The sequence below is a fragment of the Chitinophaga pinensis genome, from assembly GCF_007896845.1.
Lineage (GTDB): Bacteria > Bacteroidota > Bacteroidia > Chitinophagales > Chitinophagaceae > Chitinophaga > Chitinophaga pinensis_C.
Genome location: NZ_VOHS01000017.1, coordinates 1 through 57,671, shown reverse-complemented (window position 1 = coordinate 57,671; position 57,671 = coordinate 1). Strand labels below are relative to the sequence as shown.

Genomic DNA, 57,671 nt, shown 5'->3' with positions numbered 1-57,671 from the left:
ATCCGCCAACCCCGTTTCCAGCAGGCGATTATGAAGGAATCGGTTCAGTGGTTCGCAGAATGGATATTTATAGTAATTAGCCGTTCCTTTTACATCTACCGGATTGATAGAAGAGTTCATGTGGATACTCAGCAGGAGGTCTGGTGCCAGTTGACGATAGTTGTATAATCTCGCCTGATTGTCAACAAATACATCGCTCATACGCGTGGTAATAACCTTGGCGCCTTCTTTTTCCAGTGCTGCTTTTACCAGCAGCGTCATGTTCAGAGCCAGCTGTTTTTCGGCAATACCCATAGCGCCGGCAGTACCAATATTTCCTCCACCATGGCCTGCGTCGAGTCCTATTGTCAGATTCTTTAACTGGAGATTGGCAGGCTGGTGTTTGATACGGATAGTCAGACGGTTACTATCCGCGTAAAAGATCTTATATCCCCACGGCTGTTTATGCGCAGGGAAATAGCGATCCGGAATACTTCCGGACTGATTTGTTTCCAGTCTATACGACTGATCTCTCCGGTACCATCAGAAGAGGGAAGAAAGCCCGGTTCTGAAACGGCACCATGTATATCTACAACCACTTTTCCCGGATTAACTTCCTGTGTGGAGAGATAGGGGAGCTTGTCTGCCAGCCCGACGGAGATATAATCATACTGTTTATCACTCCATACCGGCTTCGTTGACAATGCTTTGTGGTACAGATTCTGTCAATGTCATAGTGTCTACCAGTCCTTCAGGAATGTAGGCATATTGGTATTGACTCAACCTTACCCGGTAATGGCTGCCTTCCCTGCCGGAAATATGTAACAGGACATTTCTATCCAGATATCCCATCTTTTCAGGGCCGAGGCGGTCACAGGAGTCACCGTCAGATAGCACTGATCATCGATGGTGCGGGCATACAGTCGGTATTACGCAGATAGGTGTCCTTTATATTTTAATGATACATTGATCTTTCCGTCCAGCATAGAATCAGCTTCTGTCACGACATGATAGCCGGTGTAAATGCCGGGAATACCGCCTGATTGCGCTGCCGGTAATTCCGCGATGGGGGAGCCGTTGAACCAGCTGGCCTGACCATCGGGATATCCTTTCATGCGCACCCGTAAGGTGTCGCCTGCTGAAAGCGTGGTATTGGTCTTCGGAGAGATCGTAACGTTATCAATCCGGAAGGAGGGGGTTACCCTTACTGGTGGAAGTGTTGTAAAATAGATGTTATACGTGCGGGAAACGAATTTACCGCTGCTGTCTGTAGAAGAGAGTACATAGGTATTTCTTCCCGGCCTTGCTTCGCGTTTGATAGCGAAGACGCCATTGGGGTATACATAAATGCTATCATTGTTGAGTAGTACCTTACAGCCTGTACAGGTACGTCCTGACCAGTATTGCTTTGAGCTGCCGGTATTAATTTCTGTCCTGAGTGGCTGTGCCATTTTCAGGAACGCCTGTGCATGTAATTGCAGACCTGTATATGCTGTTTGTAACAGTAGTAGTAATGCGAATCTCCTCATAGTCCCGCGACAAAGTAAACAAAAAAAATGCCACCCGCTCTTACGGATGGCACTCGAAAATATTGAAAAATTGCGATGGTCAGCTTACCAGGCGTATTTATTTTCTGCGATTAATTTATCGGCTATACGTCTGCGTGCATCCCTTGTGTTGAAAGGAGCCGTTTTAGTGAAGCGTTTGATACCAAGCAGCATCATACGTTGTTCATCACCGCTGCCGAATGAATTAACCGCATCCTTTCCGTATTTGTTGATACGGTCAGCCGCGTCATTAATATAAGTGCGAACGATGTCTGCCTGTAAGGCATTTGCGGCTTCTCCTTCCAGTTCTACACGTTTCAGGAGACGGAGCAGCGCACTTTCAGCAGCGAAGGTTTCAATCGCCATATCAGCAATGTTCATGAGTATTTCCTGTTCGTTCTGGATATCCTGCATGAGTTTCTGTACGGCGCCACCTGCTACCAGCAGGATCGCTTTTTTGAAGTTGGATACCACTTTCTTTTCAGCAGCAAAAGGTGTTTCGTCATCATTACCGAAATCAGGAATGCTCATGAGTTCTTTCATGACATTCATGGCTGGGTTCATGAGATCGAGACGACCTTTTAAAGCGCGTTTTAAGGTCATATCCAGTGCCAGCAGACGATTGATCTCGTTGGTACCTTCGAATATGCGGTTAATACGGCTGTCGCGGTATGCCTTGGAAATAACGTATTCATCGCTGAAACCGTTGCCCCCGTGGATCTGTACGCCTTCATCCACGGAGAAATCCAGTGCTTCGGAACCGGCCACTTTCAGGATGGCACATTCCACGGCATATTCTTCTGCAGCACCCAGCAGGGCTTCTGCGAATGGCTTGCCCGAAGCGATGAGTTCTTTTTCTTTATCGTCAATAAGTTGTGCGGTGCGGTACAGGGCAGATTCGCATACCCAGTTCCGGATCACCATTTCGCCCAGTTTATGTTTGATAGCGCCGAAATTGGCAATAGGCTGTTTGAACTGCTCGCGCGTATTGGCATACTGTACGGTAATGCTGGTGACGTTTTTAGCGGCGCCGACAGCAGCAGCACAGAGTTTCAGACGGCCAATATTCAGGATATTGAATGCAATCAGGTGACCTTTACCGATCTCTCCGAGTACATTTTCTACCGGTACCTGCGCATCCTGAAAATAGATCTGCCGGGTGGAAGATCCTTTGATACCCATTTTATGTTCTTCTGCTCCCAACGTAAAGCCGGGAGTATCTTTATCTACGATGAATGCAGTGAACTGTTCCCCGTCGATCTTTGCAAATACGGTGAACACATCTGCAAAGCCGGAATTGGTGATCCAGCATTTCTGACCGTTCAGTATATAGAATTTTCCATCTTCAGACAGTTTCGCCGTTGTTTTGGCGCTGAGCGCATCTGAACCTGAGTTAGGTTCTGTCAGCGCATAGGCGCCTTTCATTTGTCCGCTGCCAAGGAAAGGAATGTATTTCTGTTTCTGGGCTTCTGTACCAAAGTACAGGATAGGAAGAGAACCGATACCCGTGTGTGCTGCCATTGCTACGGAGAAGGAATGGCCGGCGCCAAGGGCTTCATTGATCAGGGTAGCTGTGACAAAGTCTTTCCCGAGTCCGCCGTATTCTTCCGGAAATGCTGCGCCCAACAGGCCCAGTTCACCCGCTTTATCCAGCAGGGAAGGCATCAGGCCTTCTTCCAGTTTATCAATACGGTCCAGTACGGGAGAAACTTCTTTGGTTACAAACTGCTCTGCCATTTCTCTGATCATGCGTTGCTCTTCAGAGAAATCTTCCGGGGTAAAGACTTCATTGGCAGGGGTTTCTTTAACGAGGAATTCCACGCCTTTCAGGGCGTGTTTGTTATCAACTGTAGCGTCCATCCTGAATTTTTTTTGGTCCTATTGTAATTTACTTGTTTTAGTGCAAACGGCAAAAGTTGATACATTTGTAACATGTCGTCCTTTTTCCTGCCATATCTGAAAAGCCGTTTTCATACCATTAGTGATGGAACAGGAGAGGAATTGCTGATATGTTTACATGGTTTCGGAGAGAATGCGGAGACTTTCAGCCGTTTACACTATTCATTGGGAGGATATTTTACCATTGTGTCACTGGACCTGCCACTGCATGGAAAAACGGAATGGAAGGAAGAACGGCCATTTTCTATGGAAGATCTGAAAGCAGTAATATTACTCATTCTGCAACATTATCGCTTTAAGACCTTTTCATTAATGGGATATAGTATGGGAGGACGGGTATCCCTCTGCGTTGTGCAATTACTGGCAGAAAGGATTGACCGGCTTTATCTGCTGGCGCCCGACGGACTAAAAGACAACCGTTGGCATATGTTTGCCACACAGACCCGTATAGGAAACAAGCTGTTTAAATACTGTACCTACCATCCGCAGCTATTTTTCGGTTTGTTACATACCTGGCGGTTCTTGCGTTTCATCAGTAAAGGCCTGCATAAATTCACTTTCAACAGTATGAATACGCTGGATAAGCGGGAGAGGGTGTATTTTGTGTGGACTTGTATGGGCCAGATGATGCCTGACAGGGAATTGTGTAAGCAGCAGCTGAAAAAATACCGTATCAGCTCATTACTGCTCTTCGGGAAATATGACCGCGTTATTCCTCCCGTATTAGGTGTCCGTTTTATGGACGGCACATTTCCCTGCGAAATGCAGGTGCTGGAAAAAGGACACCAGCTGATCTGTGAAGATGCTGCAGAAGTGATCCGGGCATATAGTTTTTAATCAATCAACAACAACATACCATCCGCTGCAGGTTACACAAAGCCGCAGCCTAATGAAGCAGTTTATGTACATTATTCTATCGATCTTGTCTCTGTTAGGTATTATTTATGGTTATCTGATGTTTCGTTATGGAGAAGGCTGGAAAAGGCTGCAATCTTTTAAGCCCGTTAACCCGATAAGCGGCCGCACAAAAGTAACTGTGATCATTCCCGCAAGAGATGAAGAAGATAATCTGCCCCCTCTGTTGCAGGCATTGAAGGCCCAGACCTACCCGGCAGAACTGTTTGAGGTGATTGTGATTGATGATTTTTCTACGGATGGAACCGCAGACGCAGTACGCAACTTCCCGGCATCCAATGTACGCCTGTTACAATTGAGTCAGCACCTGAGTGCAGAACAGCGACTCAATTCCTATAAGAAAAAGCCATTGAAATGGCTGTGGAACGTGCCACCGGCGATATCATTATGACAACGGATGCGGACTGTGAAATGGGACCGGAGTGGATCATGCGGATGGTGCAGTTTTATGAAACCTATCAGCCTAAATTTATCGCAGCTCCTGTGAGTTTCCATAAAGAAGATAACTTCTTCAAAGCATTGCAATCACTCGACTTTATGACCATGCAGGGCATAACAGGTGCCCTGGCTGCTTTGAAATCAGGTACCATGTGTAATGGCGCTAACCTCGCATACGAGCGCAAGGTTTTTTATGAGGTAGGCGGATTCAAAGGGATTGATAATATCGCTTCAGGAGATGATATGCTGCTGATGTTTAAGATATATCGCGCATATCCCGAGGGCGTGTTATACATGAAAACAGAAGACGCCATCGTGCGTACACTGCCGGTAGATACCTTTAAAGCGTTTATGAACCAGCGTATCCGTTGGTCTTCCAAAGCAGATAAGTATGATGACAAACGACTGATATGGGTGCTGGCACTGGTATATTTCTGGAATGTGGGTATCCTGCTGGCAGGCATCGCGGCCTTGTTTATACCGGGATTACGCCTGTGGATGCTGGGACTGCTCATTTATAAAGTACTGGTGGAATTTTATTTCCTGATACCGGTAGCCCGTTTCTTCGACAAAACTTCACTATTGTCGCGGTTTATACCCGGACAGTTATTTCATATTCCTTACATTGTAGTAGCAGGTTGGTTGGGTAAGTTCGGTTCTTATCAGTGGAAAGGCAGAAAAGTTAAATAACAGCATGTCTCTCAATAACAGCAATACTTCTTTCGGCCGTCAGGCCTGGAAACGGCTGCGGCGCAATAAAGGCGCTGTGGCAGGAATGCTGTTGATCATACTGGCCATCATTGTGAGTATACTGGCGTATGTCATTGCGCCTGATGGTACGCCGTATGCAAACAGGATGTTACTGGAAGCCGGCGGACAAAAGCCCGGTTTTCACCTGCGCCTGCTGGCTTTGAAACAGGACCGGGAATCAACAGGTGTCAACTTCTTTTCCCGCATGATGAACGGACAGCCGGATACACTTAGCTATATTCCCATCCGGGAATGGCATTTTCAGGGCGATTCCCTTGTGGTGAACCGATATCTGGACGAAGAAGAAACTGCCGTGGAAAAATATAGTCTCAGCAAGGTATTATTTGCAAAAGAAATACCCGTGGGAGAACATGTAAAGGAATGGCAGGAAGCGATCAGGGCACATCATATACAGGAACGTACCTACCGGCTGGGAACCGATAAATTTGGCAGGGATATTCTAAGCCGGCTGCTGGTGGGAACGAGAGTCAGTCTGAGTGTGGGCTGTATTGCTGTGATCATCTCTCTGACCATCGGTATACTGCTGGGTGCCATAGCCGGTTATTTCCGTGGTGTAACAGATGATGTGGTCATGTGGGGAGTAAATGTAATATGGTCTGTGCCTACTCTGTTGTTGGTGTTCGCTATTACACTGGCTTTGGGTAAGGGGTTCTGGCAGGTATTTATAGCAGTCGGACTGACCATGTGGGTAAATGTGGCCAGAATTATCAGGGGACAGGTATTAGCTCTGCGGGAACTGCCTTTCATAGAAGCCACAAAAGCCCTTGGTTATGGACACACACGTACGATAGTGCGGCATATACTACCTAATATTCTGGGGCCTGTAATGGTCGTGGCAGCCGGTAACTTCGCCACCGCTATTGTGATAGAAGCCGGCCTGAGTTTCCTCGGAGTGGGGGTGCAACCACCACAGCCTTCCTGGGGCCTGATGATCAAAGAGAATTATAACTTTATCATTACCCATAACCCCATGCTTGCATTAATTCCGGGATTGGCGATTATGATCATGGTATTGGCGTTTAATCTGTTAGGAAACGGGTTGCGCGATGCAATGGATGTGAGACAGTGAACACTTGGATCGCATTATAAAAACAGTTAATTTTACTTTATCCATAATTTTTTACTATGCCTTTGAAATCATATCTCTTTATTGTACTGGCTTTCCTCGGGCTGACATTTACATCCTGCGGCAAAAAAGGAGCCATTGAACCTAAACCTGAAGAAGAAGGCCTGAAGGTGTCGTTGGAAAACGTAGCAGAAGGTCAGTATACCGCTGCTCCCGGCGAGAGTTACACTTTTCAGGTAAAAGTCTCTTCAAAAATGCCTGAAAAAGGTGTTAACGTGAAAGTAGACGTTATTACTGATCCGGGTGGAATTGTATTCCCACAGAATCCGGTGGCGCCTTCTAAAGACAGTGTTATCAATGTAACGCTGATAGGACTGCAGCCCATCCGTACGGTGAAAGTAACCATTACTATCACCTCCGAAGGTAACGACAAGAATGTGGTGGTAAAGACCTTCTGGATTACCAATAAGTCAGAAGAATAATGTTAATATAGTATCAGATAAAAATATCAGATAAAAGCCGGATCCGCTACCAATAAGGGTCCGGCTTTTATTTTAGGTATTGGACGAACAAGCGACGAATTAGTGACGAGTTAGCGACGAATAAGCGTTATGAAAGCAATACCCTCGAATACCAGCTTTTTAATACTATTTTAACTGCCATAGCGGGTATTTATACCTTCGTAGTCTTTATTTCTTTCTAGTTTTGCACCTGCAGAATAAGCAGCCAAATTTATGCGTATAGGAGTGAATGCTTCCTGTGTACTGCGGGATACGCCTGCTGACACGGGTAATATAGCCAGGGATTTATTGTTGGGACTATGTAACCACCATCCGGAACACCAGTTTATCCTCTTCTTTGATCAGACCCCATCAGTTGCCATACAATGGCCGGGTAATGTGACGACTATTGTGATACCCCTCAGCGGGACACAGGTCTGGCGTCGTTACATATGGCTGGAGTGGAAGCTGGTCCGTGCCATGAAAAAGCAACAACTGGATCTGTTCCTCGGATTGGATGGGCAATTGCCGTTAAGAAGTAAAATACCAGCTCAGCTGTTGATCAGCGATATGGGCTTTTTGCATGGCGCAGTAGGGATACCGGCTGCGGAACAGCGTTTTCTGCAGAAAAACCTGATTAAATATATCAGGCAGGCAAAAAAAGTGATCGTGCTGTCCGATACCCTTGAAAAGGATGTATTACAGTATGCACCCGAGGCCGCCGCGAAGCTTAAAGTGCTGAAACCGGCGGTTGATGCAAGTTATCATCCTCTGGAATGGGAGGCGAGAGAGGAAGTGAAAGAGACTTATGCCGGTCGTGTGGAATACTTTGCCGTAGTAGGCAGCGTGCATCCGAGAAACAACCTCATGCCTCTGCTGAAAGCATTTTCAGCTCTGAAGCGTCGCCTGCATTCCAATATGAAATTATTGTTAATAGGAAGACAAACGACCGCAGGCAATGAGATCACAGAAGCGTTGGCCTCCTACAAATACAGGAATGATGTGATACTGCTGCCTGAGGTAGATCAGGCAGAACTGGCAAAGCTCATAGCAGGCGCTTATGCTCTGGTATATCCGCCCCGTTTTGAAGGGGTGGCGATGCCGGTCTATGCGGCTATGCAAAGCGAAGTACCGGTAATTGCGCTGAATGGCGCTGCCGCAAGAGAAGCAGGCGGAGAGGCGGTTTTGTTTGCTGATCCGGAAAGTCTGGAAGATCTGGCTGATAAGATGTGCCTGCTATACAAAGACGAACAACTGCGAAGCCGCTTACTGGGAAATATTAAAAAAGCTGACTGGGCGACAGCCCCGGACGTGCTGATAACAGATTAGGCAATTAATACCTAAATTTGCGGTTCTTAAAATTTGGGAACAAATATCATGGGAAAGACATCTACCATACAGATTCAGGTGGGACTGGATAATGACCGGGTACCTGAGAAGATAGAATGGAGAGCAACAGACAGCTCTGAAGCGGACCGTTTCCAGGAGGCCAAAGCAATGATGGTCGCTTTCTGGGATGGTGGTGATAAAACCGCTCTGCGTATAGATTTATGGACTAAACAAATGATGGTGGATGAAATGGCAGATTTCTTTTATCAGACCATGATGACCATGGCTGATACCTACCAGCGTGCAACTCCATACAAGGATCAGGCGGATGACCTCCGTGCTTTTGCAAAAGACTTCTTTAAGAAATTTGAAGAGAAGCAGAAGCTGGAACAACAATAAGCCATAACCTTAAAACAACCACATATGTCATTAGAATTAAATATCAATGCTGCTATCAAAGCAGCGATGCTGGCAAAAAGCGAAGCTGAATTGCGTGCACTCCGCGCTATCAAAGCTGCTGTATTGCTGGCCAAAACAGCAGAAGGTGGTGGAGCAGAACTGACAGAGGCTGACGAGACTAAACTCTTGCAGAAACTGGCGAAGCAGCGGAAAGACTCTCTGGAGATCTTCCGTCAGCAGAACCGTGAAGACCTGGCAGTGAAAGAAGAAGAAGAGCTGGTTGTGATCGAAAGATATCTGCCTAAGCAGATGGATGAGGCTGAATTGAAAGCCGTTATTACTGAGATCATCGCAACAACAGGCGCCAGTTCACCTGCCGATATGGGTAAGGTGATGGGTGTAGCTTCCAAACAACTGGCCGGTAAGGCCGATGGTAAAGCTATTTCCACAATGGTGAAAGAGTTGTTAGCCAAATAATTGCAGCAACAGGACCGGCTCAGGCAGATCGTAAACGGATAAGCAAAGCCGGTTCTGTTTTTTCCCTTCTTTATCCTATTGAAATCATGGGCATTGACATAGTTTTTGCTATCCTGATGGTATTAGCCATTTATAAGGGTTATAGCCGTGGGCTGATCGTAGCCGTTTTCTCCTTTATTGCGGTAACCCTGGGACTGGCAGCCGCGTTGAAATTAACCACTGTGACGGCCCTCTACGCCCAGGAACACTGGAATATCCACACAAAATGGCTACCCGTACTGTGCTTCATCGCACTCTTTGTTGGCGTCGTATTTCTGGTGAGGTTTGGAGCCACACTTATTCAGACCATGGTAGAGGCCGCAATGATGGGTTGGTTAAACAAATTAGGTGGAATTATATTATATAGTGCTATCTTTATCACTGTTTATAGCATCCTATTATGGATCGCCAATCAATTATATTGGTTAAGCCCGGAAATAAAGATGCAATCTGTAGTATACCCCTACATAGAGCCTCTTGGTCCGGTAGTGATGAATGCATGGGGTAAAATTGTTCCCATCTTCAGGGATATGTTCGAAAATCTTCAGTCATTTTTTGACAACGCGGCGAAGGAAATACAAGCTACTTAGCTCGCTTCAAAGATTATTTGAATTAATAAAAAGAATTATTTTAGCGCAAAATTGACTTTCAAGCTTTGGCAATGGTTTACGAAATAAAAACACAGGGAAAGTTTAAATTCATTGAGGAAGGAGAGGGGGAGCCTTTAGTATTATTGCACGGTTTGTTCGGTGCAATGAGCAACTTTGGCGGTCTGATTGATTACTTCCGGCACTACAATAAAGTAGTAGTACCGATTTTGCCTCTGTTTGATCTGAATATTCTGGACACTTCCGTATCAGGACTGGCGAAATACGTGCACAAGTTCATAGAAACCATGGGATACACCAATGTGCATCTCCTCGGTAACTCTCTGGGTGGTCACGTAGGACTGGTATACCTGCTGAAACATCCGGAAGCGCATACAAAATCATTGACACTGACCGGTAGCTCCGGACTGTTTGAAAATGGTATGGGAGAAACGTATCCTAAACGCGGTGACTACGAATATATCCGTAAGAAAACGGAACTGACTTTCTATGATCCGGCAATGGCTACCAAAGAACTGGTAGATGAAGTATTCGATATTACGACCAACCGTCTGAAAGTAATCAAGATCATTACCCTGGCAAAATCCGCGATCCGCCATAACCTGGGCGAAGAATTGCGTGATATCAAAATACCTACACTGCTGGTATGGGGCCTGAACGATACCGTAACACCTCCAATGGTGGGCGAAGAGTTCAAAAAACTCATTCCTAACTCAGAACTGCACTTTATTGATAAATGCGGTCACGCCCCCATGATGGAGCGCCCGGATGAATTCAACAAGATCCTGCATCCGTTTCTTGAGAAGCTGAAAAACCAGTAAAACAACAAACTACAAACCTTCTTGCGAATAACATCATTAAAGAGGCTGTTTACCGGATGGTAGACAGCCTCTTGTTTTTCTGCAAAGATTCCCTGTCTCTCATGTAACAAACCATTCTGACCCGGCGTTTCGTATATAAGTGAGAGCATGTCCGTTTATCACAAATCTTTCCTGTAAGGACGGCGTTCGCGATTCTTTTCTTATTATTGTATCATAATAGCTCAAACACAATGCTGGCAAGAGATCTCATATCAACCGTCGTCCCAATTCTGCATCCACTGGATCCAGGTTCGAGAGCCCTGCGACTGATGAATGAATATCATCTGACGCAGTTGCCACTCGTGTTGGAGAATAAGTATCTGGCACTGGTAGAAGAAGATGATATACTGGACCTGGAAGATCCGGAAATTGCTCTGGAAAACATGGAATATAATGGCCCTAAACCCGCCGTTGCTGAAAATGCACACTTCTTTGAAGCAGTCCGCCTTTTTCATGAAATGAAACTCGCAGTGCTGCCCGTTATCAGCCATGAAAAAGAATATATTGGCGTACTCACCAAAGACAGTTTACTGACAGCACTCGCACAATACAACGGTGTGAAGGAACATGGCGGTATACTGGCACTGGACATCGATCCGCGCGATTATAGCCTGAGTGAAATAGCACGTATTGCGGAGTCCAACGATGTGACACTGCTCAGCGTGAATACAATCACCTTTCCTTCCGGTCGCCTCGAAGTACTGCTGAAGACTAACCGTCAGGAACTGCATGGTCTGGTCGCTACTTTCGAAAGATTTAATTACATCATTAAGTATACCATTACTGAAGAGCAGGAAGAAGACCTGCTGAAGAAAAACTATGATCTGCTGATGAACTACATCAGCATGTAATTGTACTACCATGCTCAGTAAAAGCGAAACGCATAGCGGACCCTCCGTTATGCGTTTCGCTTTTACTGAGCAGTAGTAAAGGAAGGAGACGAGCGTATATTCACCTGCGTTAAAACCACTTCTTACAGCATGCCGTAAATCATGCATCAGCTGTACTGCCGAAACAGCGAAATCAGGCCGGGTACGTCACACCATTTTTTATTTGGCACTGGCAGGTTAAAAAAGGCTATTTTTACGCCTGACCATGGTAAAGGATGTTTTGCTGTATCCCATGGTTCAACTAAGATCAGATTATGCATATTGCTATTTACAGCCGGGGATTTGTAAAAGAAGACCTGCCCATTATCCAGTTATTATTGGATGAGCTGGCGCGGGAGGAAATGGAGACTGTTATTTACCAACCTTTCTGCGAATCATTGGCGCCGTATATCCGCTTCAGTAAAACGCCTGACACATTCTGTTGTGCAGACGACCTGCACGGCAAAGCAGATATCCTCGTCAGCCTCGGAGGAGATGGGACACTGCTGGATACCGTTTGTTATGTCAGGGATACAAATGTACCGGTGTTAGGTATCAACTTCGGCCGGCTGGGTTTTCTGGCCAGTATCGGTAAAGAAGCCATTAATGCCGCTGTGCAGGCATTAAAAGAACGCACCTATGTGGTAGACAGACGTGCCTTACTGCATCTGGATTCCAATATAGGATTGTTCGGAGATGTACCATACGCGCTGAATGACTTTACCATTCACAAGAAAGATACCTCCGCAATGATCAAGATCCATACTTACCTGAATGGTGAGTTTCTGAATACCTATTGGTCGGATGGATTGATCGTGGCAACGCCTACAGGCTCTACAGGGTATTCTCTGAGTTGTGGCGGACCAGTCGTATTTCCGGATGCAGGCAGTTTTGTCATCACCCCGGTAGCGCCGCACAATCTGAATGTGAGACCTGTCATTGTACCGGACAATCATGTAATATCATTCGAAGTAGAAGGACGCAGCGATCAGTTTTTATGTACGCTGGACTCACGGATGGAAATAATTGATAATACGGTTCAGCTGGCTATCAAAAAAGAAGATTTTAAGATCAGTCTTTTGAGACTGGATGATAGCAATTTTCTGCATACATTGCGGAATAAGTTGTTGTGGGGAATAGACACGAGAAATAGATTAAAATAATTATATCTGTACAGGGAATTGCAAATAAGCACATTAACATTTTTCATTACATTTGTTTGATTTATTTAATACCAAAAGCAGGGATAATCGCGTTTTAGGAATTATCGTCGCGTTAAGCAGTACCGATCTATGGGTAAACCTTACTTTTTCTTCAAGTGTTTCTTAAAGTCCGGCCTCGTAGCAGTAATATCCCTGTTCCTGACGCCCGCTTTTGCTCAAAACGAGCTGTCATATACCGGAGAACTGGGTCTTTCAGTAGGCGCAGCTCACTACTTTGGTGATCTCAATACCAAGGGAGCATTGAATGCAGCCAAGCCGGCTATAGGTATTTATTACCGCAAATACATGAATGACTATATCGGTCTGCGTGTACATGGCCGTTTTATGCAGCTGGGCTATTCCGATATTTACAACAAAAATGACTTTCAGCACAGACGTAATCTCAGCTTCAATACGGATGTATTTGAGCTGGGGGTACAGGGTGACTTTAACTTTTTCCGGTTTGAACCGGGTTCTCAATACTACCGCTTTTCGCCTTATTTCACGGGCGGAGCCTCTATCTTCTACTTCAACCCTTATGCTTATCTGAACGGGATCAAATACCGTCTGCAGCCTTTGCGTACAGAAGGTCAGGGTAGCGCCATGTATCCGGAGCGGAAGCCTTACAGTCTGACTTCCCTGGCATTTTTGCTGGGAGGAGGCTTCAAGTACAATATTTCCCGCAAGGTGAACCTTGGTCTGGAAGTACTGTACCGGTTTACAAATACCGATTATCTGGATGACGTGAGTACTACTTATGCAGGTACGGGCGTATTTCCGCCTGATGCTCAGGGACATAACACCACCGCCTACCTTTTACAGGATCGTTCCTATGCGACAGGTGACCGTATCGGGGTTGCCGGACGTCAGCGGGGTAATAGCCGGGACAAGGACCAGTTTGTCACTGCGGAGCTCACAATCAGCATTTTATTCACCTCTTACAGATGTAAATTCTGATTTCGCAGTCATGGTCAGGCTATTGGCAGTTCAATAATGCCAATTGGCCTATTTTGTTAAATTTTCATTACCGTTTTTTGGCGCAAAACAGCGATCAGTAAAGGATTTCGCTGTTAAAACTACGTTAAAACCCCAGTCCCCCCTTTGCCGGGAAAGGCATAATTCTATTTTTGTATCTTTGCAAACTTTACTAAAAATCTGTATCGATATTATAATCCGCCGGAGATACTCATGAGTTTGAAGGATAAATTAGACTTGCAACGGTTACCACGACATATTGCCATCATTATGGATGGAAATGGCCGTTGGGCTAAAGAGCGTGGCCAGGACAGACTTTTCGGACACCATGAGGGCGTCGAAAGTGTTCGCAATATTACCGAGGCCTGTGCTGAATTAGGTATCGGGTATCTTACCTTGTATGCTTTTTCGACAGAAAACTGGGACCGCCCCGTTTACGAGGTAAACGGTATCATGGAATTACTCGTAAATACCATCCGCAATGAGGTAGCTACCCTCATGAAAAATAATATCAGGCTACATGTGATTGGAGACATGAACATGCTGCCGGGTAACTGTAAGAATGAAATGGAGGAGGCTATGTCCATCACCAGCCAGAATACCGGACTTAATCTGGTAATGGCCCTCAGTTACAGTGCCCGCTGGGAGATCGTGAATGCCGCGAAAAATATCGCCCAGGATGTAAAAGATGGTAAGCTCGCACCAGAGGCAGTAACCCCTGAGATGTGGCAGAAATATCTTTGTACTGCTACACTGCCAGACCCCGAACTGATGATCAGAACGAGCGGAGAATGCAGGATCAGTAACTTTCTACTATACCAGTTGGCCTATGCGGAGTTATATTTTACCGACACGCGTTGGCCGGATTTCCGCAAAGAACACCTTTACGAAGCCATCCTCAATTTTCAGAACAGAGAAAGGCGCTTTGGCAAAACAAGCGAACAAATACAGCAGAATGAAGAAATTATTTCCTAAGAGCCTACTGGCCATAGTATTATGTTGCAGTGCCGGCATCCGTGTGTCCGCCCAGATCAGGGACACCAGTGTTACGCCGGTTCCAACACCTGACCAGCAAGCGGCGGGATTGAATTTATCAGGTCCGTTACAGGCACAGCCTTACGAAATTGCTGACATTACCATTGTAGGGACGCAATACCTTGATAAATCTCTGCTGATTTCCCTGTCAGGCCTCAATGTCGGTGATAAAGTGGTTTATCCCGGCGGTGACCAGTTCGCAAAGGCCATCCAGAGTCTCTGGGGTCAGCGTTTGTTTGCCAACGTTGCTATTTATGTAACCAAAATAGAAGACGGTAAGATATGGTTGGAAATTGAACTCCAGGAACGTCCCCGTCTGAATAACTTCGTTTTCAGAGGTGTTAAAAAGTCTGAAACAGAAGAACTGATTAAAAAAGCCGGTCTGCGTAAAGGATCCGTAGTTACCGAGAGCATGAAACAAAATGCAATCGGCATTATCTCCAAACACTACGGTGATAAGGGCTTCCGAAATGCTGTCGTTAACATCAACGAAAGAGTAGATACCTCTCAGGTAAATGCTTCCGATCTGGTAATTACCGTTGTAAAAGGTGGTAAAGCAAAAGTGAATGATATCCAGATCGTTGGTAACGATAATATAGACGATACAAGAGTGAAGAAGAAAATGAAAGGTACAAAAGAACGTACCCGCTTCACACTGTATCCGGATATTGAGAAAGTATATGAAGATTCAACCGAACTGCAGGAAAACTACTGGAAAACCTTTGGTTTCCTGTACCCTTCCCGCACAATGGAAGAACTGGATCCATATTTCCGCTTCAAATTATTTTCTTCTGCCAAGTTCAATGAGAACAAGTACGCAGAAGACAAAGAGAAAGTAATCGCTTATTATAATACACAGGGTTATCGTGACGCCGTACTGGTGAGAGATACTACTTACCGTGCCCATAACGGTGGCGTGAACGTAGCAATGCAGATCAGCGAGGGTAAGAAATATTACTTCGGTAACATCACATGGAAAGGTAACAGCCGTTATAATGACTCCCTGCTGACCCGCGTACTCGGCATCAGAAAAGGGGATACCTACAATCAGGAACTGCTCCAGAAACGTTTATTGTCTTCTGAAGGTGGTGACATCGGTGGTATGTACATGGACTTCGGTTATCTGTTCTTCCGTGCTGACCCTGTAGAAGTAGCCATCCATGGCGATACCATTGATTATGAGATCCGTATCTCTGAAGGTCCGCAGGCAACAATCAAAGAAGTACGTATTGCCGGTAACGAAAAAACCAACGAGCACGTAATCCGTCGTGAATTACGTACCCTGCCCGGTGAGAAATTCAGCCGTACTGACCTGATCCGTTCTAACCGTGAGATTGCAAACCTTGGTTTCTTCAACCCTGAGAAAATCGGTATGGACCCCATCCCGAATATTCAGGATGGTACCGTAGATATCAACTATACCGTAGAAGAGAAAGCGAATGACCAGCTGGAATTATCTGCCGGCTGGGGTGGTTACATCGGTCTGACCGGTACTTTGGGTGTGACCTTCAACAACTTCTCCCTGCGTAACATCTTAAGAAAAGAAACATGGGATCCTTTACCAAGTGGTGATGGCCAGAAATTATCTGTGCGTGTATCATCCAACGGTAAAGCATATCGTTCTTATAACTTCTCATTCACCGAGCCATGGTTAGGTGGTAAAAAGCGCAACCAGTTCTCTGTCAGCTTCTATAGCAGCTACCAGAACCCGAACGCTTATTCCGCTTATATATATGGTAGCACCCTGTCCAACAATGCTTATTTCAAGGTATTGGGTGGTTCCGTATCATTGGGTAAACAGCTGAAATGGCCGGATGACTTCTTCACACTGATCTACTCCCTGAACTATCAGCAGTATAAACTGAAGAACTATAACTATTTCAATATTCCAGGTTTCTCCAGCGGTACTTCCAATAACGTCAACGTGAAACTGACACTCGCCCGTTCATCTGTTAACCAGCAGATCTATCCGAGCAGTGGTTCCAACTTCATGTTGTCCGGACAGTTCACACCTCCTTACTCCTTATTTAATCCGAACAGGGACTACAAACTGGAGTCTATTCAGGATCAGTTTAACCTGATCGAATACCAGAAATATCGTTTCAATGCGGAATGGTATGTACCATTGAGCAGACCTAAAGGTTCTGATAACAAGGTGTTCGTAATGAAAGTAGCTGCTAAATTTGGTTACATCGGCCGCTACAACAACCGCACAACATTGTCTCCATTTGGTCGTTTTGAACTGGGTGGTGATGGTCTGAGTAACTTCGCTATCTATGACCGTGATATCATCTCTCAGAGAGGTTATCCGGTGTACTATACTTCCGATCCGAGAATGAACTCAGAAACCGGACAACCAACAGGTTACGAAGGTTTCACGGTGTTCAACAAATATGTAATGGAGTTACGTTATCCGTTCAGTCTGAACCCAAGTTCTACCATCTTCGGTCTGGCGTTCCTGGAAGCAGCAAACGGTTATCGTGATGTAAGAGACTACAATCCGTTCAGATTGCGCCGTTCAGCAGGTCTCGGTATGCGTTTCTACCTGCCGATGTTTGGTCTGCTTGGATTTGACTACGGTATCGGTTTCGACCGTCTGCAGTCCGGAAATGGTCTGAAAGATGCGGCTAAGTTCACCTTCATGCTGGGCTTCGAACCGGAATAACAGGTATCCCGATTGGCATAAAAAACGCGCAGGCGTTGATATTCAGTCAGTCGTATGAGCACGGAAGTGCAGTATAATGGACCTAAAGTGGTAGTGCCGAATGATGTTAGAATAAATTTTAAATTATATATTGCAATTTCGAACCCTGGTATCAATTTGGCAGGTATTTTGAAAACGACAAGTATGAAAAAAATATCCCTCATAGCCGCCGTTCTGTTCTGTTGCACATTTACGGCTTTTGCACAGCGTTACTGCGTGATCGACACAAAGTACATTCTGGAAAACGTACCTGACTATAAAGAAGCACAGGGCAAGCTGGATGCTGTCGCAGAACAATGGCAGAAAGAAATCGATGCGAAATTCCTGGAAGTAGATAAGATGTATAAGTCTTATCAGGCAGAACAGGTGATGCTGACGGAAGAACTGAAACATAAAAGAGAGGAAGAAATAATAGCAAAGGAGAAAGAAGCGAAAGATCTGCAGAAGAAACGTTTCGGATATGAAGGAGATCTTTTCAAAAAACGTGAGGAACTGGTAAAGCCTATTCAGGATAAAGTTTACAACGCCGTACAGAAATTGGCCGCACAGAGGATGTACGACTTCATACTGGATAAATCGGGAGGCGTGACTGTCATCTTTTCTGACCCTAAACTGGATAAGAGCGACGATATTCTGCGTTCCCTGGGTATTAAGAAAGACGCACCGGCTACAGGCGAGTAATCGTATAAACCATTTTATAACCTTTGTATTAGTATTAAAAGTTTTTTAAACACAGACAACATCATGAAGAAGTATGTAATTATTGCTTTCGTGGCAGTTTCAGGATTGTTCAGCGTAAATGCAATGGCTCAGTCCAAGGTTGGACATATTAACGCGCAAGCTCTGATCGAGGCAATGCCGGAGGCACAGACTGCACAGAAAACACTGCAGCAGTTTGCAGAGGAGCTGGATAAAGATGGTAAAGGGCTGATTGATGAATACCAGAAGAAACTGGCTGAATTCGATAAATCTGCAGCTACTATGACTGATAACATGAAGGAGATCAAAACTAAAGAGATCCAGACTGCTCAGAAAAATATACAGGACTACCAGGAGTCAGCTCAACAGAAAATCGAGCAGAAACGTGGTGAGATCCTGAAACCAATCTACGATAAAGCACGTAAAGCAATCGAAGATGTAGCAAAAGAAAAAGGTTACGGTTACGTAATCGACAGCTCTGTAGGTGTACTGCTGGTATCCCCTGCAGGTGATGACCTCGCTCCGGCTGTTAAAACCAAACTGGGTATCAAATAATTTGCTATAAGCAGTTATTAACTTTTTATAGCTGCCCTGGAGTCACTCCGGGGCAGTTTTTTTTAGAAAACACTTTACTATTTGATATTTTTCCCTACCTTTGCCTTCCGTTTTAAAAACAGGATTCCGCAATACGGGATAGTGTTTAGTATAGTACAGGTAAAAACAAAATATTAAAATGAAACGTACTTTTCAACCGCATAACAGACGCAGAAAGAGCGTTCATGGTTTTAGAAAGAGAATGGAAACTGCTAACGGCCGTAAAGTATTAGCTTCCCGCAGAGCTAAAGGACGTAAGAAATTAACTGTTTCTGACGAGCGGAAGCTGAAATAAGAACCGCTGTTTAACTGTGTAACTGAGAAGTGCACAGGCTTTAAGGCTGGTTCCTGATAGAACAGAATGTATCGCTATAGGTTGATAAATCGAACTTGCCATAAAAACTTATTCTTTTAATAAGGAAGAAAGGTTAAAAAGCAGAAAACTCATTGAAACGCTTTTTCGCGAAGGAAAAGCGTTTTCTGTTTTTCCCTACCGCATAGTATATATGCAGGTGGATCAACCTCTCAGTAAATATCCCGTACAGGTCGGCTTTAGCGCCTCTACGAAACGGTTCCCCCATGCCGTAGACCGGAACAGGGTAAAACGTCTTACCCGCGAATGCTGGCGCCTGCAAAAGCAGGAATTCTATAACACACTTCAACAACAGTCCCGTCAGCTGCTTGTATTCTTTATCTATACAGATAAGAAAATAGCTCCCTACGCCACCCTGCACCATAAAATTTCGGTAATTTTAAAGAAGCTGGAAAAAGAAGTGGTGCAATAATGAAAGTCTTTCAATACTTAAGCTACCCGTTTATATGGCTTATCAGAATCTACCAATGGGGTATCTCCCCGCTGCTGGGTGCTAATAAATGCCGCTATACCCCCACCTGCTCCCAATACGGTGTGGAAGCCCTGCAGAAACATGGGCTGTTCAAAGGCGGCTACCTGACCATTAAACGCATATTGTCCTGCAACCCCTGGGGTGGCCATGGACACGATCCCGTACCTTAGTCCGGAAGACCATCAGTTATTAGGATAGATCCCAATGTTTTAACAGTTTATGTTTAATAGATTGACTAATTTTCACAACAGAAGCTTTTCTCTGTAACAGACTAACTGAAAGAACCTATGCGTGCATTTTTTCGCAGAAATAGAAGAATGATGCTGGTATTGGTGCTGCTGGTAGCCGGCGGTATGAGTATCATGGCTTATAATGAGAAGGATAAGTACTTCGAAATAGCCAAGAACCTTGACATATTCGCCGCATTTTACCGCGAACTCAATACCTACTACGTAGATGACCTGCCTCCGGAAAAACTCATGCATAAAGGCATTGACGCCATGCTGGAAGAGACAGATCCATATACTGATTTCATACCGGAAGAAAATCTGGATGAACTGAAATTCATGGCTACCGGTAAATACGGTGGAGTAGGAGTATCCGTCAATACCGATAGCGAACGTACCGTCATCACAGACGTATACGAAGGCGGCCCTATGGATAAAGCCGGCGTAAAACCGGGCGATATTATCCTCTCACTCGATGGAAAGGATATCAAAGGACTGGAGCAGGAAGAGATCAGCCGTATGCTCAAAGGTGCTCCGGGCTCCTCTCTGGATATGGTCACCAAACACCCTGTTACCGGCGCACAGAATACCAGAAAGATCAATCGTGAAGAAATCAATGTAAAAGCTGTCAGCTTCTCCGGTGTTACCAACCGCGATATAGGATATATCAGAATGACACAGTTCACCGAAAACAGCGGCGAACTCGTACAAGGCGCCTTCGCAGAACTGAAAAAACAATACCCTTCCATGAAAGGGCTCATACTGGACCTCAGAGGTAACCCGGGCGGTTTACTCGATGAAGCAGTAATCGTGGCCAATATCTTCGTGGACAAGAATAAAACAATCGTCAGCACCAAAGGAAAAGTAAAGAGCTGGGACAGGGAATATAAAACCGAAACCTCCGCATTCGATGCACATATCCCATTGGTCGTACTGACAAACCGCTCTTCAGCTTCCGCTTCAGAAATCGTGGCTGGCGCTATTCAGGACCTCGATAGAGGCGTTATCATCGGTCAGCGTTCCTTCGGTAAGGGATTGGTGCAAACGACCCGTCCGCTGCCTTATAATGCGAAACTGAAGGTAACGACCGCGAAATACTATACGCCAAGCGGCCGCTGTATACAGGCAATTGACTATTCCCACAGAAACAGCGATGGTGAAGTTGAATATGTGGCAGACTCCCTGCGCAAATCCTTTAATACCGTTGCAGGCCGTAAAGTAAGAGATGGTGGTGGTATCGAACCGGATGATACAGTAGAACCAACCCTGCTTAGTCAGGTAGCTATCACCCTGCTGCGTAAACAATACATTTTCGACTTCGCGACACAGTATTACTACAGTCACCCGAAAATTGCAGCTGCCAACACCTTCGAACTCAGTGAAGATGATTTCTCCGATTTCCTGAAATATCTCGACGGCAGAAACTACAGCTACAAGACCCGTAGTGAAGAGGCACTGGAATCATTTCAGGCAACTGCCAGAAAAGAAAAATACTATGATGCAGTAGCAAAAGAATTTGAAGCTCTGCAGGTGAAAATGAAACATGATAAGAAACAGGATCTGCTGAAGAATAAAACCGAAATCAAACGTCTGCTGGAAGAAGAGATCGCCAGCCGCTACTATATGCAGCGCGGACGTATTGAAAAATCATTGTCCAGTGATAATGAAGTGAATGAGGCCATTGCCGTGTTACATTCACCGGAACGTTATCAGCAGTTATTGAAATAGCAATATCTTTTTTAACTTATAGTCCATAAGCAGGATGTTCATCCCCCTGCTTATGGACTTTTTTTTCAGGCTATGTTCTATGGAAGAGTTGATATTTAGTTAATTTAATGATAACATAACAGGCAGGTCATTATCAATAATTTTACGTTTTTCCGTCAAGAATGAGATATACGTAATGCAACATATAGATCCTGCTGTATGGGAAGCTTGTAAAGCCGGAGACAAAGGCGCCTATGCTGCCATTTACAGACTGTACTACCCCCGTTTATATAATTACGGGTACAAACTCACCGACAATGTTGTACTGATCGAAGACAGCATACAGGAGATCTTTGTACGTTTCTGGATCAATCGTGAGCAATTAAATGCGATACGTGAATTCAGAAGTTACCTGTTCGTTTCCTTCCGGCATTGTCTGTTACGTTTATTGTCACAACACAGACAGCAGCAGGGAGATCTGCCGGATGAGGAGCAATATGTATTTGCGCTTGAAATGTCAGCAGAACAGCAACGGCTGGCAAAAGAAGAAGAACATGAGCAACTCCGTACCCTGAGAAGTGCTATGGACCACCTTACCCCAAGACAGCGGGAAGCAATCTTTTTCCGCTTTTATGAAAACATGGATTATGATGAGATCGCAGCTATTCTGCAAATCTCTGTAAAGGCAACTTATAAGCTGATGGCACGCGCTATCGAAGTATTGCGCAGCGCTTATCATACAATGCCATTAGTACCTGCTTTGATGACACTGGCTACACTCGCGACAGCATTGGGCAGTTTACAGTTGTCAATGGCGATTATGGATACCGGCATTATCTATAAATGCTGAGGTTAAAAAAAAGTTGCCTTTCCGTGGGGTAAAATCTAACCCGCCCCGCTCCTTTAGTTGTAAGCGGCTAAAATGGAGTATTCTAAAGACTATTCATCTTATACAACGAATGATTTTATTGCAGATGATGCATTCCTGCAATGGGTAAGATCGCCTGATACAGCGAGTGATGCCTGGTGGCAGACATGGCTGACTGCCCATCCTCATAAACAACAGCAGGTAGATGAAGCGCGTGCTTTCATCATTCAATTACAATTTGCAGAACAGCTGCCTGATCAGGATGCTGTTAATGCATCGTTAGCGCATAGTCTATTACGCATTGAAGCCGCAGAAAGAGCCGCTGTTCCGGAAGTAAAACAACGCCCTGTCAGAAAATTATACTGGTGGGCTGCCGCGGCTGCATTGATTGCAGGTATCATGATCACTGTAAAATATCTGTTACCGGCATCGCCTGAAATGATAAAAATCAGCGGATATGCACAAGGCGTCAGAACGGTAAAATTACCGGATAATTCTATGGTAAGATTGAATGCCGGTGCTGCATTGTCTTACCGCAAAGACTGGACATCTGCCACGAATCGCGAGATCTGGTTACAGGGAGAAGCTTTTTTTGATATTAAGCCATCTGCTACAGCTATGCGGGCAGCTAAAGGATTTGTAGTGCATAGCGGGAATGCACTCATAGATGTATTGGGTACATCTTTTAACGTGAGAGAGGGCGGCGCTTTTACAACCGTTACACTTAACACCGGTAAGATCAGACTCTCTTTCAACGACCTGCCGGACAACCCGTTTATACTCAATCCCGGCGATTTTGTACAATATCAGACTACCAGCAATAAGATCATCAGGAAAAAAGTAAACCCGGCCTTGTATGCGGTGTGGAAAGAAGAACGGCAATACCTCGAAAAAATCACCCTGCAGGAGCTTGCATGGTATATTGAAGATACCTATAACTATCGCGTGAAAATCACTGATGAACAACTGGCAGCACAACAGCTGTCAGGCAGTCTGCAGGTCAGAGACGAGACTTCACTGCTGGAAACATTGTCATTGCACTCAAGCTGAAAATAGAAAAGAAAGCGGACACACTCTTCATACATCCCACTAATAATAAAATTTTCAGATATGCTCAAAAATGTACCTGTTAAGATGTTGGGCAGATATACTCTGTTATATGCCTGCCTGATAGGGCCGCCTGCTATAGCGCAGGATATGGCACTGCTAAGTTCCGCGACACACGCCTCGTCCGACCGTACATCCGGACAACGTCAGATGCAGACTCTGGGTCAGATTCTGCAGGATATAGAGAAGAAACATGCTGTTAGCTTCCTGTGCAGATCAGAATTGCTGCAACTACAGATCAACAAGGAAAAGAAACGTTTCGGGAGAAAAGCTTCGCGAGGGTATTACAGTCATTGATCAGACCATATGGACTGGAAATGAAACAGATCACACCTCAACAATTTGCTATCTCCTCCGATGATAAACAGCCAGATAGTAAACAGCCGGAAACAAATGCTGATGCAGTAACAGCAGAGCTCAGCGCTGTATGGGGTAGCAGCGCTGTGAATGATCATGTTGCGTGGAAACGTATCCAGGTGATGAGAGTAGAAGGTACCGGTGAAAAATACAGCAGGGTATCCTTACCTGGTGTCACCGTTACTGTGAAAGGAAAGGCAAATGGCACCGTTACAGATGTAAATGGTCATTTTGAAATCAGTGTTCCGGGAACGGATGCTATATTGTTATGCTCTTACGTAGGTTATTTCTCTAAAGAAATACCTGTTGGCGGACAACAATCAATACAGGTGGTGTTAAATGAAGATACCCGTCAACTCAATCAGGTAGTGGTGGTGGGCTTCGGCACACAGAAGAAAGTAAACCTTACGGTGCCGTAAGTATGATTGGAGAAAAGGAACTGGCCAGCAGACCATTGACATCTATGTCTGTCGCATTGCAAGGGCTTATGCCGGGATTGACCGTTGTCAGTAATAGTGGTTTTCCGGGAGATCCTAAATCTACGATCAGAGTACGGGGCGTCGGTACTACCAATAACTCAAATCCATTTATTCTGATAGATGGTGTACCGGGAGATATCAACTTTCTCAACCCTACAGACATCGAAAATGTATCTGTGCTGAAAGATGCTGCGTCTGCAGCTATTTATGGTTCGCGTGCTGCGAATGGTGTAATACTTGTCACCACTAAAAAAGGGAAACTGAATCAGGCGCCTACTGTTAGTTACAACGGTTATTACGGTACACAGCGTCCTTATGCATTACCTAAGATGGTAGGTTCAGCAGAATACATGTCTATGCTCAATGAGGCACAACGGAATGTCGGGCTGCCGGAAACTTACACCGAAGCAGATATCCAGAAAGCGAAAGATGGCACTGACCCTGATTTTTTTGCCAATACCAACTGGCCGAAGGCATTGTTCAAAGAACAGGCCCCCCTGCAGGAACACAATCTCAGTCTCAACGAGGTGCACAAAGAATGTCCTATTACCTTTCTTATGGAAGACAGGATCAGAAAGGGCTGATTGTAGGCGATCAGTATAAGGCATTGCGTAATAACCTGCGTGCAAGGATCAATGCTTATTCGTTATTTGATATACTTGATCTGGATGCCAATATCGGGTATATAGACCGTACCCAGAATCAGCCGGCCGGTGGTACCGATGAAAATTCAGGTCCGATCTATACTGCATTGACAATGTCCCCCCTCAACCCCGTAAAATTCGGTAATGGTAACTGGGGATATGGCGGTGGTTCCAGTAATCCTGTCGCTATTGCTACTGACGGTGGATATAACAATTTTAAATCACAGGAACTGACAGGAAATATATCCGGCAAACTGCACCTGTTACCGCGTCTCGACATAACGGGTCAATACGGTACAAACATCATTAACCAGCGACGCGCAACATTCTCCCGGAAAATTGATTACTACTATCCGGACTCCGGTGAATTCTGGTATACCAACTCCACCAGCAACAGCCTCGAGATGAGAGATTATACCAGCCGTATGAACAATCTTTCTTTACTGATTGACTATGGATTTCATGTGCAGCAGCATCATGTAAAATTATTAGGTGGTTATCAACAGGAAACTTACAGATATGAGTCTTTCGCCGCTAGTAAACAGAATTTCGTGAGTGATGACGTCCCCGTCTTTAACCTTGGATCTGATAACCCTAACGCTTCGGGTGATGGATATCAATATGCGTTACGCTCATGGTTCGGTCGTGTGAATTATGTTATAAAGAGAAATACCTGCTGGAGTTCAATTTCCGTTATGACGGATCCTCCCGTTATGCACCTGATGAACGTTATGGCGCTTTCCCATCTGCATCGGCAGGCTGGCGTTTCACACAGGAAAACTTCTTTAAGAACAATAGCAGTATGCGTTGGCTGAACGAAGGTAAACTGCGGGTTTCATATGGTGATCTCGGTAACCAATATGGCGCAGATGGAACTGCCTATTCGGAATGGTACCCTTATCAACAGGTAGTGACAGGTGTGAGTACAATGCCTATTGGTAATGTTCAGACCCGCGGACTGGCACAGACGAACCTTGCAAATCCATTATTGAGATGGGAGAAAGTGAATATGCTCAACCTGGGTGTTGACTTCGCTTTCCTGAATAACCGTCTCTCTGTTACTGCTGACTGGTTTAATAAACGTACAATAGACATACAATTGAAAGTGCCGCAGCCGGACGTACTCGGATTAGAAGTGCCAGATCAGAACGCGGGAAATGTGTCCAATAAAGGATGGGAAATCAGCCTCGGTTGGAACGACCATATACAGGATTTTACATATGGACTTACAGCACAACTATCTGATGTGAGAAATAGGGTGGAAGATCTTGGTGGAGCACCGCCGGTATTAGACAACAGGATCCGTCAGGTAGGATATCCGATCGACGCTTTCTATGGATACAGAACGGATGGTCTGGCACAGGAAGCCGACTTTACAAAAGATGCAACTACCGGCGCACTCACTCCCAAATTTGCCATTTTCGATGCAGATCTGGGTAAAGTTGCTCCCGGTGATCTGAAATACAGAGACCTGAACGGTGATGGTAAAATAACGGCAGATAAAGACCGTGAGGTGATCGGGAATGCTTTCCCCCGTTATACTTATTCTCTGAGAGGAAATATGGGCTGGAAGAATATTGATTTCTCTTTCTTCCTGCAGGGAGTAGGTAAGGGCAATGGCTATGTAGGGAGTATAGGAATACACACCTTTCAGGCTTATGGTTCCTACCCACAGGAGGTACACAGAGATCACTGGACACCAGAAAACACAGATGCATGGTATCCTCGTTTCACCTTTCTGGATACCCGTAATACGACAGCTCGTCAGTCAGACTACTGGTTGCAGAACGCCGCTTACCTGCGCTTGAAAAATATCCAGATTGGTTATACACTACCTTCCAGATGGCTCAGCAAAGCAAGAATTCAAAGACTGAGAGCATATGTGTCAGCAGACAACCTGCTGACCAAAACGAAATTCTTCTATGCTTATGATCCTGAAACGGTGACTACCAGCGGAGGAGAGTATCCACAAATCAAAACAGTGGTATTTGGTATTAATGTCAACTTTAAATAACTACAGCAATGCATCGTCCATATATTTTATTTGGTATTCTGGTCATACTGGCAAGCAGTATTGCCGGCTGTACAAAAGATTTTCTGAACCGTTCCGCATTGGATGCGATCACCAGTGAACAGTTCTGGAAAACAGAAGCGCAATTGAAACTGGCCGTAAATGGTTGTTATGATTATCTGAAAGGTAAGAATGTAGTCGATATGGAGAACCTGGGAGATAATACGATCTATCCCCCGTTAAGTGACTATCTGAATATCTCTACAGGCAACTATGATTTCACATTAGGCACTCTGAACTCAGAATGGGTAAATCAGTATAAAGGTATCCGTCGTTGTAATCACTTCCTTGAAAACTACAAAAAGGCACAGGGTATCAAGGACGCAACTATGAACCAGTATGCAGGTGAGGTACGCTTTCTCCGCGCATTCTTGTATAGTTATCTCAGCTTTTTCTTCGGAGATGTACCATTGGTGACCAATACGCTGAATATAGGAGATGAACAGGTATACGGCCCACGTACACCGAGAGCAACAGTAGTGGATTTTATCCTGCAACAACTGGATTCTGCAGCTGTTGAACTACCGGTCTCCTACGGTGCAGCTGATCTGGGTCGTATTACCAAAGGCGCAGCGCTTGGCTGGAAATCCCGGGTAGCACTTTTCTACGGCAGATATGATGTGGCTGAAGCAGCAGCAAAGGCGGTAATGGATCTGAACCAATATCAACTCTACTCAAATGGCAATACTGCCACCAGTTATAATGAGTTGTTCACCCAGAAAGGGAAACTGGCCGGAGGTGCCAATAAAGAAACAATGCTGGCACGTCTGTATCTGTTGAATGTATCCATGCATAACATGAGTCGTGAGGCACAGGTACCTGACCAGACGGCACGTTTCAATCCTACTAAGTCATTAGTAGATGCCTATCTGTGTACAGATGGAATGCCTGTAGAGAAATCGCCTTTATACAATGAGGCAGCACAGACGGCTTATGGAGACGTATTCAAAAACAGGGACCCGAGAATGCAGCAGACCATATTGACACCGGGTGCCAGATGGGGCGGAAAGGATGATGGAGATGCAGATGCTAATCCGGCTGATATTTATAATCTGCCAAAATTCAATTCCGATAAAAAAGGCTGTGTAACAGCAACAGGTTATTATTTTACCAAGTACGTGGATATAGCCGCAGTAGCTACTTACAATAAGGATCCCAACGATATTCATATTATGCGTTATGCCGAGGTCTTGCTCAACTATGCCGAAGCCAGAGAAATGCAGGGTAAACTGACACAGGCAGACCTCGATATCAGTATCAATCTGCTCAGAGATCGTGTAGGGATGCACCACATGATCATCTCAGAACTCAATAACTGGGGAATGGATCTGCGTGAAGAGATCCGTAGGGAAAGAAGGATAGAACTGGCGCTGGAAGGTCAGCGTTATTTTGACCTCTTACGCTGGAAAAAAGGTGCATTGCTGGCGCAAGATGTAAAAGGTATGAAAAAGGCATTTATTCCGGATTATATGCAGCCTTATGTAGCTGCTGTACCAGTAGATGCTGGCGGATATATGATCATTAATTCTAATCGCCGTTTTGCCGATCCGAAGAATTATCTCTGGCCGATACCATTAACACAGGTACAGCGTAATATAGATCTGGGGCAGAACCCGGGATGGGAATGATTATAAACTAATAATAAAAGTAATAATGAAGATCGCCATAATTGCTGCTCTCGCCTTGTCTGTAGCAGGATGCAGCGGAGAAAAAATGATTACGGGAAAAACAGCTCAGACTGCGGATACGCTAAAGGTATTGACATATAATATCCACCACGCTAATCCGCCTTCCCGCCCCGACGTAATAGACCTTGATGCCATTGCGCGGGTGATCAATGCACAGCAACCTGATCTTGTAGCCCTGCAGGAAGTTGATGTACATACCGGTCGTTCAGGGAGGGATGTACATGAGGCAGCATTATTGGCGGCAAAAACAGGCATGCACGCTTTTTTTGCAAAAGCGATTCCTTATGATGGCGGAGAGTATGGCATTGCCGTACTCTCCAGATATCCGGTGAAGGAGGGACAGGCTTATGCCTTACCATCAATACCCGGCGTGAAGGCTGAGCCGCGTGCCTTATGTACTGTTACAGTCACATTGCCCGGTGGAAAACAGGTAATGATGGCCAGCACGCATCTCGATGTAACGAGAAATGACAGTATCAGGATATTGCAGACAAAGGAGATCATCCGTATCGCCGGGAAAGCCGGTATGCCCGTTATTCTGGCGGGGGATATGAACGCAAAAGAGGGGAGCAGGGCTATTAACATACTGGACAGTACATTTACCCGTACCTGCCGGAGTTGCCCCTTCACAATTCCTGTGGAAACCCCCACCAGAGCCATTGATTTTATCATGTACTCACCCTCTGCCGCATTTCAGGTTGCACAGCACCGCGTGATAGATGAGCGCTATGCTTCCGATCATCTGCCGGTAATGGCCACTCTGATATTTAAGTAGAAATGTGGAAAAATTATGATTTCCGGCATTTTAATTTTAAATTATGCTTCTCTTCTCTACACACGTTATTAAAAACCAAAATAAAGAACTGCATGCCTGAAAATGCTAATAACAACTCTCGCAGGGGATTTATCACCAAAGTGGCGAAAGGAGTAGTGGGCGCCTCTTTATTGCCCAACATCATTACAGCAGCCGACAGAAAGCGTAACCTCGAATCACTGTCGCGTGCAAACGAAAAGTATAGTGCCAACGACCAGATCCAGATTGCTCTGATCGGAGCCGGTGGAATGGGTACTGCGGATACAAATACCGCTATTACCGTACCCGGTGCTAAACTCATTGCTGCCTGTGATCTGTACGACGGACGCCTCGCAGATGCAAAAAAGAAATGGGGTAATGACATCTTTACAACCCGCGATTACCGCGAGATTCTGGAACGTAAAGATGTAGATGCAGTTATCATTGCAACACCCGATTTCTGGCACAAAGACATCTCTGTTGCTGCGATGAATAAAGGCAAATCTGTCTATTGTGAAAAACCCATGGTACATGACATTTCTGAAGGCCCTGCCGTAGTAGAGGCGCAACAGAAAAACAGCAAAGTGGTATATCAGGTGGGAAGTCAGGGGATGAGCTCTCTTGGGAATGAAAAAGCCAGACAATTGCTGAAAGATGGTGCTATCGGAAAACTTAACTACGCAGAAGGTTTCTGGGCACGCATGTCTCCCTTTGGCGCATGGCAATATCCTATCCCGGCTGACGCTTCTACGAAAACCGTTGACTGGACCACTTATCTGAAAAACGCTCCCAAAAGAGATTTCGATCCCTTACGCTTCTTCCGCTGGCGTAACTACCGGGATTATGGCACCGGCGTATCCGGCGACCTGTTTGTACACCTGTTCTCCAGTCTGCACTTCGTCACCGGTTCTATCGGACCAGAAAAAGTAATGGCTACCGGTGGTCTCCGTTACTGGAAAGATGGCCGTGAAGTACCAGATGTCATGCTGGGAATGTTCGACTATCCTGAAACGGAAGTGCATCCTGCATTTAACCTTTCCCTGCGGGTAAACTTTGTGGATGGTACCGGTGGTACCAACTATCTGAGAATGGTAGGCAGCGAAGGCTCTATGACGGTAGAATGGGACAAAGTGACCCTTTATCGTAACAAAACATATGCGGCTACAGACGATCCTTTATTGCAGAGCAAGAAAGACGTAGATCATGGCAAGCAGTATGTATACGACCGCAAAGAAATGCTGCCGCCTGATAAGTTGGAATATGTAGCAGAAGAAGGCTATAAAGGCGCGCATTTTGATCACTTCTATAATCTGTTCAATGCAATGCGTACAGGTGGTAAGGTAAGCGAAGATGCCTTGTTTGGTTATCGCGCAGCCGCACCTGCATTACTGTGTAACGACAGTTATTTTAACAACCGTATTATTCAATGGGATCCTAAAGCCCTGAAATCGATAAACAAATAAACCAAAGATCATGATGAAATTATTTGTTCCGGCATTATCAGTAATGGCCATCAGCCTTGTAGCATGCGGCGGTGGTTCAAATTCCACGTCGAATGACAGTACTACCGTTACCGCCGATACGTCTGCTGCGCAGGCGCCTGTAACAGATGCAGCAGATAACCTGCTGTCAGATACAGAAAAATCAGAAGGATGGACTTTGTTGTTCAACGGCCAGAACCTTGATGGCTGGCATATTTATAAAGGCAAACAGTCCAACAGCTGGGTGGCTGATAATGGCACCCTGCATTGTCTGGGAAGCGAAAAAGATAAAAGTGATAAACGTGCGGACCTGACTTCCGACAGCACTTATGAGAACTTTGAGTTCCGTACTGACTGGAAGATCGCACCAAAAGGAAACAGTGGTATTATCTATCTGGCTTCTGAAGATCAGGAATCAGCTTACCTGAGTGGTCCCGAGTACCAGCTGATTGATGATGAGAACTTCCCTGAGAAGCTGGAAGACTGGCAGAAAACAGGTGCTAACTACGCAATGGGTGCTCCTCTGGTAGCTGCAGCTAAGCCGGTTGGGGAGTGGAACCATACCCGTATTGTTGTAAATAAGGGACATGTGGAACACTGGCTGAATGGTCAGAAGACCGCTGACTACCAGATCGGTTCTCCTGAATGGAAAAAAGCCCGTAAAGAAGGTAAATGGAAAGATGCCAAAGCTTACGGTGAAACTAAAAAAGGTCATATCGACCTGCAGGATCACGGAAGCGAAGTATGGTTCAGAAATGTGAAGATCAAACAACTGTAAATAATAAGGCCCGGTCATTGACCGGGCCTTATCTTTATCGGAAAGCCGTTAAAATTATTTAGCAGCTTCGTAGTTCTTAGCTACTTCGCTCCAGTTAACCACACTCCAGAAAGCTTTCAGATATTCCGGACGACGGTTCTGATATTTCAGGTAGTAAGCGTGTTCCCAAACGTCGATACCCAGCACTGGTGTGCCTTTTACTTCAGCAACGTCCATCAGTGGATTGTCCTGGTTTGGAGTAGACGTGATTTCCAGTTTGCCGTCTTTTACGATCAGCCATGCCCAACCGGAACCGAAACGGGTAGCACCGGCGTTAGCGAATTTCTCTTTGAATTCTTCGAAAGAACCGAAAGTGCTCTTGATAGCATCTGCCAGTGCGCCTGTAGGTTCACCACCTGCATTAGGACCGATCACTTTCCAGAAGAAGCTGTGGTTCCAGTGACCACCACCATTGTTTCTTACAGCAGGGCTGATCTTACCAGCGCTTGCTACCAGCTCTTCCAGGGATTTATTTTCATTTTCAGTACCGGCAATCGCTTTGTTCAGGTTGTCTACATATGCCTGATGGTGCTTACCGTGGTGAATTTCCATTGTCAGTTTATCAATATGTGGTTCCAGTGCGTCGTGTGCGTACGGTAAGCTCGGAAGTGTAAATGCCATAACTTAATGTTTTTATTGCGTTAATGAATATGTATCTCAAAAAGAGTTTCCAAATTTACTGCCTAATATCATAAATATCAAACAAGGCTGTGACCGGCGGATGCCGGAATCAGTAATCAGGAATGAACAATCAGCAATTACGCCGGCCAATAGTCCTCAACAGCATGAATAAAGCCGGTTTCATATCTTCCCCGAAATCAACTTTCATATGCCCTGAAACCTGTTATTGCAAGATAACAGACTCTTCCTGCCGTCCAACTAACCAATCTTAATTGACTAGGTGGTTTCGCCCAATTCGCATACCAATTATGTTGGATATATACTTTTTTATTTTATATTTACGTTAAGCGTTGTAACAAATTTTCGTGTTACATTCCTGTTCGTTTAAACTTGAAAGTTACAATACTAGACAATCCTGCGCTGCGTAGGATCAGGTTTACTATGTCATTCCTGAGCCCTTAAGTTTCAGCTATTGTTTGTATAAAACTTAATGTATGTTGACAGATTCGGACATGGGCCAGAGCTATTCCCTCAACGCCTTACAAAAGGAAAATGAACTGTTAAAGACCCGCATCCAGTCACTGGAGAGTCTTTTAGACCATTTCCCGGCTATGCTCTATACACACCAGAATAATTCCAAAACAATCAACTGGTGTAACCGCTATATGGAAGACGTAACCGGATATACTTTAGCGGAGATGAATAGTCTGGGATTGGATTTTTTCAAAAAAGTCATGCATCCCGATGATTTTGAACTGGCTGTCATAGCCCAACAGTCGTTCAAAGAGAATAAAAATGTATTTGGGGGAGTGTTACGATTTCGTAAACGGGGCGCCGAAAACTGGCGCTGGCTGACAGGGATCGCCATTCCCTATAGCAGAGATGACGCAGGAGGAGTGAAAGAGGTGATCTGTGCGTTTGTGGACATGACCATGGCCATGGATACCAACGACCAGCTGACCGAAGCTATGCTGGATGTCATGCGCCGTAAACACGAAGACCTCATCAGTAAACTCACTCCAAGAGAGAAAGACATTCTTAAACTCACCGTAAAGGGATTGAATAACAAAGAGATAGCAGCTGAGTTGAACCTGAGCCGTTATACGATAGAAACGCATCGTAAGAATATCCGGATCAAGCTGAAAGTGCGGAATACAACCGAATTAATAGCTTTGGCAAGGAAGGTTGGTTATCAATAAATTATGTAGTTTAAACTGTAAGCAGGCATAGGAAATACAGGTAAAAATACCCAAGCTTGGGTATTTGATGCCAGGATAATGTCGACTAATTTAGTGGCATAAAGAAAAACAGATTTATTAAACGTTAGAAAGACATCCGAAACCCCTATTGCTATGATTACAGATGAAAGTGCGTTAAGTATCTTGCAGCTTGACCGTTCAGCAACAGCAGAGGAGATAATGGCGAGATATGAAATGTTGAAATACCAATATAAAAAGATCAAGGACGAGACGGGCGATCTCAGAACCCGGCTGGCTTACCAATTGAAACAGATCGAACTTGACGACGTATACATTTACTTTAGAAGGAAACAAAGAATATGACCTAAGCGAATTTAACATTCATTCGTTGTGTTTTTAACTCGGCTTTCGTCCGTTGTTTGTATCTTTTCCGAATCTTAACTTTCTCAGATAAAGTCATTTCTATATTGTCGTCTTTTATCATACATTTATACTCATAAACTCCAAATTATGAGTATTGCTTACATTGTAATCGGCGTCATTATCCTGTTGATTATCCTTTCCAGTTTCGTAACTGTACAACAGGGTACAATAGGTGTCACCACAATCTTCGGAAAGTATAACCGGATCCTGTTCCCCGGTCTGAACTTCAAAATCCCACTTGTTGAAAAGGTATTTAAACGCATCTCTATCCAGAACCGTTCGGTAGAACTGGAGTTTCAGGCGATTACTGTTGACCAGGCCAATGTTTACTTCAAAGCTATGCTGCTCTATTCCGTATGGAATCAGGATGAAGAAACCATCAAAAACGTAGCATTTAAGTTTGTAGATGAACGTAGCTTCATGCAGGCGCTGGTACGTACTATTGAGGGTTCTATCCGTGGTTTCGTGGCTACCAAACGCCAGTCAGAAGTACTGGGTCTGCGCCGCGATATTACCGAGCACGTAAAAGAGCAGATCGACCAGACTCTGGAAGCCTGGGGTTTTCACTTGCAAGATCTGCAGATGAACGATATCACCTTTGATGATGCCATCATGAAATCAATGGCGCAGGTGGTTGCTTCCAATAACCTGAAAGCAGCTGCTGAAAACGAAGGTCAGGCATTGCTGATCACTAAAACCAAAGCAGCTGAAGCAGATGGTAATGCTATAAAAATCGCAGCAGAAGCAGAACGTCAGGCAGCACAGTTACGTGGTATGGGTGTGGCTTTATTCCGTGAAGAGGTGGCAAAAGGTATGACCATGGCGGCTAAAGAAATGCAACAGGCCAATCTGGATACTTCCGTGATCCTGTTCTCTATGTGGACAGAAGCGATTAAACACTTTGCTGAAAATAGTAAAGGAAATGTGATCTTCCTTGATGGTTCTTCTGAGGGAATGGATCATACCATGCAGCAGATGATGGCTATGAACAAACTGATGGAAAAGAAAAATTAAAACCTATTCATATTGCTAAATAAAAGCGGCGTTGTCTCTGGTGAGGCAACGCCGCTTTTGTTTATTTTCTTCTCTGTTCGAAGAAGGTCTTCACTAATTGCAGACTCTCTTCTTCACAGGGCCCTTGCTCTACTTTCGTTTTAGGATGGAAGGGTGATGTCTCGCCTGCTACTCTGCGATAGCTGTTTTTCTCATCTTTTGCCGCATATACGATACGTCCGATCTTGCTCCAGTAAAGGGCGCCTGCACACATCAGACAGGGTTCCAGCGTAACATACAAAGTGGCCTCCATGAGGTATTTGCTACCCAGATAATTGAAGGCAGCTGTCAACGCCAGCATTTCTGCGTGTGCGGTACAGTCATTCAGTTTTTCTACCTGATTACTGCCTTTACCAATGATCTTATCACTCAACACTACTACAGCACCAACAGGTACTTCTCCATCGTCAAATGCTTTCCGGGCTTCACGAAGCGCCTGTTGCATATAATATTTATCATCCATGCTGTTCGTCCGCTTTATGATTCCGTAACCGGTGTCTGTGACTGGATCAGGGTGAGGAATTCATCTTCACTCAATATCCTGATCGTGTTGATCTTTTTCGCTTTTTCCAGTTTGCTGCCCGCCTCTTCACCTACGATCAGGAAGTTCAGTTTGCTGCTTACACCACTTAATATTTTACCTCCCTGTTGCTCTACCATCGCTTCCGCATCATTGCGTTTCAGCTTGTTCAGTGTGCCGGTAAAAAGGAAGGTTTGTCCGTCGAGACTACCACCGCCCTGATGATCTGCTTTCGTGCTTTTTAGATTAAGCCCCAGTGCTTCCAATTCTTCCAGCATACGGATACTGTCATCCAGATGGAAGAATTGATTGATACTGCCTGCTACTTTCGGACCGATATCTTCCAGTGCCAGTAACTGTTCTTCTGTCCAGTCTTTGAGATCCAACAGATGATTAACGGCATTGGCGAGTGTCTTGGCTGTGGTTTCGCCTACATAACGGATACCCAGACCAAATATCAATCTGTGCAAAGGTTGTGTTTTAGACTGCTCGATGGCACTTTGCAGGTTGGTCAATGATTTTTTACCAAAGCCTTCCAGTTTTTCCAGTGCAGAGAAGTCTATTTTATAAATACCCGGGATGTCTTTCATGAGTCCCAGACTATAGAATTTACGTACGTTGCTGTCGCCCAGACTACGGATATCCATCGCGTCTTTGCTCACAAAGTGAATCATTCTTTCCACTACCTGTGCTTCACACATCAGGTTGATACAACGCCATACACTTTCACCTTCCGGTTTGAACAAGGGTTCATTACACACCGGGCATTCTGTAGGGAATTTAATCTCTTCCTCCGTACCATCGCGCATATCTGCAAGTGATTTCACGATGTAAGGAATAACATCGCCCGCTCTTTCCACCAGTACGGTATCGCCTATTTTCAGGTCCTTTTCTTTTACGACATCTTCATTGAATAATGAAATGGAACCAACCGTAACGCCACCAATAGGTACAGGATCGATTTTCGCAACAGGCGTAACAGAACCGGTACGTCCTACCTGAAATTCCACCCGGCGCAATTTACTGGTGGCCTGTCTGGCTTTGAATTTATACGCCATGGCCCAGCGGGGATGGTGTGTGGTCATGCCCAGTTTATCCTGTAAGGCATAGTCATTTACCTTGATCACCATACCGTCAATTTCATAAGGCAGATTGTCTCTTTCCTTTTCAAATTCCAGTACATAATCAATCACCGCCTGAATGCCTTTCACCACTTTCATTTCCTTTGCAGGAGAGCGGAAGCCAAGGCTGGCCAATAATTGCAGGGTATTACTATGTGTTTTGATCTCCTGTGGTTCAGCTTTTCCATCATCCATCACGTGATAGCTCATGTGGTAAAGGAATGCTTCCAGTCCGCGTTTGGCCACTTCACGGGGATCGACCATGCGGAGTGAGCCTGAAGCCGCATTTCTTGGATTGGCCAGCGGAGGCAGGTTATCGGCTGCACGCTGGTCATTATATGCTTTAAATGTGTTCTTATTAATTAGTACTTCACCTCTGATCTCTATCGACTGAATGCCGTGTGCTGCAAAGTGTGCACTCAGAGGAATAGAACGTATCTGTTTGATATTGGCCGTAATATCCTCGCCGGATACGCCATCGCCACGGGTGGCGCCCCGGGTCAGTTTATCATTCTCATAAATGAGGGAAATACTGGCACCGTCAAACTTTGGTTCAATACAGTATTCAATCTCTGTCAGTCCGCTTATCTCACGTGCCTTGCGATCCCAGTCATTAAGATCGTCGGCATTGTAGGAGTTTTCCAGACTTAACATCGGTACAAGGTGCTGTACAGTGGGGAAATTCTTTGAAATACCCAATGCAACGCGCTGAGTGGGGGAGTCAGCGCTGACTTTGTCCGGATTGGCAGTTTCCAGTTCTTTCAACCAGGCAAACAACTGATCGTATTCGTAATCACTTAAAACGGGTTCACTTTGCACATAATAACGCCAGTCATTATAAATAATAACACGACGTAGGTTCTCCAGCGTACTATCCAGGTCCTGAATAGTTTCTTTTTGCTGCAATTTTCCTAACAGGTCCTTTGCTAATTGAAGCAAAGTGATTTCTATTTCTTTCGTATACATATAAAAAATGCTATCAGAACGTAAAATACAAATACTTTGAAAGTAATGGCTAAAATCATTTAAATCGGCCACTATGGCTGATTCTTCTATAATTTCGTATTTTTTACACTTATTATTTTTTAAAAAAAGATGTTAAAAATGTTTTTTATTAACAAAAATTTAATTAAGATTGTGTAACGAAACGAAAGTATCTGAAAGGCCAAAATTTAAATCTGAGTTTCTAAAGTAGCAATTGCCAATTTGAAGACCCGCTACACAAGAAATTCAAATGAACGAATAAATGTAGAGATTCAAACATATTGCTTTTATATTATTCCATGTTACGTAAAAACACGCTTTTATAAATTTCCATGTTAGTGCTTTTATGATTCTACGTTAGTGCTTTTATACAATTCTACGTTAATGCTTTTATGTAATTCCATGTTAGAATATTAGCTTTTATAAGTTCCACGTTTTATAGATTCCACGTAAAATATTATCTAATTCCACGTCAATGAAATCTGGCGATGTGCATTTTGCCTCGTTTAGATTTTCTTCCCCTGCATAAATCTTTTATGCAGGGGCATTTTATTTATAGGCAGTTTGTAGCTGCGAATAAATGCCCCTGTATCCAAAAGAAACATTTCGAAATGAAACCGAAGATATTGATGATATATACCACACTCAGCCATAATTACCTGTGAGTGATACAAAAAATTGTCCCTGCTGCTCAGTTTCCTGTCAAAAGTAAAATCTCTTTGCATCCTTCATCATAGCTGGTTTTCCCTTTATTGCTTCTATTAAAAGCTCATTACATCCCTACTACGCCGTTATCTCTTCGTTCCTGAACGAAGAAATGACGGCGTAGCAAGGGGATAGTATGAAGAAAGAGCTATTTATTCGAAGAAGACAATGCCTTTCACCGGGTTACGCTTACATATTTCTTCTGTACTGACCACCTACTTCATAAAGTGCATGTGTAATTTGTCCAAGGGAACAATGTTTCACTGTTTCCATCAGTTCTTCAAACAGATTCCCGTTGTTCACCGCTACCTGTTGGAGTTGTTGTAATGCAGCGGTGCTGCGGTGATGATGTCGCTGATGGAAGGCTGACAGGGTGTTGATCTGAAACTCTTTTTCCTCCTGTGTGGAACGGATCACCTCTTCCGGAATAACCGTCGGAGAACCTTTTTTATTGAGGAAGGTATTTACACCAACAATCGGGTATTCGCCTGTATGTTTGAGCGACTCATAATGCAGGCTTTCTTCCTGTATCTTATTACGCTGATACATTCTTTCCATCGCACCCAATACGCCGCCTCTTTCCGTGATACGTTGGAATTCTGCCATTACCGCTTCCTCTACAAGGTCAGTCAGTTCTTCAATAAAGAAAGAACCTTGTGTAGGATTCTCGTTTTTGGCAGTCCCTAATTCCCGGTTGATGATCAGCTGGATGGCCATGGCCCTGCGTACGCTTTCTTCTGTAGGCGTAGTAATAGCCTCATCATAGGCATTGGTGTGGAGTGAATTACAGTTATCATAAATGGCATACAATGCCTGTAAGGTCGTACGGATATCGTTGAAGTCAATTTCCTGTGCATGCAGACTACGTCCCGAAGTCTGAATATGATATTTCAATTTCTGCGAACGGTCGTTGCCTTTGTACTTGTACTTAATCGCTTTGGCCCAGATCCTGCGGGCTACACGGCCGATCACTGCATATTCCGGATCCATCCCGTTACTGAAGAAGAACGAGAGATTAGGGGCAAAATCATCAATATGCATACCGCGGCTCAGGTAATACTCTACATAGGTAAAACCATTCGCCAATGTGAAAGCCAGCTGTGTTATAGGATTAGCGCCTGCTTCAGCAATGTGGTAACCTGAAATGCTGACAGAATAGAAGTTGCGCACTTTCTGACTGATAAAATATTCCTGCACATCTCCCATTAGTTTCAGCGCGAATTCAGTGGAGAAGATGCAGGTATTCTGTGCCTGATCTTCCTTCAGGATATCAGCCTGCACCGTACCACGTGCGGTGGATAGTGCCTGTGCTTTTATCTTTTCATAGACTTCCTTTTCCAGTACTTCATCGCCGGAAATCCCTAACAGTTTTAATCCTAAACCATCATTACCTGCAGGCAGATCGCCATTGTAATGGGGCAGCGGATTATCGCTGAACTTTGCTTTGATCAGCGCATTCACTTTATCAGTCAGCCCATTCGCAGCAATATATTTTTCACATTGCTGATCGATGGCTGCATTCATGAAGAAGGCCAGTAGTATGGGTGCCGGACCATTAATGGTCATTGACACAGAGGTCTTTGGATCACAGAGATCGAAACCACTGTACAGTTTTTTGGCATCATCCACAGTGGCAATGCTCACCCCTGAATTACCTACTTTACCGTAAATATCCGGTCTGTGCGCAGGATCTTCCCCATACAGGGTCACACTGTCAAATGCAGTGCTGAGACGTTTGGCCGGCTGATCGACAGACACATAGTGAAAACGTTTATTGGTACGCTCCGGACCACCCTCGCCCGCAAACATACGGGTAGGATCTTCGCCTTCTCTTTTGAGTGGGAATACACCTGCCGCATAAGGGAATTCCCCCGGTAGATTTTCAGTCAGCTGCCAGCGGAGAATATCGCCCCAATCGTTATATTTCGGCAGACTGATTTTAGGTATAGCAGACTGTGAGAGACTTTCGCTGTAAAGCGGTAGTTTGATCACTTTATCTCTTACCTGAAATTCGTAGAAAGGAGCGGTGTATTGTTTTTTCAATGCAGGCCAGTTATCCAGCAGCTGCTGGCATTCCGGATGTAATTGTGTACGCAGATGAGCGGCAATATCTGCTATGGCCTGCTGCTGACCCGGATTCAGCAGGGAGGTAACTCCCTGTAACTGATACAGACGGGTGGCAATATTGCATTGTTCGTCTACCCATTTCCCATAATCGCGGATGCTTTCATTGATCTCTGCCAGATAACGTACCCGTCCCGGCGGAATGATCTGCGATTTCGTAGTGGTGGCATCTGTTGTCTCATGGGTGACATTGCCAAAACGAACCGCCTTTTTCTCATGGATAACTGCCAGCAATTTCTCAAAAAGCTGATTAATACCATGGTCGTTAAATTGGGACGCAATCGTTCCGATAACCGGCAGTTGGTCGTCAGTCGCTGTCCATAGACTATGATTACGTTTAAATTGTTTGCGTACGTCATGGAGCGCATCCAGTGCGCCTGCTTTATCAAACTTGTTGATAGCGATAACATCTGCATAATCCAGCATGTTGATTTTCTCCAGCTGGGAGGCAGCCCCATATTCAGGTGTCATCACGTAGAGGGCTACGTCACAGTGATCGGTAATGGCAGTATCGCTCTGGCCGATACCGGAAGTTTCCAGTATGATCAGGTCAAAACCCGCTGTTTTACAGATATCAATGGCTTCCTGAACATGTGCGCTGACGGCTTTATCACTTTCTCTGGTAGCGAGGGAGCGCATATAGGCTCTGGGATGGTGGATCGCATTCATCCGGATACGGTCCCCGAGGAGGGCGCCACCGGTTTTCTTCTTGGAAGGATCTACAGAAATGACAGCGATGGTCTGCTTGTCAAAACTGCGGAGAAAGCGGCGGACTAATTCATCGGTCACACTGCTTTTACCCGCACCACCAGTACCGGTGATCCCTAAAACGATACCTGCACCTGTTTTAGGTTGGGGAAGTGTCTCCGGCAGCTGGTCATTTTCTGCTACGGTGATCGCTTGCGCGATCAGCTTGTCACTACGGGAAGGTAATTCCTGCAGATGGCCATTCAGGCCTTTGGTAGTCGTAAAATCGCATTGTCTGATCACATCTTCAATCATGCCTTCCAGCCCCATCTGACGACCATCGTCAGGAGAATATAGCCGGGTGATACCGTATTGATGCAGTTCTGCTATTTCGGAAGGGAGGATGGTTCCTCCACCACCGCCAAATATTTTAATATGACCACATCCTTTTTCCCGGAGCAGGTCATACATGTACTTGAAAAATTCAAGATGTCCACCCTGATAAGAGGTAATGGCAATGCCCTGGGCATCTTCCTGAATGGCACAGTCCACAATTTCCGCTGCCGAACGATTGTGGCCCAGATGGATCACTTCCGCGCCTTTTGCCTGCATAATGCGGCGCATAATGTTAATGGCTGCATCGTGTCCGTCAAAAAGAGAGGCTGCCGTTACGATACGGACCTTGTTTGATAGGTTGTCAGTCATATTGTTCTGGTGTTTGAACGTGGTTACGGCAAACGTGGAGCCGGTAAAGTCCGTAATTTACGAAAATCGTAACTGTGGAATATTGCCGTATTTTTTTATTTTCACCCTATTATTCACGTTTATGAGTTGCAGGTCGTAGAAACAAATGCAATCGTAATAGAAAAATCTATATCAGAAATGGTGGCTAGAAGAGATTTTATCAGAAACAGCAGTTTGCTGGCAGGCGCTGTAGCGCTGGGTTTCCCTAAGGCGGTATTCAGCAATCCGCTGGGCTATACTTCCCAACGTCCTCCGCTGGCACAACGTAAGTTTACCAGTCAGGCAGTGGAAAAGGCGATCACGAATATCAAAAAAGAGATTGCTGACCAGAAACTGGCCTGGATGTTTGAGAACTGTTTTCCGAACACACTGGATACTACCGTACAATTTAAGGTAGAAAATGGCCGTCCGGATACATTTGTACTGACCGGCGATATCCACGCAATGTGGCTGCGTGACTCCACAGCGCAGGTATGGCCTTACCTGTCTCTGATAAAAGAAGACGATAAACTGAAACAACTGATCGCAGGTGTGGTGAACAGGCAGACAAAATGTGTACTGATCGATCCGTATGCAAATGCCTTCAACGAAGGACCGACCGGTAGTGAGTGGGATTCCGATCTGACAGAAATGAAACCTGAACTGCACGAGCGTAAATGGGAAATTGACTCTCTTTGTTACACCGTGCGTCTGGCATATAACTATTGGAAAGTAAGCGGTGATGCAAGTGTACTGGATGATACCTATAAAAAAGCGGCTAAGCTGATCGTGAAGACCTTCAAAGAGCAGCAACGTAAAGAAGGTAAAGGCCCTTACAAATTCCAGCGTAAGACGCCAATTCAGTCAGATACTGCACCAAATGGCGGCTGGGGTGCCCCAATGCAGCCGGTTGGACTGATCGTTTCTCTGTTCCGTCCTTCTGATGATGCGACTGTATTCCCATTCCTGATCCCTTCTAACATGTTTGCCGTAGTATCCCTGCGTCAGCTGAGCGAGATCAGTGACGTGGTATTCAAAGATGCTGCTTTCGCAAAAGAGTGTACAGAACTGGCTGATGAAGTAGATAGAGCGATCAAGGCTTACGCGATCGTAGAACATCCACAGTTGGGTCATATGTATCCGCTGGAAGTGGATGGTTACGGTAACCGTCTGTTCCTTGATGATACCAACGTACCAAGTCTGCTGTCTATCCCTTATCTGGGTTATACAACTGCTGACGATCCGTTGTATCAGAACTCCCGTCACTTTGTATGGAGCACTTTCCATTGCTGGTTCTACAAAGGTAAATATGGTGATGGTGTAGGTAGTCCGCATACCGGTCCTGACTACATCTGGCCAATGAGTATCATCATGAAAGCGCTGACCAGCAGCAATCCGGATGAAATTGCTGAGTGTATCAAAACCCTGCGTAATACAGATGGCGATACCGGCTTTATCCATGAGTCTTATCACAAGGACGATCCGACCAAATATACCCGTAAGTGGTTTGCATGGGCAAACACCCTGTTTGGTGAGCTGATCCTGAAAGTAAGTCAGGAATATCCGCAGCTGCTGAAGAAACAGTACGCATAATTAATACGCAATAATAAAGTCTTTCAAATTGCTCATCCTTCGCATTTATGCGAAGGATGAGTATTTTTGGACCTGTTTATAACAAAACTAATCCGTAACCCATGACGCCCCTGGCTATATACGAGCAACAGATTAATGATTATAAGGTAGAGATTTCACAGGTTCAGCGTCGTCTGAGTATACTTGGCTGGACAAGGCTGGCTTTTTTTGTAGCCGCTTTGTACAGTGGATATGCCTTTTTCAGCCGGCATTTCGATTATGCGTGGCTGGCGGCAGCTATTGTATTGCTGGGGGGATTTGTTGTTCTGCTGATCCGCTATTTGTCACAACAGGAAAAGCTCACATTACTGAAGACTTTTCTGGAACTGAATGAAAAGGAATGGCGGCTGGCGGCTTCGGGGCAGTCAGGATTTGATGATGGCGTACGCTTCGCGGATGAACAGCATCCTTATACCGGCGATCTGGATGTATTCGGACACGCATCCCTTTATGCACATGTAAACCGTACAGGGACCCTGTTGGGGAGTAATGCCCTTGCCGATGCACTGAAGACGCCTTTACAGGGAATGGAACAGATAGCACAACATCAGGCCGTGATCAGGGAACTGGCTCCGCGGTTTAAATTCAGACAGCTCTTTGCGGTTCATGCAGCACTGACCAATGAGCAACCGGATGATGTGGCCGGATTGAAAAGATGGTTATCGATGCCACTGGAATTCCTTGATAAAAAGTGGCTCAATGTTATACGCTGGCTGATGCCGGCACTGCTGGTGCTGGGCGCGGTCTTCTATTTTGTAACTGATCAGTACTATCTGTTCACCTTTTTCTTTTGTATAAATCTGATCATACTGGGTATGAACATGAAAAAGGTAGGGGAACAACATCAGTTGCTTTCCAATAAAGAAAAAACCTTTGGCCGGTTTGCATTGTTGCTGCGGCTGATCAATGGGGAAAGTGCGGGTGGCGCGGTATTGCTAAAGGAACAACAGGAAAAAGCAACAGCGGCTAATAATGCCCTGCAACAATTGTCAAGGATATGCAGTGCGATGGACCAGCGTCTGAATCAGCTGGTAGGCGTTGCGCTGAACTCACTGGTTTTATATGACCTTCATTGCGTGTTTGCATTGGAGAAATGGAAAGAACGTAATAAAGAAGAGGTACAAGGCTGGCTGGATGTAATCGCACAGATGGAGGTATGGAACAGTATGGCCACTTTTGCCTATAATCATCCGGCATATATTTATCCTGTAGTTACAGATGAAAAGTCCCGTCTGATAGCGACCGGGATTGGTCATCCACTGATTCCGGCTGAAGAATGTGTAAGGAATGGTATTACCATAGGTGATCCGCAGGAATTCCTGATCATTACGGGGTCTAATATGAGTGGTAAGAGTACTTTTCTGCGCAGCGTAGGCAGCAATCTGCTACTGAGTATGTGCGGAATGCCGGTGTGTGCGGAGAGTTTCAGCTGTAGTCCGATGCGGATAATGACGTCTATGCGTATCAAGGATTCTATTGCGAAGCATACATCTTATTTTCAGGCGGAATTATTACGCCTGCAACAGATAGTGGAAGTACTGAAAGGAGGAGAGCGGGTATTCATCCTGCTGGATGAGATATTGAAAGGCACCAACTCGGAAGATAAACTGTCAGGTTCCCGCAGGCTGATAGAGCATTTCCTGCAGTATCACTGTCTGGGGATGATCGCTACACATGACCTTGAGCTGGGACATCTGGAAGAGACTTATCCGCAGCGGATCCGGAACTACTGTTTTGAAAGCACCATCAAAAATGACCAGCTCTTCTTTGATTACCGGATCCGGGAAGGAGTGGCGCGTAATAAGAATGCGACATTCCTCATGCAAAAGATGGAAATAATATGATTTGGCTGATAGCTAATTAATTTAGTATTTTTACTAAAAATATTAGCTGTATGACCTTGCCATTTCAGGAGGGGATACCTGAAAATCCCTACTATAAAGGACGTGGAGCCCAATTGAATCCGAAGAACAAATACCTCCGGAACGAGTATGCGCAGGAACATGCGGAGGGCATTGACGAGTGGTGGCAGGCAGATGTGCCTACACAGATACTGGAAGAGCATGCGAAGACGCTTGTGAACAAGGTGGATAGTCCGGATGTGGGGATGTGGTATTCCATGAATCCCTATCAGGGCTGTGAGCATGGTTGTATCTATTGTTATGCACGTAATGCGCACCAGTTCTGGGGCATGAGTGCCGGATTGGATTTCGAGCGGAAGATTGTGGTGAAACGGAATGCGCCTGAGTTGCTGAAGAAATTTCTCGATAATAAAAGCTGGGTACCCAAGCCTATTTCCCTGTCAGGGAATACGGATTGTTATCAGCCGCTGGAACGTAAGATGTTCCTGACCCGCCAGTTGCTATCTATTGCACTGGATTATAAGCAGCCTATTGGTATTATCACAAAGAATTCGCTGGTGCTGCGGGATAAATATATCCTGCAGCAGATGGCGCGTCAGGATCTGGTATGTGTATATGTTTCTATTACGACTATGCAGGAAGACCTGCGTCAGAAGATGGAGCCGCGTACAACGACTGCGGCGCAGCGCTTCAAGATCGTAAAGGAGTTAAGTGAGCTGGGAATTCCGGTAGGAGTGATGACAGCACCGATGATACCGGGGCTGAATGATCATGAAATGCCGGCATTACTGGAAGCTGCCGCGGCAAATGGTGCGAAGTTTGCAGGGTATACGGTCGTTCGGCTGAACGATGCGGTAAAGATCATATTCAATGACTGGTTGTATAAGAACTTCCCTGACAGAGCGGATAAGGTATGGCATCATATTGAGAGTATGCATGGCGGTAATGTGAACGACAGTGATTTTGGCAGACGTATGAGAGGAGAGGGGAACATTGCTGATCTTATCAAGCAGCAGTTTAAGATACATACGAAACGGGTAGGCTTGAATCAGGAGCGTTTTGAGTTCAATACGTCCTTGTTCGAAAGGCCACAGGTGCAGCTGAAGCTATTTTAGACAGCTGCGGATAACTACGGAAGCATGCAGGGGATGAGATGATTCCCGCTGCAATGGGGAGAGAGGGCATGACTAAAGAAGATGATCAGGGAATAGAAAATGGATGGCAACAGTGATTGGTAGTGAGGGGTGTATAGCATTTACCGGCAACAGGGTGATACGCACGAAGTATATAATATATTGACAGGCATACTGATTTGAAGTATACATGTCTGTTAATAAAAAATTGATAGGGGCATCGAAAAAGTTTATTAAGAAAAATGCGGAAATAAAAAAAATAAAAAATATCTTTGTGCAAGCAATAATTGAAATGAAACGCAATTCAAAATATACTATTTCGGCGATGTCCTGTAAGCAAAAGCAGGTCAGAAATAGATTGCGGGCATGTTGCACCAATTGTTAACGAAAGAAAGTTATCAAATGATATAACAAAGGTCCCGCAGGAATTGCGGGACCTTTTGCTTTTGAAGAATCTAAATGATGATTGAGCAAGACAACTGTGTGATAACTGTAATGTATATATATCGTCAGGTAAAGCCGGCGATTGCTGTACGAAAGGAAGGCTTCTCCTTAAGGAGGCCTAATGGGCGTGGTATGTAGCCAACATATAACTTATGTATATGCTACCCGGCCCATTTGATGGAGCCGGGTTTTTTATTTTTATTCTATAAATACTGTTATGTGCCACAAGGCGTACAGAAAGTGGAGCTGGTCAGGTGCATAACCCCAAATCGACAGATCATGAGAAACGTAATTCAATCAGTAAGAGAGGCATTGCTTACAAACTTCAGGGAGTTAGATACCTGGTTCGAAAAAGATTTCGACCTGTTACACTTTAAACCGGACACTGACCAGTGGAACATCCGGGAAGTGCTGGAGCATATCAGCCTGACCAACTATTTTTTGTTACTTATTATTAACAAGAGCACCCGCAGAGCGCTGGATCGCAGACATGCCGCGAAATCAATTATTATTCCGGCTGACTACATGGAGAAGTTTGATAAGATAGATGTGATAGGTAGCCGTTCTTTTGAATGGGTAAGACCAGAACATCTGGAGCCAAGCGGATTGCAGGATATGAGAGATGTAAGAGCGCTGCTCAAACAACAGTTTGCGCAGAGTATGTATAATCTGAGTTTATTGAAGAATGGAGAAGGCATGCTGGTACTGACCAACCTGTCTGTAAACCACCTCGGTAAACTGGATATCTATCAGTATATCTACTTCCTTACCAAACATATTGAGCGTCATATCCGCCAAATGCAGCGGTTGGCCAAAGAATATGAGGGTATTACTGAAGAAGAAGTACAAAGCGGCAGTATCCTGAATGCTGCTGATGAAGAAGCAGAAAGCATGCTATTAATATAATAAATAGGTCGACCTCTCTTCGTCTGTTGGTTTTGGAAACCCTTTCGGAATACTATCATTACCGGTGACTAAAACGTCACCGGTATTTTATATCTGCGACGTATATACGAATATAATACAGCAGAGAATTTGTGTGTCAATGATTATCAACGCATAAGCAGTAGGAGTGCGGCAGTGGGCGGAAAATTATTTGTAGGTTGATAAGAAAAAAAGTGCAAAAAAATTGTTAAAGACCAAAATAACATCATATATTTGCACCATCATTAACGGATAAACTAATTACAATATGCTCAATAAACAAATTCAAATGAACACAGCGCCAGCATCCTCAATGGAGGTTCGTGGCAACGGGTTCCGGGCATGTAATAGTTTTATATAGAGAAGATTAATTCGTATATATAACAAGCCCCGGGACAAGTACCCGGGGCTTTTTTTTTCAGCAAAACTGAATGAAAGGCGAACGGATAAAAAGACATAGAAGCCACGGCCATTCAAAGGAATGGAGCACAGCACCAATGCAATTGGTGCTAACAGGACCTGGTATGCAATAACGCAGTATATGCGTTATCGTTATAACCCGGTCTGCCATCAGCTGACCGGGTTTTTTATGATATTTTGGATTGAGTAGGTACAATTAGTTAACGTAAAGCGGGGTATTCCTGCCCCGCTTAAATCAAATGACGATTATTAATCAACATAGTTTTGTTTCATCTTAATTTGCATTAACCCCCATGTTGTCATTGCCGGACGCCAGGAGCGTTCCGGTATATGATAACCCATTGAAACATGTACATTTGCAGACTTATTTGAAAAGCATGGAGAATATTTCACAGCAGCGGACGATTGGAGGATCCAGTATTTTTGGAAATGGTTTGCTAGAGAGCAGCCCTTTCTATCTGTATTACTTTAATGCAATTCCTAATGTCAGCTTTATTTATACAATAAACGGCGAAAAAGCCCTGGCCGCTTTTAAAAAGGCCTACGAAAAGGACATCATCAGGATATATAGCAGGGAGGAGATCGGCGATAAGGAAAAGGAATACAAGCATGATATAGCCCTGATCATTATGCCGAATGAATGTATGGTGGAATTCGGAGATGATTACTGCGAAATCCTGCATAATGGCAACGCAGCCGCTTTTATAACAGAAGTCACCACCCTTGTACGTAAGCACCGCATTCGTGAAAAGAGGAAGAAATTTGAAATAAACCTGATTTCTTTTGGTGAACGTGGCCTGAAACTGAAAGCCATGGAATTCAAGCGGACACAGCTCGACCTGCCCCTTTATTATGAAGATGATTTTGTAGCAATAGATCAGATGATCTATAAACGCTTGAATACCAATGATGATAAAGGTATTGTACTGTTGCACGGACTGCCCGGTACCGGTAAAACCACTTATCTGCGCTATCTGATCGGAAGGCTGAAAAAGCGGGTTATGTTCCTGGCTCCTTCGGTGGCAGCCAACCTGATGCAGCCGGACTTTATCTCCCTCCTGATAGATAATCCGAACACCATACTTGTCATTGAGGATGCGGAAAATATCATTATGGACAGGAAATCAACGGGTAATTCATCCGTATCCAATCTGCTGAACCTGTCTGACGGTTTACTGGCGGATTGTATGAACGTACAGATCGTGTGTACATTCAACAGTGACCTGTCACAGATAGACAGCGCCCTGTTAAGGAAGGGCAGGCTGATCGCCAAATATGAGTTTGGTAAACTGTCTGTTCCAAAAGCACAACAGCTCTCCGGAAAACAGGGTTTCAACACGACTATTACACAACCCATGACCATTGCTGAGGTAATGAACCAGCATGAGCCCTCCTTTGAGAAAAAGGAGATACCAATCGGTTTTCGCGCCAGACTCTAAATACCTGATACCAATTGCAGATGTGTGCCCCGGCGCACATTTGTGATTGGTTTTAATTGTCTATAAAATTGATAGACTATTATCAGGGAAATATTGTAATATTGTTTCGATTTCGCTCCGTTGGCCACCAAACAATAGAGAAAACCCGTAATCCGAAACTTTATTCGCGTGCATTTAAACCACATGGCATGGGCCGTTCCACTATTCCTGGGACTGATGGGTATTGAGTATCTGGTGGCTAAGAAAACAGGAAAGAATTATTTCGGCTTCAGTAGTTCCGTCAGCAACATTAACGTAGGTATCGCAGAAAGACTGCTTGACACATTTACCGTAGGTATTTTCTATTTTATCTACGACTATCTGCACACTCATTTCGGGGTATTTAACATCCGTTCCAGCGTTCTGCTGTGGGTGGCCCTGTTGATCTTAACAGACTTTATCTGGTATTGGTATCACCGCTGGGCACATGAAGTGAATGTGCTCTGGGGGGCGCATGTGGTACATCATCAGAGCGAAGATTTTAATTATACGGTATCTGCACGTATTACTGTGTTTCAGGCATTTTTCAGAATGTGCTTCTGGTCGGTATTGCCGGTCATTGGTTTTCCTCCTGCCATGATTATCAGCGTACAGCTGCTGCACGGTATTTATCCTTTCTTTATACATACCCGCACGATTGGTAAACTGGGCATACTGGAGTATATTCTGGTAACTCCTTCCCATCACCGGGTACACCATGCTTCCAATGAGAAGTATCTGGACAAGAATTATGGGGATGTATTTATCATATGGGATAAACTGTTTGGCACTTTTGCCGAAGAGGAAGAAGAGCCGGAATATGGGCTGACGAAGCCGCTGGACAGCCATAGTTTCCTGTGGCAGCACTTTCACTTCCTGCTGGAAATAGCGTATACACTCAAACAGACCAAAGGCTTCAAAGCCCGTTGGAAGGTTGTATTTGGCAAACCTGATAATATAGATCCTGAAATACGTCCGAAACTGGAGGAGCGTTACCTGTTCCGCAGTACGGCAGAAGCGGGCTCACACAAGCTACAGCAGTATGTCGTCTGGCAGGTAGGAACCATATTACTGGTCTTATTTCTTTTTTATTGTTTGAGCACTATATACCTGCGTTTGTGCAGATCTGCGTTTCTCTCGTCATCTTCCTGACACTGATCAATAGCGGCGCTATTATGGAACAGCGGCGCTGGGTGTTTTTTCTGGAATATGCACGATTACTGGTCACCTTCGCAGGTTTGTTTTACATATGGCCGCATCCATTACTGCTGTTGGTCTTTGCATTGGTGCAACTGCCATTTTTCCTGTACAGGTCCAGTATCGAAAGACGTTACCTGCGACTGGTATACGGTACGCCGGCTTAATGGCGTGGCATAGTGGTACAAAGTAATTTACGGGCCAGATGGATACGGCTTTTGATCGTACCCATGGGTTCGTGGAGCATTTCAGCAATTTCATGATACTTGAAGCCATCGCAGTACAACAGCAATGGTTTCTTAAAAGATAAAGGGAGCTTGTAAAGGGTTCCCTTTATTTCTTTTGTACGGAGCATGTTTTCTGCATTTACTTCAGCCAGAGTGTTGTTAGTGATGTTGGGCGTGATCTCGGCAGTAGTTGAATGTTTAGCGGTGCGCCTGTATTCATTGATAAAAAGGTTGCGCATTATGGTATACAGCCAGGCGCGGATATTACTACCCTCCAGATATTTGTCCTTGTTTTTCAGTGCTTTGTAAAGTGTCTCCTGATAAAGGTCTTTGGCTGCTTCCGGGTCCTTGGTCAATGCCATGGCAACAGGCTTAAGAAAATCTGCGTTTTCCAGTAAATGAGCTTGGAATGTAGAAAAACTCATGGTTTGGGGATGTTGTAGATTTTGGGATCGATGTACAGTTGTGCTGCCGGCGGTTCCGGCAATTATAATCATACAAACGTAGAAAACGCCTCAGACGGATTGATGAATAAAGGAAAAATTGTCAGGTAAAGGGTAAACTGATCAATCTGGCTGGTTTTCAACTCCCTGACATTTGTATCTTATTTTTAATAGCTTTGCTCCCCGATACCATTTAGAGACTGTCAACTGTAGCAAGAAAGACCCTCCAGGTAGCAGCCGACAGCATTATATAAAAACTTGATTAAATGACGGAATTTGACTTTTTGATAGTCGGTAGTGGATTATTCGGGGCTGTATTTGCCCGGGAGTGCAGGAAAGCCGGTAAGAAGGTGCTGGTCATAGACAGACGTCAGCACAGCGGCGGTAATGTCTATTGCGAAAACGTCAATGGTATAAATGTACACAAGTATGGTGCGCATATCTTCCATACGAACGATAAGCCTATATGGGACTATGTCAATTCCTTTGTACCATTCAATAACTATGTCAACTCTCCATTGGCGGTATACAAGGACGAATTATACAACCTTCCTTTCAATATGAATACTTTCCATCAGCTATGGAAGGTGAAGACGCCACAGGAGGCAAAAGCAATGATTGCAGAACAGGTGGCTGCGTTGAACATCAGTGATCCGCAGAATCTGGAAGAGCAGGCTTTATCGCTGGTTGGAGTGGATATTTATGAAAAACTGATCAAAGGATATACTGAAAAGCAATGGGGACGTAAAGCCAGTGATCTGCCAGCTTTTATCATCAAAAGGTTACCATTACGCTTTACATACAACAATAACTATTTCAATGACAAATACCAGGGCATACCAATTGGTGGCTATAATCTGTTGATAGAGCGCCTGTTTGAGGGTATTGAAGTCCGCCTGAATACAGATTTCTTTGCTGCGCGGGAGGAATTGTCAGCACTGGCAAAAACAGTGGTGTTCACAGGGCAGCTGGATGAGTTTTACAATTACCGTTTCGGCATGCTGGAATACAGGAGCCTGCGCTTTGAGCATCAGGAGCTGGCAATCGATAATTATCAGGGGAATGCTGTTGTAAACTATACAGAAAGGGAGGTGCCATATACCCGTATTATTGAGCACAAACACTTTGAATTTGGCCAGCAGCCAACTACTGTGATCACAAAAGAGTATCCGCAGGAATGGACGAAAGGGCTGGAGCCGTATTATCCTATCAACGATGATACGAATGCCCGCGTATACAAACAGTATAAAGAACTGGCGGATAAGGAGACGGACGTCATTTTTGGCGGACGACTGGCAGAATACCGTTATTATGATATGCATCAGGTGGTAGGTTCGGCCCTGCATATGGTCAGACAACATTTGAAAATAAGCGAATAAAACCAACAAAGGAACATTACTCAATGATCCAGATTTACAACAATACCAGAATTTATGTAATGGCGCCGTCTTCCTTTTCTTCAGGGGGACCAGAACTCTTACACCAGCTTTGCCACAAACTCGAAAAACTGGGGTATGACGCCGTTATTTACTATCATCCCCATGCCGAAAATCCTGTGCATCCCAACTTCGTCAAGTATAACTGTAAGTATGTGACGCAACTGGAAGATAAAAAAGAGCATGTGTTGGTGATGCCCGAGACTTTCTTCTTCATGGCCGGTCAGTTCAAACATATACGCAAATGCGGCTGGTGGTTGAGCGTTGATAATCTTTTCAAGACAAAAGAAGCACCTAAACACTATCGCTATATAAAGAAACTGGGGCTGCATGGCATGTATAAGTGGGCCATTATGACCGGACAGATAAAAGGTAAGTTTACTTATCATCTGGCACAGTCCGTATATGCGGTGGATTTTATCCGTCAATGGGGAATGGAAGCCGGTTATCTTTCTGACTATCTGAACGACAGCTTTTTACAACAATCCAGGGCAAACATTGATCAGGCTAAAAAGCCGCAGGTATTGTACAACCCATTGAAAGGACTGGCTTTTACACAAAAGATCATGGCGGCTATGCCTGCTGTAAACTGGATACCCATTCAAAAAATGACGCCTGCTCAGGTGGGAGAGCTGCTGAATGAGTCGATGGTCTATATTGACTTTGGAGAACATCCGGGAAAAGACCGTTTTCCAAGGGAGGCAGCCATTTACAGGTGTTGTGTGATTACGGGTAAGAGAGGTTCTGCCGCTTTCAGCGAAGATGTACCTATACCAGAACAGTATAAAATCGAGGATAAAGAAGAGAACATTCCGGCGATCGTTAAAATGATAAGTTCTTGTCTTACAGACTATAACAACCATATCAGGGACTTTGAAAGCTACAGGGAATGGATCTATGGAGAAGAGGCAGGGTTTGAAAAAGATATTACTGCACTTTTTAGCAGGTCATAAATTGCTGTAAATCTGCTTGTAGGAAATATTTACATGATTAAAATAAAAAAGGGGGGCCGGGAGGCTCCTCTTTTTTTATTATTACCGGGTAATACCGGCAGAAAAATAAGATAAAAAACACGCATGGTAGATACCGGGAGAAGTGTATATATATCAAGAACTATTAGCAATCGTTGGGCTTTGACTATTAGCCATTAAGCAGGCAAAGCCAATAGGAGAGATGTTTTTAAGTTCATATGGTAATTATTTAATTGGTTTCCATGAGGTTAACATTTATATGTTATTTTTAATAGATTTGCACCGGATTTTTTTCCGGGCGCGAAATTTGCTGAGTTGAGGGGCTTAAAATCGATATTTAATAATCCGAATATTTGTTATCCAATAAATTCATGTTGAAAAAAGTATTACTGCTGCAACTGTTATTGCTGACTATCGGCCTTTGTGTTCGGGCGCAGATACCAGGTATGTCGCAGTCTCAGATAAGTCAGATAAAGGTTGATAATCTTTCGGATGATCAGATCAGGCAATTAGTTGCCCAGATGAAGAAGAATAATATCGCTTATTCTCAGATAGATGACTATGCGCAGCAGAGAGGTATCCCGCCAGCAGAGGTAACAAAACTGAAGAGCCGTATTACGCAACTGAACCTCGAGCAGGAGCTGGATGGTTCTCCTGATACGACGCCCGGTCATGCTGCATCGGTAGATACGACCAGCAGGGGATATATTGGCAGTTCCTCTTCTGATACGACTAATTACTGGCAGGAAAGATATAATAATATCAGAACCAAGGAAGACCTTGACAGGGAATTGAAACGCAGGAAAATCTTTGGTGCTGAATTATTCAGTAATCAGAATCTCACATTTGAACCTAATCTTAGAATGGCTACGCCCACTAATTACAGGGTTGGGGTGGACGATGAACTCCTGATCGATGTATATGGCTATTCTGAAACACAGTATAACCTGAAGGTGAGTCCTGAAGGTTATATCCGGATCCCTTATCTCGGTCCGGTATATGTTAACGGTCTGACCATGAAAGAAGCGACCAACCGTATTACTACACAGCTGAGCACTATTTACAGTGGTATAAAAGCAGGTAATACTTCCGTACAGGTCTCACTTGGTAATATCCGTAGCATCCGCGTCACGCTCATAGGTGAAGTAGCCCGTCCGGGTACTTATACATTGCCTTCGCTGGCAACAGTGGCTAACGGATTATATGTGTCTGGTGGACCTAATGAAAATGGCTCTTTCAGAAGTATAGATCTGATACGTAACGGAAAAGTAGTAGCCAAATTTGACTTGTATGACTTTTTACTGAACGGAGATCTGGGTAATAATCTGGTACTACAGGATCAGGATATCATCAAGGTAAATCCTTATAAAATGCGCGTGGAGCTTACCGGAGAGGTAAAGCGTCCTGCGATATTTGAAGCGAAAGAATCAGAAACCTTACAACAGATCATTGATTTTGCCGGTGGTTATACTGATAACTCCTTCAAAGATGTGATCAGAGCGATACGTGTAAATAATAAGGCAAGAGAGGTGATCAATATCAAAGCTGACTCTGTCGCCACCTTCAAGCTTAAATCAGGTGACCGCTTCTATATAGATACTGTATTGAGTCGGTTTACCAATCGTGTAAGTGTTACAGGAGCTGTTTTTCATGCCGGCGACTACGCACTGGAAGATGGTATGACTGCAGGAGATCTGATTGAACGCGCTGGTGGAGTACAGGAAGTGGCGTCTCTGACAAGAGGTATGATCAGAAGGCTGAAGGATGATTTTACACCTGAAATCATCAGCTTTAATGTACAGGATGCGGTGAGTGGCAAGGTGAAACTGCCGTTACAACGTGAAGATAGCGTGATTGTCTTTTCAAAATTGGCAATCAGAGAACAATATCTGGTAAAAATAAACGGCGAAGTCAATCAGCCCGGTTATTACAACTTTGGCGATAACATGCGTCTGGAAGACCTGATCCTGTTATCAGGCGGTCTGAGAGATGCGGCTAGTCTGAAGCATATAGAAATTTCCCGTCGTATTCGTAACAGCAATGGTACCTATGACTCCAGCGATATCAGAATGGCGATTACGCAACAGTTTGATATCAATGCAGATCTGAGTGAGAATCCGGCAGCATCTTCATTCATCTTACAACCATTTGATGAGGTGGTCGTACGCAGGTCTCCCGGTTATTCTGCACAGGCAAATATCGTTGTAGACGGAGAAGTAGTGTATCCGGGTTTATATGCGATCAATACCAAGAAAGAACGTATTTCTGATGTTATCCGCCGGGCAGGTGGTCTGCGTCCTGAAGCATCTGCAGAAGGAGCGCTTGTATTACGCAGAACTTTCACCAACCCACAGGATAGCGCGTTACTGCTCAGTAAACTGGAAGTACTTTTTAATAAGGTAAGAGATAGTATTGACGTTGAAAAAACGCGTAATACCATTGAACGTAAGGATCAGTTACTGGGTATACAGCTGGATAAAATATTAGCTCATCCGGGTTCTAAATATGATCTCTTCTTAGAAGAGGGGGATGTGATCCGTATCCCTAAGAAAGTGCAGACCGTTCAATTGTTTGGAGAAGTATACTTCCCGAAGAAGGTACGCTTTGACAACAATTTCTCTTTCAGAAGTTATATCCGTGGCGCAGGAGGTTTTACCTCGCAGGCGCTGAAACGGAGAAGTTATATTGTTTATTCCAATGGAGAAGTAAAGAGCACCAGAAAACTCCTCTTCTTCAACAGTTATCCAAAGGTAAAACCGGGTGCTGAAATATATGTGCCGGCCAAACCTGAGCGTAAAGGAGTAACGCCTGCAGCTGCGGTAGGACTGACCAGTGGATTGGCTTCCGTCGCGCTCATTATCATCACGATCCTTGATAAAATCAAATAGTAATTATCGTTTATTCAAACATAAATGGAAAACACCGCACAGAAAGATGCCCCAAAGGAAGAAGGAATGTCAATGAAGGAGTTTCTTTTGAAAATCAATGAATGGTTTCGCTTCCTGCTTTCCAAATGGCTGATCATCGTCATAGTTGGCTTGTCCGGCGCCGGATTAGGCTTATACTATGGCTTAATGAAAAGCCTGATTATACAGCGGAAGTGACATTCGTGTTGGAAGATACCAAGTCAGGCGGACTGGGGGCTTATGCCGGACTGGCCAGCCAATTTGGGATTGACATCGGAGGTGGAGGAGGTATGGGTATTTTTCTGGTGATAACATTCTGGAATTTCTGAAGTCAAGGTTTATGGTAGAGTCTACCTTGCTGACAGGGACCAGCGTCGGCGGAAAGAATACCAGTCTGGCAGATCTGTTTATGGATACCTATAAAATGCGTGAGCCGTGGAAAGAAAATCCACTACTGGCCAACATCAGTT

55 protein-coding genes (1 of these 55 running past the window's edge) are annotated in these 57,671 nt (G+C 44.7%); 45 read left to right on the top strand and 10 right to left on the bottom strand.

Features of this window, described 5'->3' with window-relative positions; all coding sequences use genetic code 11:
* From FEF09_RS17345 to FEF09_RS17325, 5 genes are all read right to left on the bottom strand, one after another.
* On the bottom strand, window positions 1–345 hold the 5' portion of the coding sequence (locus FEF09_RS17345; protein ID WP_261387565.1) for an N-acetylmuramoyl-L-alanine amidase. The gene continues 189 nt to the left of window position 1, outside the view; the window shows 345 of its 534 coding nt (coding positions 1–345); its start codon is at window positions 343–345; the stop codon falls past the left edge of the window.
* 50 nt (window positions 346–395) lie between these two features.
* On the bottom strand, window positions 396–683 hold the full coding sequence (locus FEF09_RS17340) for an AMIN domain-containing protein (RefSeq protein WP_146306284.1): 288 nt from the start codon (window positions 681–683) through the stop codon (window positions 396–398).
* The gene (locus FEF09_RS17335) at window positions 658–876 is read right to left on the bottom strand and encodes a hypothetical protein (RefSeq protein WP_146306283.1); all 219 of its coding nucleotides are present in this window, start codon (window positions 874–876) and stop codon (window positions 658–660) included. The genes FEF09_RS17340 and FEF09_RS17335 overlap by 26 nt, the downstream gene beginning before the upstream one ends.
* Before the next feature lie 32 nt (window positions 877–908).
* Window positions 909–1,508, bottom strand: coding sequence for a hypothetical protein (locus FEF09_RS17330; RefSeq protein WP_146306282.1), 600 nt, complete (start codon window positions 1,506–1,508; stop codon window positions 909–911).
* An 84-nt stretch (window positions 1,509–1,592) separates the two neighbouring features.
* Window positions 1,593–3,386: an acyl-CoA dehydrogenase family protein gene (locus tag FEF09_RS17325; RefSeq protein WP_146306281.1), complete on the bottom strand. Its 1,794-nt coding sequence runs from the start codon at window positions 3,384–3,386 to the stop codon at window positions 1,593–1,595.
* 72 nt (window positions 3,387–3,458) lie between these two features.
* Here FEF09_RS17325 and FEF09_RS17320 point away from each other — a divergent pair, with 72 nt between their 5' ends.
* From FEF09_RS17320 to FEF09_RS17170, 31 genes are all read left to right on the top strand, one after another.
* Window positions 3,459–4,262 (top strand): alpha/beta fold hydrolase, encoded by an 804-nt coding sequence (locus tag FEF09_RS17320; RefSeq protein WP_146306280.1) that lies wholly within the window; start codon window positions 3,459–3,461, stop codon window positions 4,260–4,262.
* Between the two features lie 64 nt (window positions 4,263–4,326).
* Window positions 4,327–4,731 (top strand): glycosyltransferase, encoded by a 405-nt coding sequence (locus FEF09_RS17315; RefSeq protein WP_186774390.1) that lies wholly within the window; start codon window positions 4,327–4,329, stop codon window positions 4,729–4,731.
* Entirely contained in the window at window positions 4,695–5,468 is a 774-nt protein-coding gene (locus tag FEF09_RS17310; RefSeq protein ID WP_146306278.1) for a glycosyltransferase family 2 protein, read from the top strand. Before FEF09_RS17315 ends, FEF09_RS17310 begins: the two co-directional genes overlap by 37 nt.
* Before the next feature lie 4 nt (window positions 5,469–5,472).
* Complete coding sequence (locus FEF09_RS17305) at window positions 5,473–6,618, top strand: ABC transporter permease (protein ID WP_146306277.1); 1,146 nt, start codon at window positions 5,473–5,475, stop codon at window positions 6,616–6,618.
* A 56-nt stretch (window positions 6,619–6,674) separates the two neighbouring features.
* Window positions 6,675–7,097, top strand: coding sequence for a hypothetical protein (locus FEF09_RS17300; RefSeq protein ID WP_146306276.1), 423 nt, complete (start codon window positions 6,675–6,677; stop codon window positions 7,095–7,097).
* 252 nt (window positions 7,098–7,349) lie between these two features.
* On the top strand, window positions 7,350–8,444 hold the full coding sequence (locus tag FEF09_RS17295) for a glycosyltransferase (RefSeq protein WP_146306275.1): 1,095 nt from the start codon (window positions 7,350–7,352) through the stop codon (window positions 8,442–8,444).
* Window positions 8,445–8,492: 48 nt separating this feature from the next.
* Complete coding sequence (gene gldC, locus FEF09_RS17290; protein ID WP_012788718.1) at window positions 8,493–8,843, top strand: gliding motility protein GldC; 351 nt, start codon at window positions 8,493–8,495, stop codon at window positions 8,841–8,843.
* A 24-nt stretch (window positions 8,844–8,867) separates the two neighbouring features.
* A complete protein-coding gene (locus tag FEF09_RS17285) occupies window positions 8,868–9,320 on the top strand; it encodes a GatB/YqeY domain-containing protein (protein ID WP_146306274.1) in 453 nt (150 codons plus the stop codon).
* Between the two features lie 86 nt (window positions 9,321–9,406).
* On the top strand, window positions 9,407–9,949 hold the full coding sequence (locus FEF09_RS17280; RefSeq protein ID WP_146306273.1) for a CvpA family protein: 543 nt from the start codon (window positions 9,407–9,409) through the stop codon (window positions 9,947–9,949).
* 71 nt (window positions 9,950–10,020) lie between these two features.
* Entirely contained in the window at window positions 10,021–10,788 is a 768-nt protein-coding gene (locus FEF09_RS17275) for an alpha/beta fold hydrolase (protein WP_012788721.1), read from the top strand.
* A gap of 230 nt (window positions 10,789–11,018) precedes the next feature.
* A complete protein-coding gene (locus FEF09_RS17270) occupies window positions 11,019–11,678 on the top strand; it encodes a CBS domain-containing protein (protein WP_089811010.1) in 660 nt (219 codons plus the stop codon).
* A gap of 293 nt (window positions 11,679–11,971) precedes the next feature.
* Window positions 11,972–12,859 (top strand): NAD kinase, encoded by an 888-nt coding sequence (locus FEF09_RS17265; RefSeq protein WP_146306272.1) that lies wholly within the window; start codon window positions 11,972–11,974, stop codon window positions 12,857–12,859.
* A 129-nt stretch (window positions 12,860–12,988) separates the two neighbouring features.
* Window positions 12,989–13,855, top strand: a complete 867-nt coding sequence (locus FEF09_RS17260; protein ID WP_146306271.1) for a DUF6089 family protein — start codon at window positions 12,989–12,991, stop codon at window positions 13,853–13,855.
* A 231-nt stretch (window positions 13,856–14,086) separates the two neighbouring features.
* Window positions 14,087–14,848 (top strand): isoprenyl transferase, encoded by a 762-nt coding sequence (locus tag FEF09_RS17255; protein ID WP_012788725.1) that lies wholly within the window; start codon window positions 14,087–14,089, stop codon window positions 14,846–14,848.
* On the top strand, window positions 14,829–17,573 hold the full coding sequence (locus FEF09_RS17250) for an outer membrane protein assembly factor (protein ID WP_146306270.1): 2,745 nt from the start codon (window positions 14,829–14,831) through the stop codon (window positions 17,571–17,573). Before FEF09_RS17255 ends, FEF09_RS17250 begins: the two co-directional genes overlap by 20 nt.
* Before the next feature lie 183 nt (window positions 17,574–17,756).
* Entirely contained in the window at window positions 17,757–18,293 is a 537-nt protein-coding gene (locus FEF09_RS17245) for an OmpH family outer membrane protein (RefSeq protein ID WP_012788727.1), read from the top strand.
* A 63-nt stretch (window positions 18,294–18,356) separates the two neighbouring features.
* The gene (locus FEF09_RS17240; protein WP_012788728.1) at window positions 18,357–18,866 is read left to right on the top strand and encodes an OmpH family outer membrane protein; all 510 of its coding nucleotides are present in this window, start codon (window positions 18,357–18,359) and stop codon (window positions 18,864–18,866) included.
* Window positions 18,867–19,044: 178 nt separating this feature from the next.
* Window positions 19,045–19,200, top strand: coding sequence for a 50S ribosomal protein L34 (rpmH, locus tag FEF09_RS17235; protein ID WP_012788729.1), 156 nt, complete (start codon window positions 19,045–19,047; stop codon window positions 19,198–19,200).
* An 88-nt stretch (window positions 19,201–19,288) separates the two neighbouring features.
* Entirely contained in the window at window positions 19,289–19,690 is a 402-nt protein-coding gene (locus tag FEF09_RS17230; protein WP_315898168.1) for a ribonuclease P protein component, read from the top strand.
* Window positions 19,690–19,920: a membrane protein insertion efficiency factor YidD gene (gene yidD / locus FEF09_RS17225; protein ID WP_012788731.1), complete on the top strand. Its 231-nt coding sequence runs from the start codon at window positions 19,690–19,692 to the stop codon at window positions 19,918–19,920. Before FEF09_RS17230 ends, yidD begins: the two co-directional genes overlap by 1 nt.
* Window positions 19,921–20,037: 117 nt before the next feature.
* Complete coding sequence (locus FEF09_RS17220; RefSeq protein ID WP_146306268.1) at window positions 20,038–21,705, top strand: S41 family peptidase; 1,668 nt, start codon at window positions 20,038–20,040, stop codon at window positions 21,703–21,705.
* 175 nt (window positions 21,706–21,880) lie between these two features.
* Complete coding sequence (locus tag FEF09_RS17215; RefSeq protein WP_146306267.1) at window positions 21,881–22,534, top strand: RNA polymerase sigma factor; 654 nt, start codon at window positions 21,881–21,883, stop codon at window positions 22,532–22,534.
* A gap of 72 nt (window positions 22,535–22,606) precedes the next feature.
* Entirely contained in the window at window positions 22,607–23,602 is a 996-nt protein-coding gene (locus tag FEF09_RS17210; protein ID WP_146306266.1) for a FecR family protein, read from the top strand.
* A 60-nt stretch (window positions 23,603–23,662) separates the two neighbouring features.
* Window positions 23,663–23,956 carry a hypothetical protein gene (locus tag FEF09_RS17205; protein WP_146306265.1) on the top strand — a complete coding sequence of 98 codons (294 nt, stop codon included), beginning with the start codon at window positions 23,663–23,665 and terminating at the stop codon, window positions 23,954–23,956.
* 20 nt (window positions 23,957–23,976) lie between these two features.
* Window positions 23,977–24,435: a carboxypeptidase-like regulatory domain-containing protein gene (locus tag FEF09_RS17200; protein WP_146306264.1), complete on the top strand. Its 459-nt coding sequence runs from the start codon at window positions 23,977–23,979 to the stop codon at window positions 24,433–24,435.
* Window positions 24,436–24,437: 2 nt separating this feature from the next.
* Entirely contained in the window at window positions 24,438–25,079 is a 642-nt protein-coding gene (locus FEF09_RS17195) for a TonB-dependent receptor plug domain-containing protein (RefSeq protein WP_146306263.1), read from the top strand.
* 694 nt (window positions 25,080–25,773) lie between these two features.
* The gene (locus FEF09_RS17190) at window positions 25,774–27,153 is read left to right on the top strand and encodes a SusC/RagA family TonB-linked outer membrane protein (protein ID WP_146306262.1); all 1,380 of its coding nucleotides are present in this window, start codon (window positions 25,774–25,776) and stop codon (window positions 27,151–27,153) included.
* Window positions 27,154–27,161: 8 nt separating this feature from the next.
* Window positions 27,162–28,838 (top strand): RagB/SusD family nutrient uptake outer membrane protein, encoded by a 1,677-nt coding sequence (locus FEF09_RS17185; RefSeq protein ID WP_146306261.1) that lies wholly within the window; start codon window positions 27,162–27,164, stop codon window positions 28,836–28,838.
* A gap of 25 nt (window positions 28,839–28,863) precedes the next feature.
* A complete protein-coding gene (locus tag FEF09_RS17180) occupies window positions 28,864–29,673 on the top strand; it encodes an endonuclease/exonuclease/phosphatase family protein (RefSeq protein ID WP_222597009.1) in 810 nt (269 codons plus the stop codon).
* 92 nt (window positions 29,674–29,765) lie between these two features.
* A complete protein-coding gene (locus FEF09_RS17175; RefSeq protein WP_146306260.1) occupies window positions 29,766–31,154 on the top strand; it encodes a Gfo/Idh/MocA family protein in 1,389 nt (462 codons plus the stop codon).
* A 10-nt stretch (window positions 31,155–31,164) separates the two neighbouring features.
* Window positions 31,165–31,950, top strand: a complete 786-nt coding sequence (locus FEF09_RS17170; RefSeq protein ID WP_261387556.1) for a DUF1080 domain-containing protein — start codon at window positions 31,165–31,167, stop codon at window positions 31,948–31,950.
* 54 nt (window positions 31,951–32,004) lie between these two features.
* On the opposite strand, the gene FEF09_RS17165 is transcribed toward FEF09_RS17170, so the two are convergent.
* Entirely contained in the window at window positions 32,005–32,610 is a 606-nt protein-coding gene (locus FEF09_RS17165; RefSeq protein ID WP_012788735.1) for a superoxide dismutase, read from the bottom strand.
* Between the two features lie 494 nt (window positions 32,611–33,104).
* Between FEF09_RS17165 and FEF09_RS17160 the strand changes: the two genes are divergently transcribed.
* Window positions 33,105–33,809 carry a LuxR C-terminal-related transcriptional regulator gene (locus tag FEF09_RS17160; RefSeq protein WP_089811026.1) on the top strand — a complete coding sequence of 235 codons (705 nt, stop codon included), beginning with the start codon at window positions 33,105–33,107 and terminating at the stop codon, window positions 33,807–33,809.
* A gap of 510 nt (window positions 33,810–34,319) precedes the next feature.
* Window positions 34,320–35,246: an SPFH domain-containing protein gene (locus tag FEF09_RS17155; protein WP_146306259.1), complete on the top strand. Its 927-nt coding sequence runs from the start codon at window positions 34,320–34,322 to the stop codon at window positions 35,244–35,246.
* 61 nt (window positions 35,247–35,307) lie between these two features.
* Here FEF09_RS17155 and FEF09_RS17150 read toward each other — a convergent pair whose 3' ends face one another.
* From FEF09_RS17150 to FEF09_RS17140, 3 genes are all read right to left on the bottom strand, one after another.
* Complete coding sequence (locus tag FEF09_RS17150; protein WP_146306258.1) at window positions 35,308–35,748, bottom strand: nucleoside deaminase; 441 nt, start codon at window positions 35,746–35,748, stop codon at window positions 35,308–35,310.
* Window positions 35,749–35,762: 14 nt separating this feature from the next.
* Complete coding sequence (gene ligA / locus FEF09_RS17145) at window positions 35,763–37,892, bottom strand: NAD-dependent DNA ligase LigA (protein ID WP_146306257.1); 2,130 nt, start codon at window positions 37,890–37,892, stop codon at window positions 35,763–35,765.
* Between the two features lie 912 nt (window positions 37,893–38,804).
* Entirely contained in the window at window positions 38,805–42,131 is a 3,327-nt protein-coding gene (locus FEF09_RS17140; RefSeq protein WP_146306256.1) for a methylmalonyl-CoA mutase family protein, read from the bottom strand.
* Between the two features lie 177 nt (window positions 42,132–42,308).
* Between FEF09_RS17140 and FEF09_RS17135 the strand changes: the two genes are divergently transcribed.
* The 7 genes from FEF09_RS17135 (at window position 42,309) to FEF09_RS31520 (ending at window position 51,385) form a co-directional block, all read left to right on the top strand.
* Window positions 42,309–43,742: a glycoside hydrolase family 125 protein gene (locus FEF09_RS17135; RefSeq protein ID WP_146306255.1), complete on the top strand. Its 1,434-nt coding sequence runs from the start codon at window positions 42,309–42,311 to the stop codon at window positions 43,740–43,742.
* Window positions 43,743–43,843: 101 nt separating this feature from the next.
* Window positions 43,844–45,625, top strand: a complete 1,782-nt coding sequence (locus tag FEF09_RS17130) for a MutS-related protein (RefSeq protein ID WP_146306254.1) — start codon at window positions 43,844–43,846, stop codon at window positions 45,623–45,625.
* A 50-nt stretch (window positions 45,626–45,675) separates the two neighbouring features.
* A complete protein-coding gene (locus tag FEF09_RS17125; RefSeq protein ID WP_146306253.1) occupies window positions 45,676–46,758 on the top strand; it encodes a PA0069 family radical SAM protein in 1,083 nt (360 codons plus the stop codon).
* 741 nt (window positions 46,759–47,499) lie between these two features.
* Window positions 47,500–48,126, top strand: coding sequence for a DinB family protein (locus FEF09_RS17120; RefSeq protein ID WP_186774389.1), 627 nt, complete (start codon window positions 47,500–47,502; stop codon window positions 48,124–48,126).
* An 815-nt stretch (window positions 48,127–48,941) separates the two neighbouring features.
* Entirely contained in the window at window positions 48,942–50,003 is a 1,062-nt protein-coding gene (locus FEF09_RS17115) for an AAA family ATPase (RefSeq protein WP_261387555.1), read from the top strand.
* 168 nt (window positions 50,004–50,171) lie between these two features.
* On the top strand, window positions 50,172–51,173 hold the full coding sequence (locus FEF09_RS17110) for a sterol desaturase family protein (RefSeq protein WP_222597008.1): 1,002 nt from the start codon (window positions 50,172–50,174) through the stop codon (window positions 51,171–51,173).
* Window positions 51,140–51,385: a hypothetical protein gene (locus tag FEF09_RS31520; protein ID WP_222597007.1), complete on the top strand. Its 246-nt coding sequence runs from the start codon at window positions 51,140–51,142 to the stop codon at window positions 51,383–51,385. The genes FEF09_RS17110 and FEF09_RS31520 overlap by 34 nt, the downstream gene beginning before the upstream one ends.
* On the opposite strand, the gene FEF09_RS17105 is transcribed toward FEF09_RS31520, so the two are convergent.
* A complete protein-coding gene (locus FEF09_RS17105; protein WP_146306250.1) occupies window positions 51,382–51,870 on the bottom strand; it encodes an RNA polymerase sigma factor in 489 nt (162 codons plus the stop codon). The two genes, FEF09_RS31520 and FEF09_RS17105, sit on opposite strands and share 4 nt — an antisense overlap.
* A gap of 284 nt (window positions 51,871–52,154) precedes the next feature.
* Between FEF09_RS17105 and glf the strand changes: the two genes are divergently transcribed.
* The 5 genes from glf (at window position 52,155) to FEF09_RS33155 (ending at window position 57,530) form a co-directional block, all read left to right on the top strand.
* The gene (gene glf / locus FEF09_RS17100) at window positions 52,155–53,267 is read left to right on the top strand and encodes a UDP-galactopyranose mutase (RefSeq protein WP_146306249.1); all 1,113 of its coding nucleotides are present in this window, start codon (window positions 52,155–52,157) and stop codon (window positions 53,265–53,267) included.
* A 23-nt stretch (window positions 53,268–53,290) separates the two neighbouring features.
* On the top strand, window positions 53,291–54,277 hold the full coding sequence (locus FEF09_RS17095) for a hypothetical protein (protein WP_146306248.1): 987 nt from the start codon (window positions 53,291–53,293) through the stop codon (window positions 54,275–54,277).
* A gap of 389 nt (window positions 54,278–54,666) precedes the next feature.
* Complete coding sequence (locus FEF09_RS17090; RefSeq protein WP_146306247.1) at window positions 54,667–57,183, top strand: SLBB domain-containing protein; 2,517 nt, start codon at window positions 54,667–54,669, stop codon at window positions 57,181–57,183.
* Window positions 57,184–57,207: 24 nt separating this feature from the next.
* The gene (locus FEF09_RS17085) at window positions 57,208–57,399 is read left to right on the top strand and encodes a hypothetical protein (protein ID WP_146306246.1); all 192 of its coding nucleotides are present in this window, start codon (window positions 57,208–57,210) and stop codon (window positions 57,397–57,399) included.
* The gene (locus FEF09_RS33155) at window positions 57,396–57,530 is read left to right on the top strand and encodes a hypothetical protein (protein WP_261387554.1); all 135 of its coding nucleotides are present in this window, start codon (window positions 57,396–57,398) and stop codon (window positions 57,528–57,530) included. The genes FEF09_RS17085 and FEF09_RS33155 overlap by 4 nt, the downstream gene beginning before the upstream one ends.
* Window positions 57,531–57,671: the final 141 nt, after the last annotated feature.

Bases quoted from the DNA above. Each gene is read 5' to 3' on its own strand.
- FEF09_RS17270 (WP_089811010.1), top strand. From the start codon at position 11,019: ATGCTGGCAAGAGATCTCATATCAACCGTCGTCCCAATTCTGCATCCA.
- FEF09_RS17115 (WP_261387555.1), top strand. From the start codon at position 48,942: ATGGAGAATATTTCACAGCAGCGGACGATTGGAGGATCCAGTATTTTT.
- FEF09_RS17095 (WP_146306248.1), top strand. From the start codon at position 53,291: ATGATCCAGATTTACAACAATACCAGAATTTATGTAATGGCGCCGTCT.
- FEF09_RS17250 (WP_146306270.1), top strand. From the start codon at position 14,829: ATGAAGAAATTATTTCCTAAGAGCCTACTGGCCATAGTATTATGTTGC.
- gldC (WP_012788718.1), top strand. From the start codon at position 8,493: ATGGGAAAGACATCTACCATACAGATTCAGGTGGGACTGGATAATGAC.
- FEF09_RS17090 (WP_146306247.1), top strand. From the start codon at position 54,667: ATGTTGAAAAAAGTATTACTGCTGCAACTGTTATTGCTGACTATCGGC.
- FEF09_RS17170 (WP_261387556.1), top strand. From the start codon at position 31,165: ATGATGAAATTATTTGTTCCGGCATTATCAGTAATGGCCATCAGCCTT.
- FEF09_RS17255 (WP_012788725.1), top strand. From the start codon at position 14,087: ATGAGTTTGAAGGATAAATTAGACTTGCAACGGTTACCACGACATATT.
- glf (WP_146306249.1), top strand. From the start codon at position 52,155: ATGACGGAATTTGACTTTTTGATAGTCGGTAGTGGATTATTCGGGGCT.
- FEF09_RS17120 (WP_186774389.1), top strand. From the start codon at position 47,500: ATGAGAAACGTAATTCAATCAGTAAGAGAGGCATTGCTTACAAACTTC.
- FEF09_RS17315 (WP_186774390.1), top strand. From the start codon at position 4,327: ATGTACATTATTCTATCGATCTTGTCTCTGTTAGGTATTATTTATGGT.
- FEF09_RS17135 (WP_146306255.1), top strand. From the start codon at position 42,309: ATGGTGGCTAGAAGAGATTTTATCAGAAACAGCAGTTTGCTGGCAGGC.
- yidD (WP_012788731.1), top strand. From the start codon at position 19,690: ATGAAAGTCTTTCAATACTTAAGCTACCCGTTTATATGGCTTATCAGA.
- FEF09_RS17195 (WP_146306263.1), top strand. From the start codon at position 24,438: ATGATTGGAGAAAAGGAACTGGCCAGCAGACCATTGACATCTATGTCT.
- FEF09_RS17220 (WP_146306268.1), top strand. From the start codon at position 20,038: ATGCGTGCATTTTTTCGCAGAAATAGAAGAATGATGCTGGTATTGGTG.
- FEF09_RS17155 (WP_146306259.1), top strand. From the start codon at position 34,320: ATGAGTATTGCTTACATTGTAATCGGCGTCATTATCCTGTTGATTATC.
- FEF09_RS17265 (WP_146306272.1), top strand. From the start codon at position 11,972: ATGCATATTGCTATTTACAGCCGGGGATTTGTAAAAGAAGACCTGCCC.
- FEF09_RS17210 (WP_146306266.1), top strand. From the start codon at position 22,607: ATGGAGTATTCTAAAGACTATTCATCTTATACAACGAATGATTTTATT.
- FEF09_RS17240 (WP_012788728.1), top strand. From the start codon at position 18,357: ATGAAGAAGTATGTAATTATTGCTTTCGTGGCAGTTTCAGGATTGTTC.
- FEF09_RS17275 (WP_012788721.1), top strand. From the start codon at position 10,021: ATGGTTTACGAAATAAAAACACAGGGAAAGTTTAAATTCATTGAGGAA.
- FEF09_RS17085 (WP_146306246.1), top strand. From the start codon at position 57,208: ATGGAAAACACCGCACAGAAAGATGCCCCAAAGGAAGAAGGAATGTCA.
- rpmH (WP_012788729.1), top strand. From the start codon at position 19,045: ATGAAACGTACTTTTCAACCGCATAACAGACGCAGAAAGAGCGTTCAT.
- FEF09_RS17260 (WP_146306271.1), top strand. From the start codon at position 12,989: ATGGGTAAACCTTACTTTTTCTTCAAGTGTTTCTTAAAGTCCGGCCTC.
- FEF09_RS17165 (WP_012788735.1), bottom strand. From the start codon at position 32,610: ATGGCATTTACACTTCCGAGCTTACCGTACGCACACGACGCACTGGAA.
- FEF09_RS17310 (WP_146306278.1), top strand. From the start codon at position 4,695: ATGGCTGTGGAACGTGCCACCGGCGATATCATTATGACAACGGATGCG.
- FEF09_RS17305 (WP_146306277.1), top strand. From the start codon at position 5,473: ATGTCTCTCAATAACAGCAATACTTCTTTCGGCCGTCAGGCCTGGAAA.
- FEF09_RS17330 (WP_146306282.1), bottom strand. From the start codon at position 1,508: ATGAGGAGATTCGCATTACTACTACTGTTACAAACAGCATATACAGGT.
- FEF09_RS17180 (WP_222597009.1), top strand. From the start codon at position 28,864: ATGAAGATCGCCATAATTGCTGCTCTCGCCTTGTCTGTAGCAGGATGC.
- FEF09_RS17130 (WP_146306254.1), top strand. From the start codon at position 43,844: ATGACGCCCCTGGCTATATACGAGCAACAGATTAATGATTATAAGGTA.
- FEF09_RS17325 (WP_146306281.1), bottom strand. From the start codon at position 3,386: ATGGACGCTACAGTTGATAACAAACACGCCCTGAAAGGCGTGGAATTC.
- FEF09_RS17280 (WP_146306273.1), top strand. From the start codon at position 9,407: ATGGGCATTGACATAGTTTTTGCTATCCTGATGGTATTAGCCATTTAT.
- FEF09_RS17320 (WP_146306280.1), top strand. From the start codon at position 3,459: ATGTCGTCCTTTTTCCTGCCATATCTGAAAAGCCGTTTTCATACCATT.
- FEF09_RS17300 (WP_146306276.1), top strand. From the start codon at position 6,675: ATGCCTTTGAAATCATATCTCTTTATTGTACTGGCTTTCCTCGGGCTG.
- FEF09_RS17205 (WP_146306265.1), top strand. From the start codon at position 23,663: ATGCTCAAAAATGTACCTGTTAAGATGTTGGGCAGATATACTCTGTTA.
- FEF09_RS17175 (WP_146306260.1), top strand. From the start codon at position 29,766: ATGCCTGAAAATGCTAATAACAACTCTCGCAGGGGATTTATCACCAAA.
- ligA (WP_146306257.1), bottom strand. From the start codon at position 37,892: ATGTATACGAAAGAAATAGAAATCACTTTGCTTCAATTAGCAAAGGAC.
- FEF09_RS17200 (WP_146306264.1), top strand. From the start codon at position 23,977: ATGAAACAGATCACACCTCAACAATTTGCTATCTCCTCCGATGATAAA.
- FEF09_RS17150 (WP_146306258.1), bottom strand. From the start codon at position 35,748: ATGGATGATAAATATTATATGCAACAGGCGCTTCGTGAAGCCCGGAAA.
- FEF09_RS17295 (WP_146306275.1), top strand. From the start codon at position 7,350: ATGCGTATAGGAGTGAATGCTTCCTGTGTACTGCGGGATACGCCTGCT.
- FEF09_RS17125 (WP_146306253.1), top strand. From the start codon at position 45,676: ATGACCTTGCCATTTCAGGAGGGGATACCTGAAAATCCCTACTATAAA.
- FEF09_RS17105 (WP_146306250.1), bottom strand. From the start codon at position 51,870: ATGAGTTTTTCTACATTCCAAGCTCATTTACTGGAAAACGCAGATTTT.
- FEF09_RS17140 (WP_146306256.1), bottom strand. From the start codon at position 42,131: ATGACTGACAACCTATCAAACAAGGTCCGTATCGTAACGGCAGCCTCT.
- FEF09_RS17185 (WP_146306261.1), top strand. From the start codon at position 27,162: ATGCATCGTCCATATATTTTATTTGGTATTCTGGTCATACTGGCAAGC.
- FEF09_RS17285 (WP_146306274.1), top strand. From the start codon at position 8,868: ATGTCATTAGAATTAAATATCAATGCTGCTATCAAAGCAGCGATGCTG.
- FEF09_RS17190 (WP_146306262.1), top strand. From the start codon at position 25,774: ATGGTTCGGTCGTGTGAATTATGTTATAAAGAGAAATACCTGCTGGAG.
- FEF09_RS17215 (WP_146306267.1), top strand. From the start codon at position 21,881: ATGCAACATATAGATCCTGCTGTATGGGAAGCTTGTAAAGCCGGAGAC.
- FEF09_RS17160 (WP_089811026.1), top strand. From the start codon at position 33,105: ATGTTGACAGATTCGGACATGGGCCAGAGCTATTCCCTCAACGCCTTA.
- FEF09_RS17245 (WP_012788727.1), top strand. From the start codon at position 17,757: ATGAAAAAAATATCCCTCATAGCCGCCGTTCTGTTCTGTTGCACATTT.